Source organism: Streptomyces sp. NPDC028289, assembly GCF_055565975.1.
In genome coordinates this window covers 584,101-639,442 of the sequence record NZ_JBVHTI010000001.1, presented here as the reverse complement: position 1 = coordinate 639,442, position 55,342 = coordinate 584,101, and the positions used below count along the sequence as shown (strand labels likewise).

Genomic DNA, 55,342 nt, shown 5'->3' with positions numbered 1-55,342 from the left:
GAGCGGGAAGATGCTGCGGCTGACCGACGCCCTGGGGGAGCGGGTGTGTCCCGCGGCGCGCCACGCCTCGTGGTACGCCTCGATCTGCTTGCGCTGCTGGACGTGGAGCGGCTCGCCGCTCTCGTCGTCCTTGAGGGTCGAGCTCTGCAGGTTCATCCCGAGCCCGGCGGCCCAGGCCGCGGTGGCGTTCGAGCCGGAACCCCACCAGATCCGGTCCCGCAGCCCCTCGGAGTGCGGTTCGATGCGCAGCAGGCCCGGCGGATTGGCGAACATCGGCCTGGGGTCGGGCTCTGCGAATCCCTCACCCCGGAGCACCTCGAGCAGTTCCTCGGTGTGTGCGCGAGCGAGGTCGGCGTCGGTTCCGCCCTCCGGCGGCCGGTAACCGAAGTGCCGCCAGCCGTCGACGACCTGCTCCGGTGAGCCCCGGCTGAGACCGAGCTGGAGTCGGCCGCCCGAGATCAGGTCGGCCGCGCCCGCGTCCTCCGCCATGTACGGGGGGTTCTCGTAGCGCATGTCGATCACACCGGTGCCGATCTCGATCCGGCTGGTGCGCGCGCCGATCGCCGCGAGCAGCGGGAACGGTGAGGCGTGCTGCCGGGCGAAGTGGTGAACCCGGAAGTAGGCGCCGTCCGCCCCCAGCTCCTCCGCGGCGACCGCCAGGTCGATCGCCTGCAGCAGGGAGTCCGACGCGGAGCGCGTCTGCGAGTGCGGCGACGGCGTCCAGTGCCCGAAGGACAGGAACCCGATCTTTTTCATACCGCTTTCAACAATCGGTGAACGTGTTCATTCCGCCTTGACCCGGTGGCCCGGTGATCCGGCCGGGCGCCGAAGCGCCGGCGAGGTCTCTGGGGGCGGGCGGGCCTCTGGGGGGACTCCTGGTTACTTGGTGTCGATCTTCCCGATGACCGTGTCGGTGATCTCCGCGAGGAGGGTGACCTGACCGGGCGAGAGGTGGTCGAGGAAGAGGCGCCGGACGTCCTTGACGTGCTGTGGTGCGGCGGCTTCCAGGGCGGCACGGCCGGCCGGGGTGACCGTCATGTACGCCCCACGTCCGTCGTCGATGCACTCCTCCCGGGCGACCAGGCCGCGCTTCGCCATGCGTGCGAGCTGGTGCGACACCCGGCTCTTCTCCCACCCGAGCACCTTCGCGAGTTCCAGCACGCGCAGTCGGTCGCCGGGCGCGCGCGTCAGTTCGGCGAGTACGGGATAGTCGGTCGCGGACAACCCGAACTCGCTCTGCAGCGTCCGCCCGGCCTGGTTGACCAGGAGGTCGTGCATGCGCAGCATGCCGCGCCAGGCTCGTTCCTCGACCGGGCTCAGCCAGCGGGGTGCTTCCTCCTCCATGGGCCCACCTTATGAGAAGGTTGACCCTTCCACCATCGTGCCCGCGAGGCCCCGGACGACTGCTCGTTCCCGAGCAACCATGCCGTCAAGGCTTCCGCCTCCGAGGCCCCTCTGCTGATCGCCGGGCGCCGCCTGGGCGTGCTGGTCCTGCTCGTGGCGCTCCCGTAGGTGCGGGCGCGCGGTTTGTTCGCTCGTCGGCTCACGGCAGCGGTCCGCGTCGGTGGTCGGCGGCGCGGAAGTCCGGTCTGTGTCTGACCGCCCGGGGCGCCCGGTCGGGTCCACTTCGCGGGTGCAGCGCAGCGAGATATGTGATACATCAACTATATGTTTCGCGTGTATGAAGCGCGAACTTGGCGAGGAAGGGGGCGAGTCGTCATGCCGAATGCCGTCGTCATGACTGGGTACGGTCCGCCGGATGTCCTGAAGTGGGCGGAGGTTCCCGTGCCGGAGCCCGGTGACGGGGAGATCCGGATCAGGGTCCGTGCCGCGGGGGTGGGCCCGACCGACCTGGACATCCGGTCCGGCCGCCTCAGGTTCCCCCTGCCTCCGCAGCCTGTGCTGGGCTACGAGGTGGCCGGTGTCGTCGATGCCGTCGGTCCCGGGGTCTCGGGCACGCACGTCGGTGACGAGGTGGCCGCCGTGCTCTTCGGCCGCGGAGGCTACGCCGAGTACGCGGTGGCCTCGATCTGGGCACACAAGCCGGAGTCGGTGTCCTGGGTGGACGCCGCCGCGCTGCCGAGTTCGGTGGAGGCCGCGGCCGGCGTTCTCCGGCAGTTGCGGGTCAAGAGCGGAGAGACGCTGCTGCTTCTCGGCGGGGGCGGTTCGGTGGGCGTGATCGCGACGCAGCTGGCGGTCGCCCGGGGCGTGCAGGTCATCAGCGCCGTGGGCGCGCGGGACGAGGACCTGGCCAGGAAGCTGGGGGCATCGCCGGTCCGGTACGGCTCCGGTCTCGTGGCCGCCGTCCGGGCCCTCGGATCCGTGGACGCCGTCTTCGACGCGGCCGGTAAGGGGGCGCTCGCCGACGCCGTGGAACTCGCCGGAGGGCCGCAGCGTGTCATCACCCTGTCCGACCATGCGGCGCCCGAGTTCGGAGTCGTGCTCTCGGCGCCCACGGCGGACCGCGCTCCCGGCGCCCTGGACGAGGGCATGGCCATGCTGGCCGAGGGGCGGCTGCGCATGAAGAGCCGCAGGACCATGCCGTTGCAGGAGGCCGCCGAGGCGCATCGACTGCTGGAGAGCGGGGGCGTGCGGGATCGCGTCATCCTCACCCTCGACTCGTGATCCGACGACCATGAGCTCTCGGCGGGGAGCTTCCGTACGGCCGTGAAGGAGGCCCCCCGAGGGTTCGAGGGTTCGTGGGCGTGGGCGGGGCCTCCCGGGCCCCCGAGCCTCCCGCGCTGGGCCGGAAGCCCGCCCTGGTAGTACCGCCCCGTCCCGGCGGCGTCAGACCGATCCGAGTAGGCCGTCGAGGATGCCCTTCTCGGCAAGGTAGAAGACGAGACCGCCCACGGGGGCGAGAACGGGGCACAGCCAGTACCGGTACACCCCTGCGCGCGCCAGGTAGGCGGTCAGAAGAGCGGTGAGCAGCGCGCCGACGGTCAGGAAGACGGCCGCGTCGTCCCGGTAACGGAGACCCAACCCGAACCAGAGCCCCTCGCCCAGCACCACCATGGTGATGACCGCCCCGGCCACCGCCCGCACGTCCCCCAGCCCTCGCCGTACCGTCCACCCGGCCCATCCCAGCAGGGGCCCTCCGGCAAGTCCCGCCACCGACCACACGGCGGCGGTTCCAAGCCCTCCGCTCCCGAAGGTGCCGCCGAGCGTGGACGCCGTGTAGTAGCCGACGCAGGTGGCGAGCATCATCAACGCCCCGCCCCAGATGGCGAGTTGCCGACTCCGGATCAGGGCGCCGGCCGCGGCGGTCCAGATGATCCAGGTGGAGGTCGAGTTGGTCGCCCGGTCCAGCAGGGGCGCCATCCCGTGCAGGCCGTACGTCGCCCAGCCGAGCAGCAGTCCGAAGGCGGTGGTCGCGGTGAGGACGGTGACGGGGGCGTCGCGCCGGAAGACGGTTACGGAAGCCATGCTTCAGCACTATACACGTGATGTATACACTCGGTGTGTAGTTGCGGAGGGGGGCGCGGCCCGTCTGCCGTCGAGTATCTGACCTGGCAGTTTCCTGTAGGGGTGGGCATCTGTGGTGCCCTCGGGACCGGTGCGGGCCGGACCGGACGGGCTCGCGAGGCGATGTCGGCCGTCCGGCCGGGGGTGTCGGCGGCCCGACGCGGCTTCCTACCTCACCCCACCGTCGGACTCGGCGAGGCCGTGCTCTTCGCCGGCGGAGTGAGGACGACCTGCGGCTGGCCCGCGACCGCCGGCGGCGGAGTCAGGTCCTGGGCCGGAAGGCCGGGCGAGGTGGTTTCCTGGGCGAGGGCCTGGCCGAAGTCGACCAGGCCGGTCTTCTCCACGACCGTGATGTGGTCCAGGACGGTGTCGTTGGCCTGGTCGGCCAGCGCGCGGACCAGCGAGTTCCTCGTGGTGCTGCGGACGCTTGCGATCGTGGTGAGGAGCTGGCCGTTCGTTGCGCGCAGGGTGGTGGCCATGTCCGTGTCGAACTGCTTGCCGCTTTCCGCGTTCAGCCGGGACGCGAAGCCCTGCTGTTGCGGCGACGGCTGGTTGGGCAGCGTGATGCCCAGCTGATCGGCGACATTGCGGCAGGCGGCGTCCAAGGAGGCATCCCCGTCGACCAGATGTTCCCCGGCGTTCCTGACCGCCTTCGTCGTCCCCTTCTTCGACGCCTTCTGGCCGACGGGGTACTCCCACAGTCCGGCCGAGCGCACCTTGACCACGAAATCCCGGTCGGCTTCCGTCAGCGGTCCGGTCGCCGGGGTGGCGACGACCCGTTCGGGCGCGCTGCTGACCTTCTGGACTCCGAGCATGGCGGGGTAGAGGAGGGAGCCGAGGGTGAAGCTGAGCGCACCACCCACGAAGAGAGTTCCCGCCGCCTTCCGTGAAACGAGCACCGTGTCTCCTGATCCGGTTCTTCGGATCCCGCACACACCGACATACGGATGTGAGTGTTCCGCCGAACCTTTTGGGCTCGTCATGGGTTCGTAAAGCCGGGCCGGTGGGTTCCCCCGCAGCGTGCGGCCGCAACTCGGGTTGAGGTGTGCGTCTGTCGCGAATGTCCGTACGGTGGCGCGAAGAAGGGCCGTTCGGCCCTACCGGAGGCCCGGGAAGGGACTGTTGGGCCCTATCGGGGCCGGGTGCCTCACGGCCGACCATGGGGCGGCGACCGGGAGGGGCCAGGTCCACTCCCGCACTTCTGGTCCTTCCCGGCTCGCCGACGACACCGACTGACGGGGAGGACGCCGCTCGGGCGACGGGATACAGCAGTCGAGGACAGCGCGGCTGCGCTGCCGCATGCCGTTGTCGTGACAGACGGGCATCTGGATGTGCGGCGCGGGCGCGCCCCGGTCTGCCCGCACGGAGTGGGAGGACGGGCGGGTCGCCCGAAACGACTACGCCGTCGCCCTGTCACGTCCGTAGGCGCGTTTGCGGGCCGTGCGGTAGACGGCCTGGCTGGATTTGGTGCGGGTGAGTGTGGCCAGGTCCTCGAAGAAGTTGAGGTAGGCGTAGGGGTCGCCGCGCACCTGACGTTCCGCCAGGGCGTACGGGCGTACCACCTCCCAGGTGCGCAGGAGTCGGTAGTGGGTGGCCAGGAAGACCAGGTCCTCGTCGACGACCCGGAACGCCACCAGGTAGGCGAGCATCTGGTAGAAGGCGCACACCCGGTAGACGTCGTCGCGGATGGGCTGTTCGAGGCCGCTGATGCCCTGGTCGGCTCCTTCTCCCGACGCGAGGTCCGCCCATAATCGCTCTTCGCTGTGTACGAAATCGGCCGACCGGCACTCCCTGAAGAGGTCGAGTACGAGCGGTAGTTGGTTGGAGTTGTTCATCAGGCGGATCTGGCGCAGGGTGAGCAGGAGGGTCACCCCGATCGCGGTCATCGAGAGGAGCAGTGTCACCACGTTGACGAGCAGCGTCTCGCTGTCCATCCGTCAAGACTGGCACCGGGGTACGCGGGTGACAACGGTGGGGATGACAAAGCCGAACCGGGATGTGGGGGAGAACATGGCGACGGCTCTGGTGGTGCAGAACGCCGAGCACGGAGGACCGGCACGGTGGGGCCGGTGGCTGGCCGAGGGCGGGGTGGGGGTGGAGGTGGTGCGGGGGTATGCGGGGGAGGTGTTGCCGGGGCGGCTGGAGCATCAGGCGCTGGTGGTGCTGGGCGGGGCGATGCTTCCGGACGACGACGAGCGGGCGCCGTGGCTACCGGGTGCGCGGGCGTTGATGAGGCAGGCGTTGGACGGGGGCGTGCCCGTGTTCGGGATCTGCCTCGGGGGGCAGATGCTCGCGCAGGTGGCGGGCGGAGAGGTGGCGGGCGGGTACGGTGAGCCGGAGTTCGGGAGCACCGTGCTGACCTTGCGGGCGGAGGCGGCCGAGGACCCGCTGTTCCGGGGGCTGCCAGAGCGTCCTACGGCGATCGAGAACCACTTGGACGCCATCGTGCGGCTGCCCCCGGGGGCGCACTGGCTGGCCGGCAGCGAGCTCTGCCCCTACCAGGCGTTCCGGGTCGGTGACGCGGCCTGGGGAGTGCAGTTCCATCCCGAGACCGGACCGGAGCGCATCGCGCAGTGGCCTGAGGGCCGGGCCGAGCGATACGGAGTGGACCGGGAGGAACTGCGCCGGGCGGCGGTGCGGGACGACGCGACCGCGGCCCCCGTGTGGCGCGAGGTGGCGCTGCGGTTCGCCGCGCGTGTCAGGGGCGATGGGGCCGCGTAGCGCGGTCTCGCATCTGCGGGCCCACCGAGCGCAGCAGTTCCAACAGGCCCTGAGCTCAGCGGAGTCAGACACCCCGCTCGACGAACCCCGCCCACGCCTGACGCGACACCGTGACGACGGGCCCGGCGACGGCCTTGGAGTCCCGGACGTGCACAACGGCCGTAGCGGCCGCTACCTCCACGCAATCGCCGCCCTCGGTTCCGCTGTGGCTGCTCTTGAACCAGGCGGGGCCAGATGCAGTGGTCGAGGACGCTGCGTTGTTCATGACGATCTCAGCACCCCTTCAACGAACTCCAGAGACTCTCGCGGAGAGAGAGCCTGCGATCGGATGATCCCATAGCGGGCGTGTGCAAGAGTCGCTTGCTCCGGGTCGGTCTGAAGGGAGCCGATTCCCTGGGCTTCGGCATGCACGACCGTTGTACCGTCCTTGGGTGCGACGACGGTGAACGGTCCATTCACACCGGCGTTGTCCTCGCAGTCGAGCGGCATGACCTGGAGTTCGACGTCCTCTTCTGCCCGATGAGGAGCAAGCGCTCCAACTGGCCGCGCAGGATGGCCTTTCCGCCGTAGGGGCGCCGCAGGGCCGACTCCCACATCACGAAACTCAGGAGTGGTGAGGGCCGCCGGTCGAAGATGTCCTGCCTGGCCAAATGCGCTGCCACCCGCTGCTCGATGGTCTCTTGGTCCAGCGGCGGACGGCGCATTGCCGGCAGCGCCCTCATGTATTCCTCGGTCTGTAGCAGGCCCTTGACCACGAGCATGTCGCAGGCGAGCAGCTCAATGGCCTCTTTCTCCAGGGTCGCCGTCCCCTGGAAGAACACCGGATACTGAGCCTGCTGGACCTGCTCCTTCCCCGCGGTCAGCAGCCCGTCCGCCGTCAGTACCTCATCCGCCCGGTCGATGGTCCGAGGTGAAGGAATCCGTCGTCCCTGTCCGTACGACGCGACGGTCGCGGCGGAATAGCCGGTCAGTTTGCCGAACTCCTCGCGGTCCAGGCCCGCCCGCAAACGCAGAGTCTTCATGCTCTTGCCGAATGCGATGACCACGCCCTTGCCGGCCTCGTCCTCCGGCCGTCGCTTGGCCCCGTCGTCGGTTTCCCGGCCGTCCCCTGGGGCAACCGCTGCCTCCGCCGTACCCTCCGCCACCGACACCACCACCCTCCCCGGCCCAACGCCCCGCGGGGGACCGCCGTAACGCCGCGCGCCTCGTACCCGTACCGGCACCTCGCGTACAGTCACCGGCGTCGGTGCGTCACCCACTGGTCACGCTACGCGACCAACGGCACCCGTGTCCTTCCAACCGCGAGGCCCGTCAGGTCAGCCTGCCGTACCTCGGGGGTCCGCCGGTCGACAGGACGTGCCGTATCTCCGTGGCGACCCGCCGGCGCAGGCTGAGGTCGGAGTCCCGGGAGAGGAACCCGCGATGGCAGGTGGAGACGACCCGCTCGTGAAGTGCCAGCCGACGGTTGGCCGGGTCGTCGGCGGGGTCTTCCGGGGCGTACACGTCGGTCGCGTAACCGCCGAGTCGGCCGCTCTCCAGGGCGTCGAGCACGGCCGCCGGATCGACGAGTCGCCCCCGGGCCGTGTTCACCAGCAGGGCTCCCGGGCGTGCGTGGCGGAGCAGGTGATGGTCGATCAGTCCCGCGTTGGCGTCGTCGAGAGAGGCGTGGACCGTCAGTACGTCCGACTGTTCGAGCAGTTCCCGGAGGGTGTCGGTCGGACGGACGCCGTGTGCCGCGATCGCGTCGGGGTGAACCGCGGGATCGTGGGCGAGCACGGTGCCGAAGAACACGCTCGCCTTCCTGGCGACGGCACTGCCTATGCGGCCGAACCCGATGATCCCCAACGCCGATCCGCCGAGCCTTCTGGGTACGCGGTCGGCCCGGGTGTCCCACCCGCCTCGGCGGATGATCCTGTCCTGGGCGCAGACCCCGCGTTCCAAGGCGAGCACCAGCGCCAGCGCGTGGTCGGCGGTCTCCTGGATGCAGTAGTCCGGCACGTGGAACGAGGGGATGCCCAGCCCGCGCAGTGCCGGGAGGTCGATGTTGTCGGTGCCGACGCCCTGCCGGGCGACGACCTTGCAGCGCCCGGCGTCCGCGAGGGCCCCGATCAGGTCCCTGGTGAGCCGGGCGCGGTGGACGACCACGGCGTCCGCCGTGCGCAGCCAGTCGCGGAACCGGGGGCCGGAGGTCTCGAAGCCCTCCGCGCCGTCCTCACGCGGCAGCCCCAGCCGGATCTCGGTGGCCGTGCCGAACGCCTCGCGTTCGACGGCGTCCCGCGCACCGCGGCCGGGGTCGTCTGCGGCGTCCGCCGCTGCCGTGCCGAGCGCCCACGACGGGTCGGTGTAGGCGACAATCACCTTGGTCACGTCTCTCCTCGGTGGTCAGGCCGGCCATGTGACGACGCCGGACTCGGTGACGGTGCACAGGCCGCCGTCCGCACGCCGCCACCAGCGGTTCCCGGCTGCGTCCCGGAAGGCGATGTCGACGTACGGCCGGTTCCCGATGGGTGTCGTGGAGGCGAGGTTCGTGTCCGTTTCCTCGCCGGGCCGCATGAGGAAGACCGATCGGACGGAGGTGCTTCCGTCGACGGAGGGGCTCTGCGGGAGCTGTTCTCCGCTGACCCGCACGACCACGTCGAATATCGGCTCGTCACCCGCGTTGCGGCAGATGATGTGGATGTCCCGGCCCGACCAGTCCTCCGGCCAGGCGCACACGCCGGAGACCCGGTCGCGGGCGGTGTGGTGCGACTGCTCCTGTCGTTCGGCCTCCAGCGCGCGGACCCTGGCCCGGTCGCGTCGCAGTGTCTCGAAAGCCGCGGTGAGCACGGCCACGTTGCCTATCGCGCCGACCCAGTCGGGCACGGATCCCCACTCCGTCACCAGTGCACCCCCCCCGTGCGCTCTGATCGGTCGGTGGCTATTCGAACCTTCGCCGGGCCCGTTGTGCCGCGCCCGGCTGGTCGTCCAGCGGGTCCGCCTTCGCCCATATCTCGTTGTAGAGGATCATGAAGGGGATAATCAGCGACCACTCCGTGCCGTTCTCCACGATCAGCTGGGGGCTCTGCCAGCCCTGGGCGTTCTGGCCGTTCCCCAGAATGACCTCGTGGCCGTAGTGGGACAGGATGAGCTGCCGTCTGTCGATGATGACCACCCGGAACAGCGAACGATCGTTCATGAGGCGGACGCTGAGGGTCCGGGCGAAGGCGCGCTGCAGCTCCGCCAGGGAGTCCAGCGCACGCTCCTCGGTGTTACGGGAGATCAGGAACCTGACCTCGCCCTCCCGCCGCGACAGCCTTTCCAGTTCCGTGGCGAACCAGGACTCCGAACGCCACTTCCCGGCGCCGTAGCCCATGAAGTGCAGGGACGTCTGCGCCTGCCGCATGCACGTCTCCGGCCGTACCAGCTCCTCGGTCAGTGTCTCCGTTCCGCCGACGACTCCGAACATGCTGAGCACCCGGGCGAGCCGAGCGAGCTCCTGTACGCCGTCGAGCGGGCTTCTTTCCTGGGTCATGTCTCGGCGCCGGACCGTGAGCCGACGCCGAGGACGGTCTTCTCCAGATGATCGAGGTCGGCCGCCCGGAACCCTTCGGTGTTGTCGAGCACGAGGTCCGCACAGTCGCGTACCCGCTGCGGCGAAGACGCCAGACGGGCCGCCAACTCGACCGGGTCGTCAAGGAGTTGCGGCGATCGCGACAGCAGTCTCGCCCGCCTCACCTCCGGGTCGCACACCACGAGGATCTTGTAGAGCCGACCGAGTAGTTCGGTGCTCGGCCGAATGCTCGACGCGTTCTCGATCAACGCGTCGTTGCCGCCGAACACCCCGACGCCGTGCAGGGGCACGTGCGGGAAGGCGTAGTGCTCGGCTCTTTCCGGGCCGAGCACCTTCTGCCAGCGCAGCAGCAGCTTTCCCTCGGAATCCAGGCGGTCGAGTTCGGTCGCGGTCACCGACCTGTTCTCCCAGGGGACGTCGTCCTTTCGCGCGGGCCGGGTGGTCAGCCGGCCGGGAAAGACGACATGGGGATTGTCGCCCAGACGATGTCGCAGAATCCCGAGAAGGGTCGATTTCCCCGCCCCTGAGGCACCCAGTACGACGGCGCCGACGCGCCCCGGGAATTCCACCGTGGATCACTCTTCCGGGAGGCGCAGGTAGCGGAGCAGCTGAAGGGCGCTGCGATCCTCGGAGATGCGTCCGTCGAGAGCGGCCCGGTGGACTTCCTCCTTGGGGTACCAGGACATCGAGATGTCCTCGCCCGCCTCCAGTTTCTGCCCCGCGCTGAGCACGTCCCACCGCGTGGCCACGAAGTAGTGCAGGTCCCATTTGACGGTGGCCCCGCACACGGACGTGGCCAGGTGGCGGAGATCGAGCGGCTTCAGGCCGACCTCCTCCTCGGACTCGCGGACGGCCGCTTCCTCGGCCGCCTGCCGCTCGTCGGCCGCCGTCCGCAGGAAACGCTCGTACTCCGGCAGTGTGTCGAACACCTTGCCGCCCGGCAGACGCAGGTCGTAGGCGTCCAGTTCGTGCCGGTACTCCGTGGTCAGCAGGATCCTGTCCCCGGCATCGAAGACGATCCGCGTGCCGGGGCCCCTGCGGGCCAGTTCGAAGACCTTCCGCTGCCCCTCGACGGAGACGTCCTGCTCCACGATCTCGATCAGTCTGCCGCGGTAGGTGATGCGCTCGTCATCCACCTGGATCGCGTTCACGTGCCCGTTCTCTCCTGTCTCTGGTCAGTATCCCTGCCCGGCCCAGATGCGATCGGTCGTCGCGGCTTCCCTGGGCTGCGAGTGTCTCTTCATTGCGGCCGCCAGCCTGCCGTCGTGCTCGGCGAGCAGTGCGACGGCCTCGCGATGGGTGGGTGTGTCGTACACCGACGACGCGTCGACGCTCTCCAGGGCCGCGAGCACGGCCTTGTCGTCGATCTCCCCGGCGGCCGCCTCGGCGAGCCGCCCGACCATCGCGGCGGTGAGAGCCTCGGCGGGGATGCGGGCGTCCCACTCGCCGCCGGCGAACACCTCGTCACGGAGCGCCTCGATGGCCCGTCGGTCGTACAGGTACCAGCGGAACTCCGTGCTCCCGAGTTCCTCCCAGAGCCGCCACGCGCCCGACGGGTACACGCTGAACGGGGCGAAGGCCTGGACGGGATTGTTGAACTGGTCGTTGTAGATGTGGGACACGAAGGCGAGGTACTGCGCCGGCCGCGGCGGAGCGGCTTCGCCTGCGCCGCCGTAGGGCGACGCGTCGACGTACGACCTGATGCGGTCCCGCTCTTCGAGCAGCCGCGTCTCCACATATCCCGCCGGTTCCTTCTGCTCATTCCCGGCGGACCAGTAAACCCGGTTCGCCGCCGCGGCGACGGGGGCCGCTTTCGCGATGCTGTGCGCGTAGAGCCGGTGGTAATAGGCGGGGCGCCGGTCCATCTGAGGGAAAAGAGAACAGTCGACGGCCCGGTAGTCATGTCCCGAGACGCGTAACAGATGCGCCGCGAAATAAACGTGCGTCATGCTGTCCATGCGGCCTCCAGCTGTCTCCTGCGGGGATTCTTCCTGGACAATGCGCGACGGCGGGGAGCCGAGCGTAGCGCAGCCGCGGTGAAGGGGCACAGAGGTCGTACCCGTACCGGCGTCGCGCGGACAACAGCGTCCGTCGGTGCGTCACCACTGGTCACGCTACGCCACCGACGGGACCGTTGTCGGTATGACGAGCAACCCCCACAGCCCCACCGCACCCGCCCAACTCGCCACCCCCACCGCGCACTTGACCATCGCATCGGACCGTTCGGCCGACCGCGCGTTCGAGATGCGGTTCACCTCCACCCCACGCGGGACGCGGCTCGCCCGCCGCCTGACCGCCGTCCGACTCGACGCCTGGGACATCCCTTACACCGGCACACCCCACGACGACATCGTGCTGATCGTCGCCGAGCTGACCGCGAACGCCGTGCGGCACGGGCATGTCCCCGGCCGGGACTTCCACTTGCGAGTGAACGCCCCGGCAGGCGCGAGGCTCGTACGGGTCGAGGTCAGCGACACCCGCGCCGAACGCGTCCCGCACGGCCCTGGTGCGGCCGGTACCGAGGAGACCGGCCGCGGGCTGCTCCTCGTGTCGTACCTGGCCACCCGATGGGCCTGGCACCCACGCCCCGACGGCCCGGGAAAGACGGTCTGGGCGGAGTACGCGCTTCCCGGCGGGCACGGCTGACCCCAGCGGAGTTCAAGGGTTCGGCGAAGGCGGCCGGAGGCCCCGGAACGGCGCGACGCACGCCATGGGTGCCTGTAACCACCCGCCGGCCGGCGCCCACGCGAGCCACGCCGCCGGAGTCGCCTTGGCCGCCTGGACGACCAGGTCCCGCCCCCCCCGGCCCGGCCCCGCGCAGGTGCGCTGGACCGCCTGCCCGGCGGCCCGCACCTGACGCTTTGCGGTCTGCGCCGCCGTTCGCATCCCCTGCTTGCCACTGCGGGTGCCACCGGCTCGCGGGAAGGCCTGGGTCAGCACCCGCCGACGTGCACCGTCTGCTCACCAGAACTTCACACGGGACGGCGGCTGACGGCGGCCGGGAGGGCAACCCGGCCGGGTGCCGTTCACCGGAAGGGACCCGCCGTCGTGATCGCTGTGGCTGCGTCGCTGCTGCCCGTACTGGGCCTGCTGCTGCACGTAATGGACCGTGTGGAGGACTGGCTGGGCGGCGCACCGCCGACCGCAATCAACGCAGGGTTGCGAACGGGCGTCGCACCGGCCGGCTGACCGGCCCCCCCGCTCATCCGTCTCCGTTCCTCGCCGCGCGGCGAGGACACGTCCGGTCCGCGACCGGTGAACCGGCCGGATGCCATGAACTGCCGTACTGCGCAAGGGGGTTCGCCCTTAGGATGTGCCGCGACCGATCCCCCGGCCGAAGGACGTACCCGCCCCATGACCGACCCCGTGACGACATCCGACCCGGCCGAGCAGCAGCAGAAGATCGACACCTCGGTGCCGCACTCCGCCCGTATCTGGAACTACTGGCTCGGCGGTAAGGACAACTACCCCGTCGACGAGGCGGCCGGTGACGCGTACACCGAGGTGTTCCCCGGGATCGTCACCATCGCCCGTTCGAGCCGGGCCTTCCTGCGCCGGAACATCGCGTATCTCGTCGCCGAGGCGGGTGTCCGGCAGTTCCTGGACGTCGGGACCGGGCTGCCGACCGCGCAGAACACCCACGAGGTCGCCCAGGGGCTCGCCCCCGAGGCGCGGATCGTCTACGTCGACAACGATCCGATGGTGCTGGCCCATGCCCGTGCCCTGCTCACCTCCACCGAGGAAGGCGCGACCGCGTACATCGACGCCGATGTGACGGACCCGGAGCGGATCCTCGAGGCCGCCGCCAGGACGCTGGACCTTGGCCAGCCCACGGCGCTCATCCTCAGCAACATCCTGGGGCACGTCGCCGACCACGAACAGGCCCGTTCCATCGTCGGCCGGCTGATGGCAGCCCTGCCCTCGGGCAGCTACCTCTCCGTCAACGACGGGTCGCGCGGTGTCGACCCCGTCTTCGAGCAGGCCCAGGACGCCTACAACAACAGTGGCGCCGTTCCGTACAACCTGCGCTCCATCGACGAGATCGCCGCGTTCTTCGATGGCCTGGAGCTGGTCGAACCCGGTGTGGTCTCGGTGACGGAGTGGCGGCCGGAGGACGGTTCGGGCGGTTCGGAGGTCGTCGCCGAGCACGGTGGGCTTGCGCGGAAGCCGTGACGGCGGAAACCAGTTCGCCTCGCCTCCCCGGAACGCCCTGCCTAGCATGGAAAAGACGCCGCTGACCCCGGCGGCGTGCACCCCGCGCCGGCGAAGGGTGAGAGCCGTGAGCACCTCCCACGACGAGCAGAAGCGGTTGCGGCCTGCGGATCCGGGGGGCGAGGAGAGAGTCGGGCCCCGGCCGGACGGGGAGCCGTCCTTCCGTCCGTACCACCATCCCGCCGCAGGCTGGGGCGCGGCCAAGAGCGTGAGCAAGTTCCTGGTGCGGGAGCGGGCGCTCCTGGACGGGCCGCGGGCGATCATGAAGATGAACCATGAGGGGGAGGGGTTCGACTGCCCCGGGTGTGCCTGGCCCGACGACACGAAGGGGCTGCGGCTCGATCTCTGTGAGAACGGGGTCAAACACGTCACCTGGGAGATGACCCGGAAGCGGGTCGGGCGGGAGTTCTTCGCCGCCCATTCCGTGGGTGAGCTGGCCGGGTGGAGCGACTTCGCGCTGGAGGACCAGGGGCGGCTGACCGAGCCCATGGTGTACGACGGCGACTCGGACCATTACGTGCCGATCAGCTGGCGGGACGCGTTCGAGCTGGCCGGACGGACGCTGCGGGAGCTGGACGACCCGAACCAGGCCTCCTTCTACACCTCCGGGCGGCTCGGGAACGAGGCCACCTTCCTGTACCAGCTCATGGCCCGCGAGCTGGGGACGAACAACCTCCCGGACTGTTCCAACATGTGCCACGAGGCCAGTGGGCGGGCCCTCACCGCCTCGCTGGGCACCGGGAAGGGGACCGTCGACCTCCAGGACTGGGATGCCACCGACGCCCTCTTCATCATGGGCGTGAACGCCGCGTCGAACGCGCCCCGGATGCTCACCGCCCTCGCCGCCGCCTACCAGCGCGGTGCCCAGATCGTGCACGTCAACCCGCTGATCGAGGCGGCCTCGCGGCGGACGATCATCCCGCACGACTTCGTGGACATGGCGGCCTGCCACTCGACCCGTACCGGCACCCTCGACCTCCAGGTGCGCGTCGGGGGTGACATGGCGCTGATGCGTGGGATCGCCAAGGCCGTCCTCGACCAGTCGGCGTCCGATCCCAAGGCACTCGACCAGGAGTTCGTCGACCGGTACACGAGCGGGTTCGAGGACTACCGGAAGGTGTGCGAGGCCACGTCCTGGGAGGAGATCGAGCGGCAGTCCGGGGTCAGCCGTGCCGACATCCTCCGCGCGGCCCGGATCTACCGGGACGCCGACCGCTCCATCGTCAGCTGGTGCCTCGGTGTCAGCCAGCACGAGCACGGGGTCGACACCGTACGGGAGATCGTCAACGTGCTGTTGCTGCGGGGCAACCTCGGGCGGGAGGGTGCCGGGCCCTCGCCCGTGCGGGGGCACAGCAACGTGCAGGGCAACCGTACGTGCGGCATCGACCACCGGCCGACCGGCCAGTTCCTGGACCGGCTCGCCGCGGTGTGCGAGATCGATCCGCCCCGGGAGCACGGGCTCGACACCGTCGGCACCATCCGGGCGATGCTCCGCGGCGACGTCAAGGTGTTCGTCGGCATGGGCGGCAACTTCGCCCTCGCCGCGCCCGACACCCGCGCCACCTACGAGGCCCTGCGCAACTGCGAACTCACCGTCCAGGTGAGCACCAAGCTCAACCGCAGCCACCTGGTCCACGGCCGGCAGGCGCTGATCCTGCCCTGCCTCGGTCGCACCGAGAAGGACCACCAGCGGTGCGGTATCCAGAGCACCTCGGTCGAGGACTCCATGAGCATGGTGCACCTGTCGGTCGGGATGAAGAAGCCGGCTTCCGCGCACCTGCTGTCCGAGCCCGCCGTCATCGCGGGGATCGCCCGCGCGGCGCTCCCCGGCAGCACCACGCCCTGGGCCTGGTACGTCGAGGACTACGACCGTGTCCGCGACACCATGGCCCAAGTCCTGGACGGCTTCGAGGACTTCAACCGGCGGGTGCGGCTGCCGCTGGGCTTCCGGATCCGGCAGCCCGCGCGGGAACTGGTCTTCCGTACGGCCTCCGGGCTCGCCGAGTTCTCCTCGGCGCCGCTGCCCGACGTCGTACCCGCGCCCGGGACTCTGGCGCTGGGCACCATGCGCTCCCACGACCAGTGGAACACCACCATCTACTCCGACGACGACCGCTACCGGGGGATCAAAAACCTCCGCACCCTCGTCTTCATGAACGCGGCCGACATGCGGGAGCGCGGCATCGCGGAGTTCGATCCGGTGGACATCGAGAGCACGGCCAAGGACGGCAGCACCCGTGTGCTGAACGGGTACCTCGCCGTTCCGTACGACCTGCCCCGCGGCTGTGCGGCCGGGTACATGCCCGAGATGAACGCGCTGATCGCCCTGTGCGACTACAGCGAACAGAGCGACCAGCCGTTGATGAAACACATCCGGGCGACGATCGCACCGGCGGCCGCCGCAGCCGCTTCCTGAAGCGGTCCCGTGCCGGTCAGGGCGCCACGGTCGTCGAGGCGCCGGGCAGCCAAGCCGGCCATGTGTCACGGCCCGAGGGTGGCCGTCGATGTCATCGAACGGGCCACCGCCGCCCGTTGAGACACCCGACGGCCCGAGTCATCCCCGCGGGACGCCTTGTGTGCGTACGCTGTTCACCGCGTGGAGCACATCGGCGTGGCCGCGCGGAGCACATCGACGAGAGGCCCGACCCTATGTCCGAGACACCCGGCACCGAGCTGGCGTCCGAGTACAGCGCGCGGATCGCGCAGGACCTCGAAGTCAACGCCCAGGAACAGGACCGCCTCGCCACCGAGATCGCCGCCCTGGAAGAGCAGTTGCGCGCGGTACGGGAGAACAGGGTGGTGCTGGAGCGGCTGCAGCAGGCACTCACCCCGCAGTCCGCCGCCTCCGCCTCCCTCTCAGTCCCCGCACCCGCAACGCCCGACGCCGACACCGATGCCGTCGTACCGCACCAGCGGACCGAGGCCGCTCCGGACCGCCGTGACGTCGCGAAGCCGGGTCCCGCGGAGACGAAGCCGAGCCTTGTCGAGGCCGTCCACGCCTATCTCGCCGAGCAGCGGGAGCCGCGGTCCGCGACCGACGTCGCCGAGGCGATCAGGGCCGCCCAACCCGGCCGCACCATCAAGACGACCGTGATCCGTACGACGCTGGAGAACCTGGTCGCCAGGAACCGGGCCCGGCGCACCAAGCAGGGCCGGGCGGTCTTCTACACCGTCGTGACACCGGAGGCCGGTGCCTGACACCGCTCCCGGTACGCCCGGGACATATGTCCGCCGTTCGCGGACGTGAGGGGCGGCGGACTCGTCCGCCGCCCCTCCTCGCCCCGCAGCACCGGTCAGGTGACGGGCGGCTCGATGTCCGCGTCGATCGGGCGCCACGCCGTGACGGACCGGGTCATGGGGTGCTCGGCGCCCAGTTCCTTGCTCTCCCGGGCCCGCCGTTCGGCTTCGTCGTGCAGCCGCTGGGCCTCGTCCCGTTCGACCTGACGGAGCAGGGCCGCGAGGTTCGAGGCCCCGGCGATCGCCAGATAGTGGTCGGGACCGAGTACGGTGCTCAGCCCCTCGTACGCTTCGCGGGCCATCGTGACGGCCTCCGGCTGCCGGTCGCTCTCCTCCGACAGGTCCGTGGCGTGGTTCAGCATGCAGGTGAGGGTGTACGGGTGCTCGGGGCCGAGCAGGCGCCGCAAGCGGTCGAGGGTCTGCGCCGACAGCCGGAGCGCCTCGTCCCGCTCGCCCGTGAGGCGCAGCAGGATCGCCAGGTTGGTGGCGCTGGTGAGGGTGAACACGTGGTCCGGGCCGAATCCGCGCTCGTAGCGGTCGAAGGTGTCCTTGGCGAGGTTCCGCCCGTCGACGGCGTCGCCCCGGTCGTACCGGTCGGAGCACAGGTTCGTCGCGACGGCCAGGGTGTCGGGGTGGTCGTCGCCGAGCACTTTCCGGCACCGGTCGTACGTCTCGGTGGTCAGCGTGTAGGCCTTCTGGAAGTCGCCGAGGCGGCGGTAGAGGATGGCCGCCCCGAGCGAGGCCCGGAACGTGACCAGGTGATCGTCGCCGAGCGCATGCCGACTGCGCTCCAGGGTGTCCTCGATGAGCTTCAGCGCCTCGTGGAACTCCCCGGCGGCGCGCAGGTCCCGGGCGTAGTTCGTGGCCGAGTTGAGGGTGGCGCGCTGGTCCGGTCCCGAGATCTCCTGGAACTGCTTGAGGACTTCGCGGTTGGTCCCGCGCGCGTCCTCCCGGTTGCCGGAGAGGAACTCGGACACGGCGAGGTTGTTCTTGGCCGACAGCGTCCGGCTGTGGGTCTCGCCGTACACACGACGCGCACGCTCCAGGGTCTCCCGGTCGCGCTCCATGGCCGCCTCGTAGCGCCCCGCACCGCGCAGGTCGGCACCCAGGCTCATGGCCGCGTTCAGCGTGTACATGTGGTCCTCACCGAGGGCGCGCTTCCCGCGTTCGTAGGCGTCGCGGGTGATCGCGAACGCCTCGGGCAGCCGGCCCTGGTCACGCAGCGCGTTGCCCAGTTCGGTGCGCATCTGGAGCACCAGCGCCTCGTCCTCCCCGAACCGCGAGGTCCAGGTCTCCAGCACGCGCTCGGCCGTCTGGCTCGCGGTGGCGGGGTCGCCGCTGCGCCACAGGTAGCGGACCGTGTCGCAGATCCACTGCCGCACCTCTGCGTCGTCGCTCTCCTCGGCCTGTGTGGGCCGCAGGTGGGGCAGCAGCGCCGCGTACTGGCGCCAGTTGTCGGTCTCATCCGGGTTGCCGGGGTTGCCCTCGCCCAGGACGGCGTGGACGCGCTTGCGCATCTCCTGCTGTTCCTCGGCGCTGAACTGGTCCCTCAGGACCCGCTGGACCAGCCGGTGCAGGGTGAGGGTGCTCGCGCGCTCGTCGATCTGCGCGAGCCCGTTGCGTTTGATCTCGCCGTACAGCGGGATCATCATCTGCCGGTTGGCCAGGCCGGCGTCGTCGCGTTGCAGCAGCTGGCGGGAGGTCTTGTTCTCCAGCAGGGTCTGCGGGATGGGATCCGGGCCGAAGAACGCGCACAGCTGGAGGAGCGCGGCGGCCGCGGGCATCCGCTCCCGCAACTGGTTGAGCGAGAGCAGCCAGGTGGCCGCTGCGGGAGTCGGGTATTCGGGCGCAGGCTGGCTGCGCAGGATGTCGGTCATCTGGCTACGAAGCATCTCCACGTAGGTGTCCACGGGCAGGGCCGACTGCTGGAGCGAGGCCGCGGCGAGGCTGACGGCGAGGGGGAAGTCCCCCAGCTCCTCCGCCACCCGGTCCGCTTCCGCCCATTCCAGGCGGCGGTTGTAGCGGCGGAGCAGGTCCACGCTCTCGTCCCGGCTGAAGAGGTCGACCTCAAGGCGCTCCGCGCGCTCGTCCCACCCGGGGTTGCGGGAGGTGATGAGGACGTGTCGGCCCGGTCCGCTCTCGGGAAGCAGCTCGTTCAGGTCCGCGGCGTTCTCGGCGTTGTCGTAGACGAGGAGCCACCGGGAGTGAGGAGGCGTGCCCTGGCGCAGCCTGTCCAGCACGTCACCGCATATCGCCCGCAGGTCCTTGCCGCCGGTGGCCAGCCCGAGGTGCCCGGCCAGTGCGCTGAGGTCCTGGCGGATCTGCTGTTGCTCCGAGGCGTTGATCCACCAGACCACGTCGTAGTCCGACGCGAACCTGTGCGCGTACTCCAGGGCGATCTGCGTCTTTCCGACACCGCCGAGCCCGTAGAGGGCCTGGGGAAGCACGGCGGTGGCACCGCCCGAGAGCAGGCTGTCCCGCAGCCGCTCGATCAGCTCCCGGCGGCCGGTGAACACGGCGTTGCGCTGGGGGAGTCGGGACACCTTCGGAGGAGTGCCCGGGAGCCTGGTGGACGTGACCGCGCTCGCCGCGATGCGCCCGGCGCCGCCTCCGGACTGCTGGTCCCGGTCGGCGGTGGTCAGCAACCGGAACACGGCGTCTTCGACGGAGACCCCGACGAGACTGACGGCCGGAGACGTCGTGGAGAACCCCGCCGGCAGCGAGGAGTCGTCCACACGCACCGGGATGACCATGCCGTTCTCGCCGCTCGGATCCCTGCGGCTGACGCGCTGCCAGATGTCCCGGGCGGGCTTCAGCGCCGTGTACTGCGGGGAGAGCAGCACGACGAGGCGTGCCTCGCCGGCGAGGGTGCGCTCCACCCCGGCCAGCGCCGTGGAGGCGGCCGGGAGGTCCTCGGCCTCGACCGGTGCGAGCTTCGCCTCGAAGCCCGCGGCCCGGAACGTGGCCGCGGCCCAGTCCGCCCACAGACGGTCCGGCGCCGCGTAGCTGATGTAGAAGTCCTTGCGGCTGATGGGCGAGTTGCGCTCGTACTCCCTGCGCAGCCGCTGACGGTAGGTCTCGGACATGTTGCTCAGCCGGGTCACCGCGTTGTCGGTCAGCCGTGCGGTGAGCCGTTCGAAGGCGGCCAGCAGCGTACCGTCCTGACGGCGTTCGCCTACGGTGGCGGGAATCTCCTCGTACGCGTAGCTGGCCTTGTACGGGATCTCGACGCTGTTCCAGTAGACCTCGCGCTCGTCCTCGGGCATCCAGTCCAGGTACCGGGCGAACAGGCTGCGGGCCTGGTACCGCCCGGCCTCCAGGCGGTCGCGGCCGGCGTCCTCGACGCGCATGGGCACCGGCACGATCCGGATGTCGCGCTGCGGGTTGGACTGCAGGCGGATCGACTCCGCCACCTGGACGGCGCCGTTGACACCCTGCCGGCTCAGGGTGAAGCAGTCGACCACGATGTCGGGCAGCACCATCGTGCAGATGCCCGCCGTGTCGCTGAAACCGGTCCTGCTGTCGATCAGCACGTAGTCATAACGCGCCGCGAGTTCCTCACGCAACGCGGTCAGCAGGTTGTTGCCACCTACGCGGTAGAACATGCCCCAGTCGAAGGTGCCGACCTTGACGGCGTACGTCGCCGGGTCCTGCGCACCGGCCGGCAGCAGGTCGAGTTTCCCGCCGGGCGGAAGCCGCAGGTCCGTTCCCACGATGTACTCGTCGATCCGGGCATGCTGCTGGAGGTCCGCGACGTCGGGCAGCGGAGGTGCGAGCGCACCGCCGCTCTCGGACCGGGAACCCACGGTCTGCGCCTTCGCCTTCTCGGCGAAACTCTGGACCAGCTCGATCACGCCCGAGGTCTCGGTGAGTTCGGGGTCGGCGAGCAGCGGCTGCAGATAGGTGTGGAGCCCCGGGGCCTCCAGGTCCCAGTCCACCACGAGCACACGCAGGCCGTTGCTGGCCAGGATCCAGGCGGTGTTGACCAGCGCCATGGTGCGCCCTGTGCCGCCCTTGAAGGAGTAGAAGGTGATGATGGTGCCCCGGCCGTGGTCGTCATGGGTCATCGGTCCTGCTCCTTGCTCCGGCTCTCGAAGGTGTGGGGCGGATGGCGGGCACGGCGTTCAGGATGGGCAATGGCGCGGGGGCGGTCCGATGATGTACCTCCTCCTCTCCCAGAAAAGAGAAGAGGTGGTTGCTCGCCTTGGCAACGACCGCATGGAGGAGAGCGTCGAAATCGTCTGACAAAGCACCCAACTGGACCAACGGCAAGGGCTCGCCGGCGCCGCTCGCCCAGTTCAGGGGGAACGCGCCGCGGACCGTCTCCCAGTAGGCCTTGCTCTGTGACGAATCACCTGCCTCGTCCGCTCCGCACGGGACGATGACGACACTGCCGGGATGGTTCTCCCGGTCGTACGCCCGAAGGGCGCTCCGGTACGCCTCGTCAGCCGCGGCCCACGCCTCCACCAGGAGGATCGCGACCTGTCCCTGCGCGCGGGCCCTTTCGAGGTGCTGACCGAGCAGGTACGAGACCGTCTCGGTCCGCACGGTCAGGCCGCTCTGCTCCAGAAGGTGCTTCGCGTGCGCCGCCAGCGGTTCCGCGTGCTCGGCGTGGAACGGATTCCAGTCGGCGGGGCTGTCGCCGTGGCACGGGCACCGGAGGTCCGCCGAGTGCGGGTGCGCTGTCGCGGCGGTCCGCGCGGCCACCAGCAGCACGGCGTGGCTGCCCGGCGCCGCGAGGTCGGACGCCGAGGGGAACGGGCCCGCGGCCTCCGGCGCCTTGAGATCGAGCCCCTTCGCTATGGGGATGCGGAAGTGTTCCGCCGCGATCAGTACCTGCTGTGCGAGGAGCTTCACGATCCGCCGGTACTCGCCGCCCGGATCCATGACCAGAAGACGTCTCAACCCCGACCGGGCGTAATCCTCGCCGAAGTCGATGTTCTCGTACTGTATGTGGTCGGCGCCGGAGGGTACGGCCGGTACGGGCTCCCACAGAACCGGGATGAGCGCTCGCGCGTCCACTCCCGTCACCTCGCGCAGGGTGCGCTGCCGGTCCTCGAATGCCTTCCACTCCCTGCCGCAGAAGTCGCTGCGGAAGTAGTCCGGGGTGTACAGGGCCACCATGGTGCGACAGTGACCGACGGCATCGCTCAGGCTGGCGTTCCAGTCCTGGCCGACCTGAAGGGACAGGACGTCCAGGTAGGGCCGGCCGAACGGTTCGCCGGTCCTCGCGCGTAAGTCGCGCAGTTCGGTGCAAAGATCGTCGTAAAACCGCTTGATCAGGACCCGAGGGCCCCGCCTGCGCGCATAGCTCAGGAAGAAGTACGGTTCCAATGAGTCCCTGACCTGCAGCTTCCGCGGGGATCAAGTGGTGAAGCGGGTCACACTGCGCGCCTTGGAGGGTGTCCGGCGCCGGCGGAAGCGAGCACGAAACAATGGACCTCCACACCTCATCACCCCCCAACCGGTACCCCTCAGTCCTTGCCGTGGTAGAGCAGTGCCGAGACAGCAGACGATACCCCCCTTGCCCCGCGCGGTACCCTGATCGGCCCGAGTTCATATGCACTATCCCCATCCTCGAGGCGTTCAACTCTCCTTGGGCCGTCGCGTACTTCGCCGGCGGGGAGCGTGTCGGACCGTGCCCGGCTCACAGGGGGCGCACCAGACGCTCGTTCATGCGGCGACGCATGTGGGCGATGAGGGCGGCCAGATCCGCACAGTAGACCGAGGGATTGGCGAAACCGGTCGCCGGATGATGGCGGTGGGAGTAGAGGCCGCCCCCGCAGACGGCGGTGAAGGCGCAGTCCCGGCAGACCTGTCCGAGGCCGTGCGCGCCCGACTGGCGTCGGCGCAGGGTGTCCGTCGACTGGGCTTCGGAGAAGGAGTTCCGGAAGACGTCGAGTCCGGTGGCCGGAGCGCCGGGCGCCACGACCTTCAGGGAATCGGAGTCCTCCAGGGTCCCGTCGGACTCCACGACCACGAGGTCATGCGGTGTCAGTCCGAACGCCTCCGCGTTCACGGGGTCCCCGAGCAGACCGGACATGAGTTCCTCGAACATGCGCACACGCGTCTCCTGTCGTGGTGCGTCGAACCAGCGGTCGAAGACGGGGATCAGCCAATGGGCGTACGGGATTCGCTCATGCCGTGCCTCGGGGTCCGGAGGATCGCGCGGAGGTGCCGTCCGGTCCTCGACACCGGGCGGCGGATGCTGCCAAGTGCCGTGCGGCAGAAGGAAGTCGATGCGCGGAGGGGCGAACTCCAGGAGCGCCTGGTAGGTTTCGACGGGGTCGTTGGCCAGATCCACTACGCACAGGAGCCCGACGAACAGGTCGCGGTACCTGGGGCGGCCGAGGAGTCTCAGCGCCGCGGCCACCCGTGGATGGCTCGGGCGGCCGTCCCCGAACCGGCGGTGCCGGTCGTGTGCCGCGGGAGAGCCGTCGAGGCTCACCGACACCTCGACCCGGTGATCGCGCAGCAACTCGAGGAAGCCCGTGTCGAGGAGCGTCCCGTTCGTCTGCAGCGAGAAGTGAAAGCGGACCACCGGGTCGAGACGTTCGTGGAGGATGCCGAGCAGTTCGGAGAGGTGTTTCCTGCCCGCCAGCAGCGGTTCCCCGCCGTGCAGGATGATCCGCACGGACGGCAGCCGGTGCTCCAGGGCATGGTCGACGATGCGGTCCGCGGCCCGCCGCACGGTGTCCAGGCTCATCACGACGGGCCGTTCTCGCCAGCTCTGGTCGGCGGCGAAGTAGACGTAGCAGTAATCGCAGGACAGGTTGCACCTGCTGTGGATCTTCAACAGGAACTGCCGTAAGGGAACCCCCGGTGGATACCCCGGTTCGGCGGGGCCGAGCTCCCGCCCGGTCACAGTGCGCTGTTGAAGACGACGTCGGCTGTTACCTGCGGACTGTCGGGTTTCTGAAGGTGGCGCTGTAGGGCAAGGCCGAACGGCGTGTTCGTGTCGGCCAGTGCCGCCAGCAGATCGGGCGAGAGCCCGGTGACGTCCACCAGGCTTGCATTGCGGCTGCTTTGCTGAGGCGCATCCATCGGTTGTTGCTCCCCCTGACCCTGAGCGTCTGAGTGGTGCCGAGTGCCGAGATGTCGCACCGATACGTTCCATGTCCATGCTCTGTCAGAGCTCTTCGCGCGTCCACCTGACCGTTGGGCCGACCGAAGAAAGATGCCTTGATTCTGTGTCAGGCGATTTCCGTGCGATATCTGTACATCTGTAGCACCGCGTTGTCGACGGCATCACGCATCCGCACCACGACGACCGGCTTGCCGGCCCATTCCCCTTCCGCCAGGAGATCCTTCGGCAGCCGCGCCCCGATCGCGGCGAAGTCGCTGTCGTCCAGTACGAGATCCTCGTACGACGTCCAGTTGCCCACGGCCCCCGTGACGCACCGGTAGAGCTGCGTGGGCAGGGGCGGCCGGACCCGGTATTCGGCGAGATGGAACGCGGTGCACGCTTCGAACCCCGCACGCAGCAGCAGTACTTGGGCGTCCGCCTCGTACAGTGCGGCGAGCGGTGACTCCTCGCCCAGGTGGCAGTGCGGGTGGTGCCGGGCGAGCAACTCCGCGGCGCGGGGCCCCAGTCCGGCGAGCGAGGACTGCGGGTGCGTGCTGCGCCGGGCGCCCGGCGTGGTCCGTATGGTCTCGGCCAGCGCTCCCATGCTCGGGCACGGCGTCTCCTCGGGCAGGAAAGGAGGCATCTTCGCCCGGAACTCGCGTATCTCCTCCTCGGACCACCCTTCGATGAGCGTCCGGTGCACGCGCGAGGTGTCGGAGTTCTCCGGCGTGAAGGTGGGGGTGACGAGCGTGCCGTGCGGGCCGACCGCGGCCAGCAGCGCGTCCCGGACCTCGGACGGGCCCAGTCCGGCGCCGCTCAGCGAAGCATGGACCATCAGGACACCGCCACGGCGGACACCCAGCGAGACTAGAAGCCCTGTCAGGCTCCCGGCGTCGGACATGGCCTTCCTCCTTGCGAGGCACGGCGACTTCGGGGCGCCGAGACCTCGCGCCCGGTCCGGGTCGTCACGCCGGGACCGACCGCCTTCCGCTTGGCGGACCGAGAGGACCATAACCTCCTTCGGGGCGTGCCTCGTAGCCGGGAGGCGCGGCGGCGGCGAGGAGGGCCGGTCGGTACTTCCCGCCCGCCGGTGACGAGACAGGGACCGGGACCGGGGCCGGGCCGGGACCGAGGCCGGGATCGCCCACCGCGCCACGGCTCCGCTCAGCCGGGACGAACCCCCTCCGGATCCTCGCGATCCCCCGTTCCGCCGCCGGCGGCCGCCCCCAGCGAGCGCTCGGACACCCCCGCCAGATGACGCCCGAACACCGCCGCCGCGTCCGGCGTCAGCGTCCGCAGGGCCACCAGGGCCGTGATCACCACGTCGCACAGCTCGCCCTGCACGTCCTCCCAGGTGTGGGTGACGCCCTTGCGGGGGTTCTGGCCGGTCGCTCCGATCACCGCCTGGGCGACCTCGCCGACCTCCTCCGTGAGCTTGAGCATGCGCAGCACCAGGCCGGTCTCGCCGCCGTGCCTCCGGTGTGCGTCCAGCCAGGTCCAGAGGTCCTCGATGGAGGTCCACAGGTCCGGGGCGGCCGGTCCGGCCGGGGCGCGCCGGGGCTCCGTGGGCGGTGTCGTCCGCTCTTCCGTCATGGCGGAGAGCCTGCCCCGCCCGTCCCTGCGGCTACTCCTCGAACAGCGACTCCTGCTCCCCCTCCTTCGCCCGCCGCACCCGCCGGTTCCGGGCGCCGATCACCACCGCCGTCGCCGCCGCCGTCACGCCCAGCGCCGCCGGGACCATCCAGCCCCGGTCGAAGACATGCCCGAACGCGTGGTCCAGGGAGAGCCGGCCGGGGCCCGCGACGGCCAGGCCCGCGGTGGCCAGGCCCAGGGTCGCGGCGTACTCGTAGCCGCCCTCCGCGGCGAAGAAGCCGTTCGGCTTGTGCAGGGCGGTCGCGCCCGCCATCGCCCCGGCCGCCGCGGCCCCCGCCGCCGGGGTCGCGAGGCCCAGCGCCAGCAGCGTTCCGCCGCCCGCCTCCGCGAGCCCCGCCGCCAGCGCGCTCTGCCGCCCCGGCGCGTACCCGGCCGACTCCATGAACTGGCCCGTGCCCTCCAGGCCGCCTCCGCCGAACCAGCCGAACAGCTTCTGCGTGCCGTGCGCGGCCAGCACCCCGCCGGTGCCCAGCCGGAGCAGCAGCAGGCCCACGTCACGTCGGTCGTAGCAGGTCACGGGAGCTCCCATCGGCGGCAACGGATCGCGGGTTTCCACCGTCGCATCCGTCACGCCCGGTCGGCCCGTCCGCGCGGCCGTTCGGGTGGCGGGCGGGTGGCGGGCCGCCGGGACCGGTGTGACGCTGGCTGACATGACGATCAAGACAGCCAAGCTCAGCGACCCGGCGGTCCGGGCCTTCGTCACCGCCGTCAACGCCAGTGACCGCGAGCGCCTGGTGGAACTCCTCACCCCGGACGCGACCATGGCGGACGACGGCTCCGACCGGAATCTCGACGACTGGATCGACCGGGAGATCTTCTCCTCCAACGGCCACATCGACGTCGACAACGAGTCCAACGGCGGCCGCTCCCTGCTCGCCCACTACCGCAACGACACCTGGGGCGAGATGGTCACCCGCTGGGACTTCACGGTCGCGGACGACGGCCGCATCTCCCGCTTCGAGACCGGGCAGGCGTAGAAACGGACCGCGCAATCGCTTGTCCTCGGGTGCGCTCCAACTCATAGCGTCGTGGGCATGGAAACCGACAGCACCACCAGGACCCTGGGCCGTTCCGGCATCCGTGTCAGCGCGCTCGGCTTCGGCTGCTGGGCCATCGGCGGCGAGTGGCAGGACGCCGCCGGGCAGCCGCTCGGCTGGGGCAAGGTCGACGACGAGGAGACCGTACGGGCGGTCCACCGCGCCCTCGACCTCGGCGTCACCTTCTTCGACACCGCCGACACCTACGGCGCCGGCCACAGCGAGCGCGTCCTCGGCCGTGCCCTCGGCAAGCGGCGGGACGAGGTCGTCGTCGCCACGAAGTGGGGCAACGTCTTCGACGAGGAGACCCGCACCCTCACCGGCGGCGACGACTCCCCGGCCCACGTCCGCCGCGCCCTCACCGCATCGCTGCGCCGCCTCGGCACCGACCACGTGGACCTCTACCAGCTCCATCTCTCCGACGCCGACCCGGTCCGTGCCGCCGAACTCCGGGACGTCTGCGAGGAGTTGGTCGGCGAGGGGCTGATCCGGGCCTACGGCTGGAGCACCGACGACCCCGCCCGCGCCGCCCTCTTCGCCGAGGGACCGCACTGCGCGGCCGTGCAGCACACCCTGAACGTGCTCCAGGACGCTCCGCAACTCCTCGACGTGGCGGAGAAGTTCGACCTCGCGGCCGTCAACCGCAGCCCGCTCGCCATGGGGTTGCTCGGCGGCCGGCGGGCGGGGGCCGCGGCCGGCGACATCCGCAGCAGGCCGCCGGCCTGGCTGCCCGGGTTCGGGGACGGCGACGGGGCCGATCCCGCGTGGGTCGAGCGGATCGAGGCCCTGCGCTCCGTCCTCACCAGCGACGGGCGGACCCTCGCCCAGGGCGCCCTCGGCTGGATCTGGGCGCGCAGCCCGCGGACGGTCCCGATCCCCGGCTTCCGGTCCGTCGCCCAGGCCGAGCAGAACGCCGGCGCGATCGCGAAGGGGCCGCTCACCGCCGGGCAGATGGCCGAGATCGACCGTCTCCTCGGGCGGTGAGCGGCCCCGCGCCGCTCACTGAACGGCGGTCAGTGACCCTGGCCGCCTCCGTACTGCTGCTGCACGTACGGCTGGCGGCCGTGGGCCTGGGCCTGCGGGGCGCCGTACGCCGCCGCCTGCTGCTGCCCCTGTCCGGCCGCCGCCTGCTGCGCGTACCGCTGTCCGCCGCCCTGCTCGGTGAGGGTGATCTGGCCGGCCTTGATGGTGGCCAGGCGCGGGGCGCGGCGGGCGATGGAGGAGTCGTGGGTGACCATGATGAAGGTCAGCCCGTACTCGTGCCAGAGGCCTTCGAGGAGGGCCATGATGTCGTCGCGGGTGCCCTCGTCGAGGTTGCCGGTCGGCTCGTCGGCGAGGAGCACCTTCGGCTTCTTCACCAGCGCGCGGGCGATCGCGACGCGCTGCTGCTGGCCGCCGGAGAGCTCGGAGGGGGCGTGCCCGAGGCGCTCGCCGAGGCCCACCGAGCGCAGGGCCTCCGCCGCGCGCTCCCGGCGCTCCGCCGGCTTGATGCCGAGCGGGACGAGGGCTGTCTCGACGTTCTCCTGGGCGGTGAGCGTCGGGATCAGGTTGAACGCCTGGAAGATGATGCCGATCTTCTCCGCGCGCAGCCGGGTGAGCTTGGTCTCGCTGACCTGGGCGAGGTCGACGTCGTCCAGCAGGACGCTGCCCTCGGTCGGGCGGTCCAGGCCGCCGATCATCTGGAGCAGGGTCGACTTGCCGCCGCCGGTCGGGCCCTGGATGACGAGCTGGTCGCCGTCCTCGATGGTCAGATCGATGCCGCGCAGCGCCTCGACCGTCTCCTTGCCCCGCGTGTAGCGCTTGGTGACTCCGGTGAGTCTGTACATGGGGTTCTCCACTGGGTGCTCTGCCGTAAGGCCGTGAAAGCCGTAAGGGCCGTAAGGGGGTGGGGGCGCCGCGTCCCGGGGGGAGTGGAAGCGGCGCCCCGGCTCGGGGGCGGGGGGTTACGAGACGCTGCGCAGCGCGTCGGCCGGGCGCATCCGGGAGGCGCGCCAGCCGCCCATCGCGCCGGCGATCAGGCCGCCGGCGACCGCGAGGCCGACCGCGAGGGCGATGGTGGTGAGGGAGACGGGCGCGGACAGCGCGATCTCCAGGGTGTTCTGGGAGGCCTGCTGGCCGGGGCCGCCGCCGCCCGGGCCGCCGCCCACGCCACCGCCGCCGGAGCTGCCCAGCTGGGCGGTGAGCTTCGGGCTGATCGCGGTGACCGCGTAGGCCGCGCCGACGCCGAGCGCGATGCCGAGGGCGCCGCCGATCAGGCCGTTCACGATGGACTCGCCGACCACCTGACGGGTGACGTTCCGGGACGGCCAGCCGAGCGCCTTCAGGGTGCCGAACTCACGCACCCGGCGGGACACCGCGGAGGAGGTCAGCAGGGCCGCTACCAGGAAGGCCGCCGCGAGGACCGCGATGGACAGCCACTTGCCGACGCTGGTCGCCAGGCTGGAGGCGGTGGAGAGGGAGCCGGAGACGGTGGACGCCAGGTCGGCGGAGGTGGTGACCGTCGTACCGGAGATGTTGGCGGTGATCTCCTTCTTCACGGTGGAGATCTGCTTGGAGTCGGTCGCCTTGACGTAGATCGTGGTGACCTGGTTCTTGGCGTCGCCGAGGGTCTGCGCGACCTTCAGCGGGACGAACACGTCGGTGTCGGACTCGCTGCTGTCCGGGGTCGCGATGCCGATGACGGTGAACTTGGTGCCGGAGATCTTGAAGGTCGAGCCGACCTTGTACTTCTTCTCCTTGGCGTACGACTTGCTGACCAGCGCGACCTTGGCGCTGGTCTGGGCGGTGGTGAAGGTCTTGCCCGAGGTGACCTTCATGGTGGACAGCGGGCCGAGACCCTGGTGGGCCACGTCGACGCCGGCCACGGAGTAGCTGTTGACGTCGAAGTTGGCGCCGCCGCCCTGAACCTGCGGCGCGCCGCCCGAGCTGCTGCTGCCGGCGCCCGGCTGGCCCTGGCCGCTGTTGCTGCTGCCGCTGCTGCTGGTGGAGGTCTTCGCCTTGCCCTGGGTGAAGGAGCCGTCGACCTTGGTGACGTTGAGGGAGAGCGCTCCGACCGCGCTCTCCACGCCCTTCTGCCCGGCGACCTTGGTGACCAGGGACGACTTCAGGGCCTGACCGCCCTGCGTCTGCACGCGGTCCGAACTCTGCGTGGAGCTGCTGCTGGACTTGGCGTCGAACTTGAAGTTCGGGCCGCCGGAGCTGCCCGACGTCGGCGCGGTACGGGCCTTGGTGACCGTCATGTCGGTCCCGAGGCCGTACAGCGACTTGAGGACCTTGTCCTGCGCCTGGGTCATGCCGGCCGACACCGAGTTGACCGTGATGACCAGCGCGATACCGAGCGCCAGACCCAGAGCGATGACCAGGGCCGCCTTCTTTCTGCGGCCCAGCTCGCGCTTGAGATAGATGCCAAACATCCCGTTCCTCGAAGGTTCTTGGCGCCCGCTGTGGACGCGAGCTCAAGCTAAGGAGAAACCTTTGAGCGGCCCTGGGTAAAAGATGTGTCAGAGCTGAGAACCGGGACGTCTCAGCAAACTTTCATAAGACAGCAAATTCATCTGCGGGGGAGGGGTCCTCCCGGCAAAGCCCTGCTGGGCGCGGTGTACGGTCCCGGGATGCGCGATTCCTCTCGGCTGACCCGGCGTGCCGCCCTCGGACTGACGGCCGCCGCCCTTCCCCTCTCCGCGGCGGCCCCCGCCTCGGCCGCCACCGCCGGCGCCAGGACCGCCGCCACCGTCGTCGGCGGCGAGCGGCTGGCCCAGGGCGGTATACAGGTGCGGGGTGCCACCGGGCTGCCGAAGAAGATCACCGCCCGCGCCTGGCTGCTCGCCGACTGCGACAGCGGAGAGGTGCTCGCCTCGTACAACGCGCACACGCGGCTGGCGCCCGCCTCCACCCTGAAGATGCTGTTCGCGGACACCGTGCTGAAGAAATTCGAGCGGACCGAGCGGTACAAGGTCAAGGACTCCGACATCTCCGACGTCCCGGCCGGCTCCAGCCTGGTCGGCATCAAGCCCGGCCTCACCTACACCGTCGAGCAGCTGTGGCAGGGCGTCTTCCTGCGCTCCGGCAACGACGCCGTGCACGTCCTCTCCCACATGAACGGCGGGATCGCGAGGACCGTCGCCGAGATGCAGGCCAAGGCGGCCGACCTCCAGGCCCTCGACACCCATGTGGTCAGCCCCGACGGCTTCGACCACCCGGGCCAGCTGTCGTCGGCGTACGACCTGACCCTCTTCGCCCGGCACGGGCTGAAGGACGACGACTTCCGCGGCTACTGCGGCACGCGGACCGCGAACTTCCCGGCGGGCGGCAAGAAGACCTTCCAGATCCAGAACACCGACCGCCTGCTCACCGGAGCCTGGGGGCTCGACGTCTACAAGGGCCTCTTCGGCGTCAAGAACGGCTACACCAGTCACGCCGGCAACACCTTCACCGGCGGTGCCACCCGGGACGGCCGCACCCTGCTGGTCACTGTGATGCACCCGGACCCCGCCACCAACGCCGTGTACGAGCAGACCGCCGCGCTGCTCGACTGGGGTTTCGGGAAGGGGCGTTCGGCGCAGCCGGTGGGCACGCTGGTCGATCCGCTGAGCGAGGGCGGGGCGAGCGCGAGCCCGTCGCCGTCGAAGGGCAAGGGGGCCGCGGGGGCGGTCGGGGCGGGGGCGGCCGGTTCGGGGGCGTCGGGACCGTCGCCCTGGCGGGTCGCGGAGGGCGGGGCGGTGACGTTCGGGCTGCTGGGCGCGGGGGCGTGGGCGCTGCGCCGGCGCCGGCGGGCGGCCGGTGCCGCGGCCGGCCCCGACTCTGGTGACACGACGGCCGACTCGGCCCGGACGCCGGCCGGTCCGGCCGGCCCGGCCGGCCCGGCCGGCCCGACGGAGGGCTGACGTCACGCGGCAGCCGCCCCACCCACCGGTGCGTACCCGCGGTCCCTCGCGGGTCCACCCCCACCCCGGTCCGGTGGAACGGCTGCCGCCTCCCCCCTCGGTGTGGTCGGCGGAATGCCAGAGCCTCAACTGTGAAGTTCTGGTGGAGGAGAGTTGAGCATAGGCCCGTTACCGGCGGCAATACTGCGGACGTCTGTATTCCGCTTGTGCAGGTTGTGGAGGGTTCGGCTGAACGGCGGTTCAGCCCCGGCCCACGTACGGCATCGCCGTCGCCAGTACCGTCGCGAACTGCACGTTCGCCGCCAGCGGCAGCTCGGCCATGTGCCGCACGGTCCGTGCCACGTCCGCCACGTCCATCACGGGTTCCGGGGCGATCACCCCGTTCGCCTGCAGCGCGCCGGTCTCCATCCGGGCCGTCATGTCGGTTGCCGCGTTGCCGATGTCGATCTGCCCGACCGCGATGCCGTACGGCCGCCCGTCGAGGGACAGGGACTTGGTCAGTCCCGTCAGCGCGTGCTTGGTCGCGGTGTAGGCGACGGAGTGCGGGCGGGGCGCGTGCGCCGAGACGGACCCGTTGTTGATGATCCGGCCGCCCTGCGGCTCCTGCTCCTTCATCTGCCGGAACGCCGCCTGCGCGCACAGGAACGCCCCGTTGAGGTTGGTGTCCACCACGTGCCGCCACGCCTCGTAGGGCAGCTCCTCCACGGCCACCCCGCCGGGACCGAACGTCCCGGCGTTGTTGAACAGCAGGTCCACCCGCCCGAACCGGTCCACGGCCGCCGCGAACAGTGCGGCCACGTCGTCGGGTTGGGAGACGTCGGTCCGTACGGCGACGGAGGCGCCCTCGGGCGCCAGTGCCGCCGTCTCCTCCAGCCGCGTGAGGCGGCGGCCGGCCAGCGCCACCGACCAGCCGGCCCGCAGCAGTTCCGTGGCCACGGCGCGGCCGATGCCGGAACCGGCGCCGGTGACCACCGCGGTCTTCGATTGTTTGGCATCCATGAGGCCGCAGCGTAGGCGCTCCGCTGGAGGGGCCGCGTTGTCCGGGCCGTCGGTTGTCTGCGGCTGCGTGGGGGCTGGTCGCGCAGTTCCCCGCGCCCCTGACGGGGCGCTGTACTCCCGGGCGCTTTACAGCTCGCCCGGGTAGCGGACCCCGATCAGCTCCCGCAGGCCGTCCAGGGTGCGCATCACCGCGAGGGTGCTGTCGTGGGGGACGAGGGGGGACTCCTGGTCGCCGGCCCGGACCGCGCGCATGGCCTCCCTGGCCTCGTGGCGGAAGGTGTTGCGCGGGCCGTCCTCCGGGGTCAGGGCGAACTCCTGCGGGTCGCGGCCGTCGCGGTGCAGGACGAAGCGGTCGGGGTTGAAGAAGCCGTCCGGGATGTCGATCCGGCCCTGCGAGCCGGTGACCGAGGCCGTGGTGCCGGTGCCGCCGACGATGGAGCAGTGCACCGAGGCGAGAGCGCCGCTCTCCCAGGAGAACAGTGCACCCGTCTGGAGATCCACGCCCTCGTCCGAGAGCACCGCTCGCGCCGACATCCCGTCCGGCTCACCGAGCAGCAGGTGCGCGAACGACACCGGGTACACCCCCAGGTCGAGCAGCGCGCCCCCGCCGAGCAGCGGGTTCCGCAGCCGGTGCGCCGGCGGGAACGGCCCCTCCAGGCCGAAGTCCGCCTGCACGGTCCGCACCTCGCCGATCGCCCCGTCCGCGACCAGCGCCGTCAGCCGCCGGATCAGCGGATGGCAGTACATCCACATCGCCTCCATCAGGAAGCGGCCGTGCTCCTTGGCCAGCGCGACCAGTTCCCCGGCCTCACGGGCGTTGAGCGTGAACGGCTTCTCGCACAGCACGTTCCGCCCCGCCGTCAGGCACAGCCCGGCGGCCGCCCGGTGCGCCGAGTGCGGAGTGGCGACGTACACGATGTCGACGTCCTCGTCCCGGGCCAGCGACTCCCAGTCCCCGTACGCCCGCCCGATCCCGAACCGCTCCGCGAACCCCGCCGCCGCCTCCGGTGACCGCGAGGCCACCGCCACGATCTCCGCGTCGGGCAGATCGACCAGGTCCGCCGCGAACGCGGCCGCGATCCCGCCCGTCGCCAGGATCCCCCACCGCACGCTCTGCTCACCCATCCCGGCCGCCCACTCTCGCTCACGTGTTTCCCGGCAGTCTGTACGAGCTGAGAGCATATGCGGGGGCCATCGGGATCCAGCAACAGCCGACCGGACCGCGAGACCTACGAGGACGGGGGACACATGCCCGAGCAGCCGGCGCCGCCGACACCGGACGCCCAGGGCACCGCGAACGCCCAGGGCTCCGCGAACGCCCAGGACACCGCCGTACCCGCGCCGCGCGACCCGGCCGGCCGCCCCGGCCCCGCCACCGCCGCCGGCCGCCGCGCCGGCCTCCTGCTCGTCCTGGTCCTCGGCGGGCTCACCGCGACGCCCCCGCTGGCGATGGACATGTACCTCCCGTCCCTGCCGGAGGTCACCCGCTCCCTCGGCGCCCCCGCCGCGACCGTGCAGCTCACCCTCACCGCCTGCCTCGCCGGCATGGCCCTCGGCCAGCTGGTCGTCGGCCCGATGAGCGACCGCTGGGGGCGCCGCCGCCCGCTGCTGGCCGGCCTCGCCGTCTACGTCGTCGCCACCGCCCTGTGCGCCGTCGCGCCGGACGTGGAGACCCTGGTCGCCTTCCGTCTCGCCCAGGGCCTCGCGGGCGCGGCCGGCATCGTCATCGCGCGGGCCGTCGTACGCGACCTCTACGACGGGGTCGCCATGGCCCGCTTCTTCTCCACCCTGATGCTGGTCTCCGGGGTCGCCCCGGTCATCGCCCCGCTGATCGGCGGGCAGATCCTGCGGGTGACGGACTGGCGGGGCGTCTTCGTCGTCCTCACGGCCGTCGGGGCGCTGCTCGCCGCGCTGGTGTGGGTGCGGCTGCCGGAGACCCTGCCGCCGGCCGACCGGCACGCCGGGGGAGCGGCCGCCGCCGTCCGCGCCCTGCGGAGCCTCCTCGCCGACCTGCCCTTCACCGGCTACATGCTCGCGGGCGGCTTCGCCTTCGCGGCCCTGTTCGCCTACATATCCGCGTCCCCGTTCGTCATCCAGGAGATCTACGGCGCCTCCCCGCAGACCTTCTCCCTGCTCTTCGGCCTCAACTCGGTCGGGCTGGTGATCGCCGGGCAGGTCAACGGGAAGGTGCTGGTCGGCAGGGTCAGCCTGGACAAGGTGCTGGGCGTCGGCCTGGCCGTGACCGTGCTCGCCGCGACCGCGCTGCTCCTCATGTCGGCCGGGGTCCTCGGCCCGGTCGGCCTCGCCCCGGTCGCCGCCGCCCTCTTCGTCCTGATGTCCGCGATGGGCTTCACCCTCCCGAACGCCCAGTCCCTCGCCCTGCTGCGCACCCGGCACGCCGCCGGTTCCGCGTCCGCGCTGCTCGGGACCTCCTCGTTCCTCGTCGGCGCGGTCGCCTCGCCGCTGGTCGGGGTCGCCGGGGAGAGAACCGCCGTGCCCATGGCGATCGTCCAACTGGCGGGGGCACTGGTGGCACTGGCCTGCTTCATGGGAATGTGCCGTCCCTGGGCAGCACGTGGGAACACCCGTGCGAGGACGGAGGGAGCAGGGAGCTGAGCGTACCGAGACTGCGCGTCGAGACACCGGAACGGGCCGGTCTCGACCCCGCGGAACTCAGGCACCTCGTCCGCGAAGTGCACGACCTCACCACCGGTGAGCGGCCCTGGGCGGCCGGGGCCGTCGTGGTCGCCGGACGCGGACCCGTGATCGCCGTGCAGGAGGCGTCCGGCTGGGCCGTGCGCTGGTCCGCGTACGACCCCGAGACCGACGCCGGTGTCGAGCTGCCGGCCGCCGCCCGGGTCCCGGCGACCGTCGACACCCCCTTCGACGTCGCCTCCCTCACCAAACTGTTCACCGCGGTCGCCGCCGTGCAGCAGCTGGAGCGCGGCACCCTCGGCATCGACGCCCGTGTCGGCGCCTACCTCCCCGACTTCCACGGGGCCGCCGCGCACGGCATCACCGTCCGCCAGCTCCTCACCCACACCTCCGGCCTGCGTCCCGAACTCCCGCTCCACGACTGCCCCGACGACACGGTCCGCCTCGACCTGCTCCGTGCGGAGGCCCCGACCAGCGCCCCCGGCGCCTACCGCTACTCGGACCTCAACCTGCTCCTCCTCCAGCAGGTCCTGGAGCGGATCACCGGCCGCCCCCTCGACGTCCTGGTCCGCGACGGCATCACCCGGCCGCTCGGCATGACCGCCACCGACTTCGGCCCCTGCCCGGGGGCGGCGGCCACCGAGGACCAGCGGCGGCCGTGGGCCAAGGCGGACCGGGGGATGCTGCGGGGGGTCGTGCACGACGAGAACGCCTGGGCGCTGGGCGGGGTGGCCGGGCACGCCGGCCTCTTCTCCACCGCCCCCGACCTGGCGATCTTCTGCCGGGCCCTGCTCGCGGGCGGGGCGTACGGCCCGGCGCGCATCCTCGGCCCCGACTTCGTGGACCTGCTGCTGGCCCCGCCCGGCCTGGGCTTCCTGGTGGACCAGCCGTGGTTCATGGGCGAGCTGGCGGGACAGGGCGCCGCGGGCCACACCGGGTTCACCGGGACCAGCCTGGTGCTGGACCGGGCGACGGACACGTTCCTGGTGCTGCTGGCCAACACCGTGCATCCGCGGCGCCGCCCCGGCGACAGCGCACCCCGGGCAGCCGCGGCGACCCGCCTCGCCAGGGCTGTCCATACAATCGCCGGGTGAACCACCCCACCCCTCCCGTCCCACCGGCCGACCGGCTCCGCGCGACGCTCTCCGACCTGCTCGACGGCCTGCCCCCGAAGCAGGCCGCCACAGCCGTCGAGCGGCTGATCGCCACCTACCGCGGGGCCACCCCGACCGACGCGCCGATCCTGCGGGACCGGGCGGACGTGGTGGCGTACGCGGCGTACCGGATGCCGGCGACCTTCGAGGCGGTGCGGTCCGCGCTGGCCGCCTTCGCCGACGCGGTACCGCAGGAGTGGGCGCCGGCAAGCCATGTGGACGTCGGCGGCGGGACGGGCGCGGCGACCTGGGCGGTGACCGACACCTGGGAGGGCGTGCGGCCCGTGACGGTCCTCGACTGGGCCGAGCCGGCGCTGGCCCTCGGCCGGGAGATCGCCGCGGCGAACCCGGCGCTGCGGGACGCGAGGTGGCAGCGCTCCCGGATCGGAGCGGCGCTCACCATCGAGAGCACTGATCTGGTCACGGTCTCGTACGTCCTCAACGAACTCGACGAGGCCGGCCGCGCCGCCCTCGTCGACGCCGCCGCGGCCGCCGCGCAGGCCGTCGTCATCGTCGAGGCGGGCACGCCCGCCGGCTACGCCCGGATCATCGAGGCCCGCGACCGCCTGATCGCCGCCGGCTTCCACGTCGCCGCCCCCTGCCCGCACAGCGCCGCCTGCCCGATCGTCCCCGGCACGGACTGGTGCCACTTCTCGGCCCGGGTCAGCCGCTCCTCCCTGCACCGCCAGGTCAAGGGCGGCTCGCTGCCCTATGAGGACGAGAAGTTCAGCTACGTGGCCGCCACCCGCTTCCCGGCCGCCCCGGCACCGGCCCGGGTGGTCCGCCGCCCCCAGATCCGCAAGGGCCAGGTCCTGCTCGACCTGTGCGGGACCGACGAGCAGCTGCGCCGCACGACGGTCACCAAGCGCCACGGCGACCTGTACAAGGCGGCCAGGGACGCGGACTGGGGCGACGCGTGGCCGGCCGGGTGACACAGCTCTCGTACCCCCCGCTTCACGCCCAGACGGGACCATAAGGCATCCTGTCCGGACCACAGCGAGGCGAGGCGATAGATGAGCGCGACGTTCGGCGGCCCGAGCGGCCGACAGGGCAGACTCTCCCAGTGGCTCCGCGGCCGCCGCCCGAAGCAGGCGGCCACCGCCGACGACTCGGGCCGCGCGGCGCTCCTGCTCGCCGCAGCCGAAGCGGGCCTGCCGCTGGCCCCCGCCGCGCACCCCGGCCCCGGCTACGGCTGCTCCTGCGACCGCGTCGGCTGTCCCACCCCGGCCCGGCACCCGGTGTCGTTCGCGTGGCAGACGCAGTCCACCACCGACCGCGCCCAGATCGAGCGCTGGGCCCGGCACCAGCCGCAGGCCAACTTCATCACCGCGACCGGCATGACCCACGACGTCCTGGACGTGCCCCTGGAGGCCGGCCGGCAGGCGCTGGAACGGCTGCTCGCGAACGGCGTCGAGGTCGGCCCGGTCGCCGAGAGCGACGACGGCCGGCTGCTCTTCTTCACCCTCACCCGCGGCACCCCCGAGGACGAGGACGAGTGGTGGCCCTGCGAGCTGGACTGCCGCCCCGAGACCATGGACGAGCACCCGGGGCTGCGCTGGCACTGCCGGGGCTCCTACGTCCTCGTCCCGCCCGCCCGGCTGCCCGGCGGCGACGGCGACCGGCGGGTGCACTGGGTACGCGGACCCGAGCACGCGCTCCCCGACCCGCTGAGCCTGCTGGAGATCCTCACGGACGCGTGCGCCCGGTACGCGGGCGAGGAGGCCGACCCGGTGGGTGCGGCCTGGTAGGCGCGCCGTGGGCAGCGCCGGGTGGTCGGTCGGCTGCCGCGCCGTGGGGGCTGGGCGCGCCCACGCGGCGGAGCCGCACATTGATACAGCCCCGCGCCCCTGGCGGGGCGCTATTGCTAGGAACCTTCTGCCGAGGTCAGGCCCTGGACGCGGCCCAGGATCGAGATCTTTCCGGTGCCCGCCGGGTCCAGTGCGACCTGGTTGGAGACGAACTGCATCGTCAGCGACTGCTTGATCTCGCCCTTGGTGAGGGCTTTGACGCTGAGGTTCGGCGTCGGCACGGAGGCACCCGCGGCCGCCGTCTCCTTGGCGTAGTAGCGGGTGGTGAAGAACACCACCGCCCCGCCGTCGGTGGTGCGCAGCGCGAGCGGTGCGTAGTCGCCGGCGGTGAGCGGCTCGTCGATGTACTGCGTGGCCAGGCCCGGCTTGGTGGACTTCTTGCGGTCGGCGCGCCAGCCGCTGGTGTGCACGCCGTCCGCGAACACGGTGCCGCCGCTCTTCAGGTACGTGGCGTAGTCCCGGCTCAGGTCGCCCGGGGCGACGGCGAGTCGGTCGCTGTTCGCCGGTACGTCCTCGGCCCAGCCGTCCTTGTCGGTGGTGAACTTCGGTACGTCGTCCGGCGCGACCAGCGTCAGGTACGCCACCTGGAACGGCTGGGAGAGGCTGTTGCGGGTGAAGACCAGCAGCCAGCGCTCGTCGCCGCCCTTGTTGCCGTGCGCGTCGGCGACGAACCAGCGGGGCCAGCCGGCCTTCTTCGGGATGGTGTACGTGACGTCGTCGAACTCCAGCGCCGAGTGGGCGGAGTTGCCGGCCGGGCTGTTGACGTGGCCGGCCTTCAGGCGCGCGGAGTCGATGTCGGCGAGGGCGCCGGTCGTGTAGTCCGCGTCCAGGGAGCCGTCGTAGGCCTTGTCGGCCTTGTTGTAGGCGTCCGTGAACTGCCGGAGCGCCTTGGCGGCCTCGGCGCGGGTGGTGCTGGGAAGCACCTCGCGCTCCCCGTGCACCACCACGCAACCGCTCGCCGTCAGCGACATGGCGGTCAGCGCGACCGCTATGAGCGCGTTCCGATCACGCCTGCGGAGCCTGCGGAGCCGTCGAGGGCCGCGACCCCTGGTCGTCAGGTGCGTCATCAGGTGCCTTCACCTTCCCCTTCCCGGAGCCGAACCCTACCGGGGCGAAGAAGAGTACGAGTGTCGGGACCAGGTAGAGCAGCCACACCGTGACCTGGAGCACGGTCGGGTCGGGCTGGAAGTTGAACACGCCCTTCAGCAGCGTCCCGTACCAGCTGTCCGGCGGGATGGTGCCGCTGATGTCGAAGGCCTGGTCGGTCAGGCCCGGGATCCAGTCGGCCTCCTGGAGGTCGTGGAAGCCGTACGCCAGCACGCCCGCCGCGACCACCACCAGCATGCCGCCGGTCCAGGTGAAGAACCTGGCGAGGTTGATGCGCAGCGCGCCCCGGTAGAACAGCCAGCCCAGGAAGACCGCGGTGGCCAGGCCGAGCGCCACGCCGACCAGCGGGCGCGGGGTGCCGTCGCTCGCCGCGTGCACGGACGCCCACACGAACAGCGCGGTCTCGAGGCCCTCCCGGCCGACGGCGAGGAAGGCGGTGGCGACCAGCGCACCCGTACCCATCGCGAGGGCCGCGTCCAGCTTGCCGTGCAGTTCCTTCTTGAGGTGCCGGGCGGTGCGCCGCATCCAGAACACCATCCAGGTCACCAGGCCCACCGCGATGACGGACAGGGACCCGCCGAGCGCCTCCTGCGCCTGGAACGTCAGCTCCTGGGAGCCGAATTCGAGCGCGCACCCGAAGCCCATGGCGATCAGCACCGCCACCGCGATGCCGGTCCAGATCGGCTTCAGGGCGTCCGTGCGCCCGGTCTTGACCAGGTAGGCGATGAGGATGCAGACGACGAGCGAGGCCTCGAGCCCTTCCCGCAGTCCGATCAGGTAGTTGGAGAACACGGCTCACGCCCCCTCGGCGGACTCGGCGGACTCGGCGGAATCGGCGGTCCTGGCGGATTCGGAGAACAGCGTCCGGCCCCACCAGTCGTCCTTGTCCCGGACGCCGGGCGGGACCGCGAAGACCGCCGAACCCACGTGCTGGATGTACTCGTTGAGCGCGTCGGACGCCGACAGCTTGCGCTGGAGCGGGATGAACCCCTTGCCGACGTCACGCATGTAGGCCAGGAAGAACAGCCCGGCGTCGAGCCGTCCGAGCCCGTCCGTCCCGTCGGTGAAGGAGTAGCCCCGGCGCAGGATGGTGATCCCGCCGTTGGAGTCCGGGTGCGCGAGCCGCACATGGGCGTCGGGCTTCATGGCCTTCAGGAACGGCTCGTCGTGCTCCTTCGCCTTGCCGACCGGGGCGCCCTCGCCCTTGTCGCGCCCGAAGACGTCCTCCTGTTCCTGGAGCGAGGTCCGGTCCCAGGTCTCGATGTTCATGCGGATCCGCCGGGCGACGAGGTACGACCCTCCGGTCATCCAGTCGGTCCCGTCCCCTTCTGCCACCCACACGAACTTCTTCAGCCGGTCGGTCTCGGTCCCCGCGATGTTGCGGGTGCCGTCCTTGAACCCCATGAGGTTGCGGGGGGTCTGGGCGTCCGGGGTGGTGGACGAGGTCTTCCCGAAGCCGAGCTGGGACCAGCGGACGGCGACCTTGCCGAAGCCGATCCGGGCGAGGTTGCGGATGGCGTGCACGGCGACCTGCGGATCGTCGGCACAGGCCTGGATGCAGAGATCGCCCCCGGTACGGGACGCGTCGAGGTTGTCCCCGGGGAACTTCGGCAGATCGACGAGCGCGGCGGGCCGTCGGCGGTTCAGGCCGAACCGCTCGAAGAAGGACGGCCCGAAGCCGATCGTCAGCGTCAGCCGGGACGGCTGGAGCCCGAGGGCCTCGCCGGTGTCGTCCGGGGGTGCCTCGGCGAGTCCGCCGTACGCGCCCTCGCCGACGGCCTTGCCCGCGGTCATCCGCCGGGCCGCGGCCGTCCAGTCCTTCAGCAGCTGCACGAACTCGGCCCGGTCGTCGGTCTTCACGTCGAACGCGGCGAAGTGCAGCCGGTCCTGGACGGGGGTGGCGATACCGGCCTGGTTGGCGCCGTGGAACGGGACGGCGGTGGTGGTGGCGTCGGTGCTGTCGTCGCCGCCGGACTCGGCCGCGGCCACCGCGCCCCCGGCCACGGCGGCGCCGAGCGCGAGCCCGGCCCCGCCCCAGCCGATGAGCGCGCGACGCGTCGGATTGGTCTTGTCACTCATGCCCGGCCCCTTACTTGACCACGGCCGCGGCGAGCTTGGACAGCGGCTCCGCGAGGGCGTTGACCGCGTCGGACAGCTCCTTGCGCTGCGGCTCGGTGACCGTGTCGTACGAGACGTAGCCGTCGGAGGTCTTGTCCGTGCGGTACTTGCCGAGCAGCGCGTCCAGCGCGGCGAACTGCTTGTCGAGTTCGGTGGCGAGCGGCGCGTCGTTCTTCTGCGCGACCGGCTTGAGCAGCTCGTACGCCTTCTGCGCGCCTTCGACGTTGGCCTTGAAGTCGCTCAGGTCGGTGTGCGAGTAGCGGTCCTCCTCGCCGGTGACCTTGCCGGTGGCGACCTCGTCGAGGAGCTCCTTGGCGCCGTTGGCCATGGAGGTCGGGGTGATCTCGGCCTTGCCGACCCGCTTCTGCCAGTCCTTCAGGTCCGTGACCAGCTCGGCCGCGAGGGTCTTCTGCTCGGCGCCGGTCTTCTTGTCCTGCCACAGCGCCTTCTCCAGCGCGTGCCAGCCGGTCCACTTCTGGCCCTTCTCCAGGCCGTCGGCGCGGGTGTCGGTCTTGGGGTCGATGTCCCCGAACGACTCGGCGATCGGCTCGGTGCGCTCCCAGCCGACGCGGGAGGGGGCGTAGGCCTTCTTGGCGGCTTCCAGGTCGCCGGCCGCGATGGCGTCGGCGAACGCCTGCACCTTCGGGATCGTCGCGTCGGCCTGCTCCTGCGCGTACTCGCGGTAGGCGGCGACGGCCGCGTCCAGCTTCGGGTCGCGCTTGGCGACCGTGCCGCCGGTGACGGTCAGCTTCTGCCGGACGCCGTGCCCCTTCATCCCGGGCCGGCAGGCTATCTCGTACGATCCCGCCTTCACCTCGGCGGTCAGCGTGTACTTGGTCCCCGGGCCGATGTTCTCCTTCTCGGAGACGATCCGGTCGTCGGGGAAGAGGATCTCGACCTCGGTGGCCTTGGACCCCGTGTTCTCGATGGCGAGCGTGACGTGCCCCGCCGGAACCGACTTCGTCGACGTCTCGCACTTGGAGTCGGCGGCGGTGACCTGGATCGCGTCGTCGCCCTTGGCGTCGCTCTTCGCCGTGCAGGCCGAGAGAGCGGTCAAGGCGGCCACGGTGGCGGCGGCGGTGACGGTGAGTCGGACGGCACGCATGCAGGCTCCAAGCGGGATGGTGTGGTGAGGCTGGCCTAACTTACCTGAGGCTTACCTCACTCATACCCGGGCGGTGGTGATTGACCCGACACAGAAAGATCACAGACACGGCTTGATGTCGATGGCTCAAAGCAGACGCCAAGAAACAGTAAAGGGATGGTCAAGGGTCCGGTGAATGCTTCAATGCCGCTGTGACTGATTACGACGTGCTGCGTGTCTTCTGCGCGGCGAACGGCGGATACGGCAACGAACTGGGGGTCGTTCGGGACGGCTCCGTGCTGCCCGACCGGGAGGACCGGCAGGCGCTCGCGGCGAAGCTCGGGTTCAGCGAGACCGTGTTCGTGGACGACCCCGAGCGCGGGGTCGTCGACATCTACACCCCCACCCTGCGCCTGCCGTTCGCCGGGCACCCCTGCGTCGGCACGGCCTGGCTGCTGGACGTGCCCGAACTCGTCACCCCGGCCGGTGTGGTCGGCGCCCGGCTGGACGGGGAGTTCAGCTGGATCGAGGCGCTCCCGGAGTGGGCCCCGCCGCGCACCCTGCGCCAGTACGCCAAGGCCGCCGAGGTCGACGCCCTGCCGGTGCCGCCGCCGGGGGAGTGGGTCTACGCCTGGGCCTGGGAGGACGAGTCGGCCGGACGGGTCCGCGCCCGCGCCTTCCCCGGCCGGAACGACGGCATCGACGAGGACGAGGCGACCGGGGCGGCCGCCCTCCTGCTCACCGCGCAGCTGGGCCGGGCCCTGAACATCACCCAGGGCCGGGGTTCGCAGATCCTGACCGCGCCGCAGCCGTACGGCTGGGTGGAGATCGGCGGGCGGGTCTTCCTGGAGGGCCCGGAGAAGCAGCCGGGAATCAGCCGGTGACCGACTTGTCCGCGCGCCCGCGCCGCAGGTAGTACCAGGTCATGTTGGACGACAGACCCGTCAGCAGCACCCAGACCACGCCGATCAGCCAGCTGCCCTGGACGAAGGAGACGACGGCGGCGACGACCGAGAGGACGCAGACGGCCAGGGCGTACAGGGCGAGGCGGGGCATAGGGGTCGCTTTCTCATGACGAGGGGGACACTGCTGGCATCCACCAGTGTCCCCCATCCGCTCAGACGTCCGTGACGCGGAGCCCGGCGTGTGCCTTGTAGCGGCGGTTGACCGAGATCAGGTTCGCGACCAGGGACTCCACCTGGTGGGCGTTGCGCAGCCGGCCCGCGAAGACCCCGCGCATCCCGGGGATCCGCCCGGCCAGCGCCTGCACGGTCTCGACATCGGCCCGTACCTCGCCGAGCACCATCACGTCGGTGTCGATCTCCTCGATCTCCGGGTCCTGGAGCAGCACGGCCGAGAGGTGATGGAAGGCGGCCGTGACCCGCGATTCCGGCAGCAGCGCCGCGGCCTGCTCCGCCGCGCTGCCCTCCTCCGGCTTGAGCGCGTAGGCGCCCTTCTTGTCGAAGCCGAGCGGGTTGACGCAGTCCACGACGATCTTGCCGGCCAGTTCCTCGCGCAGTGACTCCAGCGTCTTGCCGTGCCCGTCCCACGGAACGGCGACGATCACGAGGTCGCTGCGGCGCGCGCACTCGGCGTTGTCGGCGCCCTCGACACCGTGCCCGAGCTCGTCGGCGGCGGCCTGCGCACGCTCGGCGGCCCGCGAGCCGATGATCACCTTCTGGCCGGCGCGGGCCAGCCGGTAGGCGAGGCCCTTGCCCTGCGGGCCGGTGCCGCCGAGCACCCCCACGACCAGACCGGAGACGTCGGGCAGGTCCCAGGGATCCTTGGCGGGGGCCTTCTCGGCCGCCGGCTGCTGTGCACTGTCGGTAGAGGTCATGGGCCGACTCTACGTCCGGGCCGACGGCCGCACCCGGTCAGGTGAGGCGGTTCACGGGCACCCGGCGGAACGTGATCGTCGTGTACGCGCTGAAGTCGCCGGTCTCGTACAGCAGTCCGACGGTGGCCGCGTCGATCCGGGTCAGGTCGGAGTAGGCGGCGGGCAGCCCGTCGACCGTGTACGCGGCCCGCCAGGTGGTGCCGCCGTCCGTGGAGGCGCGGATCGTCATCAGGGCGCGGGCCGCCGGATCGCCCGGCCCGGAGTACAGCAGCACGTCGGGATCGCGGAGTTGGAGCACGCTGGCCTGGCAGACGGGCGCGCTGAGCCCGGCCTGCGGCCGGAAGGGCTTCACGAGGGTGCGCCCGCCGTCCGCCGAGTGTGCGTCGGCCCTGTTCCCCGGCGCCGGGGAATCGTTGCGCGTGTTGAAGTAGACGCGCCCGTCGGGCAGTTCGGCGGCGGTGGTCTCGTTGACGTTGATGTACCCGTCGGTGTTCTCGTCGAGGTAGCCGAGGTACCAGGTCGCCCCGTGGTCGTCGCTGAGCAGGCAGTGCCCGCTGTTGTACCTGCCCTCGGTGCCGTTGTCCGTACCGGTCGGCGGCAGGGTGTGGTTGGCGGCCACGACGACCCGTCCCGAACGCAACTGGACGGCGTGCCCGGGCGTGGTGGCGTACCACCGCCACCCGGCCTTCTTCACGGACTTGGTGATCTCGACCGGGGCGGACCAGGTCACCCCGTCGTCGTCACTGTGCTGCACCCACACCCGCCGCCCGTCGGCGTCGGACACCTGCCCGCGCAGGATGGCGTCCTCGGTGGCGGAGGCGGCGCTGCGGACGTGCACGAGCAGGACGCGGCCGGTGTCGAGCACGACGGGCGCCGGGTTCCCGGCGAGGTCGGTCCCGTTGCTCGCGGCGACCTGGAGCGGTCCCCAGGTACGCCCGCCGTCCGCGGACCTCTTCAGCACCACGTCGATGTGCCCGTGGTCGGCGGCGGAGTCGACTCTCCCCTCGCAGAAGGCGAGCACGGTGCCCGCCCGGGAGACCACCACCGCCGGGATCCGGAAACTGGCGTAGCCCTCCGTGCCCGCGCGAAAGGGAATGCTTGCTTCTGCGTCGCTCATGGGCCGCCTTCTCCCCGGGTCGGGCGAACTCGCGGTGAACTCCGCGTCACGAGTGTCCGATTGCGGCAGTATGCGGAGGCATGGACGCCGTACGGGTCGCGTTGTTGCGTGAAGTGCTCGCCGGGACAGAGTGGTTGACCGCGACACGGAGATTCGCGGGCGCGCTGCGGGGCTCGGTGGTGACCCACGGCGGCGGACTGCTCCTGCTCGGCACCCCGGAGTACGAGCCGTGGCATCTCGCCGCGCACCTCGTCGACGAGGCGGCGTGGTCCGGTACGCCGGAACTGGCGCCGACCCTCGTACGGTACGACGCCCGTCCCACCGACCCGGCGCACCTCGCGGTGGGCCCCGGCCGCGTCGAGGCGGCCCGCCGGGGCGAGACCCTGCTCGTGGTGGCGCCGGGTGACGCCGAGCCCCTGCTGGAGCGGGTCCACACGGCCCGCCGCGCCGGCGTGACGGTCCTGACCCTCTCCACCACCACCGACGACGCGCTGACCGCCATGGCCCACGAGACCCTCGCCGTCCCCGAGGCCGCGGAACTGGACCTGGACACGGTCCAGCACCTCGTCAGCGCGGCAGCCGGCGAGAACGGCCCCTCCCCACGGGGGCGCCGCCGCTTCAGGGACCGTCTGGCCCGCCTGGCGGAGACGGTGACGGCTCCGCCCCCGACCCCGTGGTGAGACCTCGGCTGCGGGCGCGTAGTGGTTGCTCGCGCAGTTCCCCGCGCCCCTTCAGGGCGCGTTGGTGAAGCGCCCCTTCAGGGGCGCGGGGAACTGCGCGACCAGCCCCCACCGGGCCGCACCCGGGCGAAAAGTGTTTGCTGCCGCCGAGCGCAGCGTTCAGCATGGCCCACCGTGAGCCTCCTCCCCGACCTAGCCCCCTGGAAGGCCTCCGTCGACTTCCGGCGGCTGTGGGTCTCCGGTCTGATCAGCAACTTCGGGAGCTTCCTGACGTTCGTCGCGCTCCCGGTGCAGATCAAGGACCTCACCGGTTCCGCGGCCGCCGTAGGCGCCATCGGCGCTGTCGAACTGCTCCCGCTCATCCTCTTCGGCCTCTACGGCGGCGCCCTCGCCGACGCCCTCGACAAGCGCGCCCTCATCGTCCGGACCGAGGCCGCTCAGGGCCTGCTCAGTGCCGGCCTGCTGGTCAACGCCCTGCTGCCGCACCCGGCGGTATGGCCGCTGTACGCGGTCGCGGCCCTGTCCTCCGCCCTCGTCTCGGTCCAGCGCCCCGCCCTCGACTCCCTGCTGCCGAGGATCGTCGCCCACGACGACCTCCCGGCCGCGGCGGCCCTCAACTCCTTCCGCTGGACGGTCGGCGGCGTCGCGGGCCCCGCCGTCGCCGGCCTGGTCGTGGCGTACGCGGGCCTCGGCTGGGCGTACGGCGCGGACCTCGTCACGTTCCTCGTCTCGGTCGTGCTCATCCTCCCCATCGCCCCGTCGCCCGCCTCCCACGAGGCCGCCAGGCCCTCCCTCCGCTCCGTCGCCGAGGGCGCCCGCTACGCCTGGAGCCGCAAGGAACTCCTCGGCACCTACGCGGTCGACCTCGCGGCGATGTTCCTGGCGATGCCGCTCGCCGTGCTGCCCTTCCTCGCCGACGAGTTGGACGCGGACTGGTCGCTCGGCCTGATGTACGCGAGCATCCCGGCCGGTTCGCTCCTCGTGAGCCTGGTCAGCGGCTGGACCTCACGGGTGCGCCGGCACGGGCGGATGGTGGTGCTGTCGGCCGCGCTGTGGGGCCTCGCGATCGCCGCCGCCGGCGCCGTGACGAACGTATGGCTGGTCCTGCTTCTCCTCGCCGTCGCCGGCGGCTGCGACATGGTCAGCGGGATTTTCCGGGCCGCGATGTGGAACCAGACGATCCCCGACGAGCTGCGCGGCCGCCTCGCCGGGATCGAACTGCTGTCGTACTCCGTGGGCCCCACCCTCGGCCAGGTCCGCTCCGGCGGCATGGCCGGATGGCTGGGTGTACGGGCGTCCGTCGGCGCGGGCGGCCTGCTCTGCACCGGCGCGGTCGGCCTGCTGGCCCTGTGCCTGCCCGCCCTGATGTCGTACGACGAACAGACCAACGAGCACGCCGTACGCCTGCGCGCCCGACGCACCGCCGAGGCCGCGACCGAAGCCGCGGCCGGTCCCACCCAGCCCTCCTGATCAGCCCTCGTCCGAAGGGTCCCCGGCGGGCGCGTCGTGCCACCGCGGATCGTTCTCCCACTGGAGGTTGCGCTCCCGCGCGATCTCCATCGCGTGCTCGGCCTCCCCACGGGTGGCGTAAGGCCCGAACCGGTCCTTGGCGGGACACTCGGGCCCCTCCTCGACCTTCTGATGCTGCAGGCAGTAGTACCACTCGCCCGGCTTCGCAACGGTCCGCTTCTTGAACAGGGCCATGACCGGCTCCTTTCGCCATCCACATGTTCCCCCATGCCCGCTGGTTAGACTCGCTGGCATGTCTGGCCAGTCGCTGCTCGTACCAGGGGAGCTCTCTCCCACCCGTTCGGTACCCGGAAACATCCGCCGCCCCGAGTACGTCGGCAAACCCGCGCCGACCCCGTACACCGGGCCCGAGGTGCAGACCCCGGAGACCATCGAGGCGATGCGGATCGCCGGTCGCATCGCCGCGCAGGCGATGGAGGAGGCCGCGAAGATCATCGCGCCGGGTGTGACGACGGACGAACTCGACAGGGTGGCGCACGCGTACATGTGCGACCACGGCGCCTACCCGTCCACGCTCGGCTACCGCGGCTTCCCCAAGTCCCTGTGCACCAGCGTCAACGAGGTCATCTGCCACGGCATTCCGGACTCGACGGTGCTCCAGGACGGTGACATCGTCAACCTGGACGTGACCGCGTACATCGGCGGGGTGCACGGCGACAACAACGCCACCTACCTGGTCGGGGACGTCGACGAGGAGAGCCGGCTGCTGGTGGAGCGGACCCGGGAGTCCCTGAACCGGGCGATCAAGGCGGTCCGGCCCGGTAGGCAGATCAACATCATCGGCCGGGTCATCGAGTCGTACGCCAAGCGCTTCGGCTACGGCGTGGTCCGTGACTTCACCGGCCACGGCATCAGCTCGTCGTTCCACTCCGGGCTGATCATCCCGCACTACGACAGCCCGCACGCGACGACGGTGATGCACCCGGGGATGACCTTCACGATCGAGCCGATGCTGACGCTCGGGACGTACGAGTACGACATGTGGGACGACGGCTGGACCGTCGTCACCAAGGACCGCAGGCGCACCGCGCAGTTCGAGCACACGCTGGTGGTGACGGACACCGGCGCGGAGATCCTGACCCTGCCGTAGCCCACCGACGTCGGGCCCGCCTTCCCCTCGGAGGGCGGGCCTTTTTCCGGTACGCTTTTACCGACAGGGTGTCGGTAACCTTACCGACGAAGCGTCGGCAAGAGCATTGACTTAGGTAAGCCTTACCTTAGAGGATGTTGCCCATGGACTCCTTCTCGACACTCATCCGCACCGCGTCCCACGAGCGGCACGTGGAGGCGGAGACCTCGACGTTCATGAGCGACCTGCTGGGCGGCCGGCTCGGCGTGGAGGCGTACGCCCGCTACACCGAGCAGCTGTGGTTCGTGTACGACGCGCTGGAGGGCGCGGCCGGGCGGCTGGCGTCGGACCCGGTGGCCGGGCCGTTCGTGCGGCCCGAGCTGTTCCGGCTGGCCGCGCTGGAGCGGGACCTGGCGCACCTGCGCGGGGCCGGATGGCGGACCGGGCTCACGGCGCTGCCGGCGACGGAGGAGTACGCGGCGCGGGTGCGGGAGTGCGCCGAGCGCTGGCCCGCCGGCTACGTCGCCCACCACTACACCCGCTACCTCGGCGACCTCTCCGGCGGCCAGATCATCCGCGACAGGGCCGAGCGGACCTGGGGTTTCGAGCGCAAGGGGGACGGCGTCCGGTTCTACGTCTTCGAGGACATCGCCAACCCGGCCGCCTTCAAGCGGGGTTACCGCGAGCTGCTGGACGCGGTGGACACCGACGACCTGGAGAAGCAGCGCGTCGTCGCCGAGTGCAGGCGGGCGTTCGCCCTGAACACGGCGGTGTTCCGGGAGCTGGGCGAGGAGTTCCCGATGTCCGCGTGAGAGTCAGCCGGCGGCCGAGCAGAACTCGTCCGTCCCCTGCCAGAACCGGTAGAGCTGCTGACCGCAGTACTGGTCGAGGTCTCCGACGCCCAGGTGGCGCAGCAGCGCGTCGATCACGTCGAAGAACGCGGTGTTGATCGACGGCACCCACAGCAGCGCGAACACGAAGAGCAGGCCGAACGGGGCGAACGGCTCCACCTGCCGCTTGATGCCGTACGACAGCCAGGGCTCGATCACGCCGTAGCCGTCCAGGCCCGGCACCGGCAGGAAGTTCAGGATCGCCGCCGTGACCTGGAGCAGGGCGAGGAAGGCGAGGGCGAAACGGAAGTCGCGCGGGACGCCGTCCAGGGCGTCCAGCCAGAAGGGGGCGGTGCAGACGGCCGCGAACAGGACGTTCGTCAGCGGACCGGCGGCGGAGATGAGGCTGTGCCGCCAGCGGCCCCGGATCCGGCTGCGCTCGATGAAGACCGCGCCGCCCGGCAGACCGATCCCGCCCATGATCACGAACAGCACCGGGAGCACGATGCTCAGCAGGGCGTGCGTGTACTTCAGGGGGTTCAGGGTCAGGTAGCCCTTCGCGCCCACCGTGATGTCGCCGCCGTGCAGGGCGGTGCGCGCGTGCGCGTACTCGTGCAGGCAGAGCGAGACGATCCAGGCCGCCGTCACGAACAGGAACACGGCGACCCCGGGCTGCTCGGCGAACCCGGACCAGGTGGCCCACCCGGTGACCGCGGTGACGGCGAGGATCCCGACGAACACGGGAGAGATCCGCCGGTCACTGGGGCGGGTGGTGGTGGCGGTCATGGCGGGGGGCTCCCGGGGCGCGTCGGTGGAGGTGGCGTGCGGGGTAGACCGTACAGGTGACGTAGGAAGAACGTCATGCGGAGGCCCACGGGTTCCTGCTACTCGTTACTCTGGAATCGACTGGACCGGGAGGTGCCGTGAGTATTACCGACAATTGGGTGGCGGATGCGTTCGAGGCCATTGAGTTGCCCAGGCGGATGCGGCTCCGCCTGACGAGGAACGGACTCACCGTGGTACCTGTCACGCAGGCACATGTGACGACTCAGATGCGCATCTTCAGCCAGATCGATTCCGGGCTGCCCGGGTGGATGCCGATCGGCGAGTTCAAGGTTCTGCCCGCTCGCGAGGGATACAAGCCCGAACCCGATGCTTCCGCGGTACCCGACGGACAGTGGAACGCCGGCAGCAGCGAGTTCGACGAAGGCTCGCTGCCGTTTGTCGTGGAGATCGTCTCGCCGGAGAGCAAGAACCGCGACTACAACACCAAGCCGGATCACTACGCCCTGCGCGGTATCCCGGCGTACCTCATCGTCGACGTGCTCTCCGCGACCTGGACGCTCCTGACCCAGCCGGAAGACGGCACCTATCAGTGCACGCAGTCCGGCCCCTTCGGCAAGGAGATCGCCATCCCCGTCGCCGACCGGACCCTCACCCTCGACTCCTCGCAGTTCATGCGCATCTGAAACCCACAGGCGGCGTCCGGGCGTCCCCAGGGACAATGGACCCCGTGCGCTACGCGATCCTCGGCACCACCCAGGCACTCCGCCCCGACGGCACGGCCGTCCCCGTGGGCGGGGCACGGCTGCGTGCCCTGCTGACCGTGCTGGCGCTGCGGCCCGGCCGCGCGGTGCCCGCCGGGCTGCTCGTCGACGAGGTGTGGGGCGACGAGCCGCCGGCCGACGCAGGCGGCGCGCTCCAGGCGCTGGTCGGCCGGCTGCGGCGGGCGCTCGGCGCGGACGCGATCGACTCCACCGACGGCGGCTACCGGCTGGCCGCCGCCCCCGACGACATCGACCTGCACCGCTTCGAGCGGCTCACCGGCGAAGGGCTGCGCGCCCTCGCCGACGGCGACCCCGCCAAGGCGGCCGCCGTCCTCGACGACGCCCTCGCCCTGTGGCACGGCCCGGCCCTGGCCGACCTGCCCGACCGCACCGCCGAGGCGGCCCGCGTCGACGTCCGCCGCCTGGACGCCCTGCGCGCCCGCCACACCGCCGCCCTCGCCCTCGGCCAGGCCGAGCAGTCGCTGCCCGAGCTGACCGCCCTGTGCGACGCGCACCCCCTCGACGAACCCCTCCAGGCGCTGCGCCTGCGCGCCCTGCACAGCACCGGCCGCACCGCCGAGGCGCTGGCCGCCTACGACGCCGTACGCCACCTCCTCGCCGACCGCCTCGGCTCCGACCCCGGGCCCGAACTGCGCGCCCTGCACGCCGAGTTCCTGGACCCGGCACCCATGGCTCAGGCGCCGGCCCGGCCCGGCAACCTGCGTGCCCGGCTCACCTCCTTCGTCGGGCGCGAGGCCGACATCGAGGCCATCCGGGGCGACCTCGCCGCCGCCCGGCTCGTCACCCTGCTCGGGCCCGGCGGGGCCGGCAAGACCCGGCTCTCGCAGGAGGCCGCCGAGACCCTGAAACACGCCCCGGACGGCGTCTGGCTGGCCGAGCTGGCCCCCGTCGACGACCCGGCCGACGTTCCCGAGGCCGTGCTCAGCGCGCTCGGCGCCCGCCAGGCCGTGCTGTACGGCGGCGGCGCCGAGACCATGCGGGCCGCCACCGACCGGCACGACGACCCGGTCGAGCGGCTCGTCGACCACTGCGCCCGGCGCCGGATGGTGCTCGTCCTCGACAACTGCGAGCACGTCGTCGACGCGGCGGCCGACCTGGCGGCCCGGCTCCTGGAGCGCTGCCCGGACCTGACGATCCTGGCCACCAGCCGCGAACCCCTCGGCGTGCCGGGGGAGTTGCTGCGTCCGGTGGAGCCGCTGCCCGAGCCGGTGGCGCTGCGGCTGCTCGCCGAGCGGGGCGCCGCGGCCCGCCCCGGCTTCACGGTCGACGCCGACGACGAGACCGCGGCGGCCTGCGCCGAGATCTGCCGCCGCCTGGACGGACTGCCCCTCGCCATCGAACTGGCCGCCGCCCGCCTGCGGATGCTGACCCCGCGCCAGATAGCCGACCGGCTGGACGACCGCTTCCGGCTCCTCACCTCCGGCAGCCGCACCGTGCTGCCCCGCCAGCAGACCCTGCGCGCGGTCGTCGACTGGTCCTGGGACCTGCTCGACGCCGGCGAGCGCGACGTCCTCGGCCGCCTCTCCCTCTTCGCGGGCGGCTGCGACCTGGCCGCCGCCGAGGCCGTCTGCGGCCCCGCCGCCCTCGACGCGCTCGGCACCCTGGTCGACAAGTCCCTGGTCGTGGCGGCCCCTTCGGGCGAGGCCGAGGGCGGCGGGATGCGCTACCGGCTCCTGGAGACCGTCGCCGAGTACGCCGCCGAGCGCCTGGACGAGAGCGGCGAGCGCACCGCCGCCGAGCGCGCCCACCTGACGTACTACCGCGAACTCGCCCGCACCAACGAACCGTTGCTGCGCGGCGCCGGCCAGCGGGCCGCCATCGCGCGGCTCCAGCTGGAGTACGAGAACCTGCGCACCGCGCTGCGGCACGCCGTCGCCCTGCGGGACGAGCACGAGGCGCTCTGCCTGCTCCACTCGCTGTTCTGGTACTGGCAGATGCACGACCAGCGGATCGAGACCCGCACCTGGTGCGCCGAGGTCATAGCCTTCGGCCCCGACCCGTTCGCCGCGCCGCTGCGCCGGGCCGAACCGGTGTGGCAGCGCTGCACCGACACCCCGCCGCCGTACACCGGGGAGGTCCTCGCCGAGGCCCGGCGCGGCCTGCACCTGGCCCATCTGGCCTGCATGGACACCGAGCTGGAGGTCTGGCAGACGCCCGAGGCCCAGGCGAAGCTGCGCGCCGTCACCGAGGTCTACGAGCCCGGCATGCCGCAGACCTGCCGGGCGCCGGGCATGTTCTGGTTCTTCGCCGTGATGCTGACCGGCGGCATGGACCGGCTGCGCGAGATCCTCGACGCCGCCGTCCGCACCTGCCGCGAGACACCGGGCTACGAGTGGGAGCTGGCCGGGAGCCTCGCCATGCGCGCCAACCTGCTCGCCAACCGCGCCGCCTGGGCGGGCGACGCCACCCGGGACGCCGACGAGGCGCTGGGGATCTTCCGGCGCCTCGGGGACGACTGGGGCACCGCCGAGGCCTTCTCCGGGCGTGCCGAGGCCCGGGAGCGCCGAGGCGAGTACCTGGCGGCGGCCGCCGACTACGAGGCCGCCATCGAGCGGGTCGGCCGGCTCGGCGCCCGCGCCCAGGCTGCCGTGCTGCACGCCCGCCTCGGCAGCGTGCTGATCGAGTCGGGCCAGACCGAGCGCGGGGAACGGCTGCTGCGCCAGGTCATCGCCGACAACGAGGGCGTGAACAACGAGTCGATGCCCGCGGCCCGGCTCTTCCTCACCACCTGGCTCCTGCTGAGCGGCAGCATCGCCGAGGCCCGCGAGCAACTCCGGTTGCTGCGCTCCGAGTTCAAGATCTCCCACTTCGTCGTCTTCGACGCCCTGATCCTCACCCAGGAGGCCTGGGTGGACGCCCTCGACGACCTGCACGCGGAGGCGCTGGCCAAGCTGCGGGACGCGGTGCGGCTCGCAGCCGACCCGCTGAGCGAGGCCATCACCCCGCACCTGACCTCCCTGTGCCTGACCGTTGCGGCGGTCGCCCTGGCCGGCCTCGACGGGGGCGCACGGGCCCTGGACGCCGCCCGCTGCCTGGGCGCCGCCGACGCCCTGCTGCCGCCCGGCCACCTCCAGGTCGGCCTGGAGCGCACGTCACGCGACCGGTCGGAGGTCCGGGTCCGCGCCGCCCTCGCCGACGACCCTGCCTACGAGTCGGCGTACGCCGAGGGCGGTGGCCTCTCCCGCGCGGAGGCCACCGCCCTGCTCTGACGTCGTCTTCCGTGGGGACTTCCCGGTGGACGTCAGCTCTTCGTCCGGAACTTGTAGATCGCGTACGGTGCCGCCACCGCCGTGATCCCCACCGACCAGGCCAGCGTGATCCACAGGTCGTGGGCGACCGGGCCGCCGACCATCAGTCCGCGCGCCGCGTCGGCGAGCGTGGACAGCGGGTTGTAGTCGGTGAAGGCCTGCAGCCAGCCCGGCATCGACTTCGTCGGCGCGAAGATCGACGAGCCGAACTGCAGCGGGAACAGCACCAGGAACCCCATGGCCTGCACGGACTGGGCGTTCTTCAGGATCACGCCCAGGGTGAGGAACACCCACATGATCGAGGAGGCGAAGACCGCGGACAGGCCCACGGCGGCGAACAGTCCGGCCCAGTGGTTGATGTGGAACCCGACCAGCACGGCGACGATCATCAGCACGGCGGTGGCGAACAGCATCCGCACCAGTTCCACCGAGATCTTCGCGAACAGCACCGAGCCGCGCCCGATCGGCAGCGACCGGAACCGGTCCATCACACCGGAGTTGAAGTCCTGGCTGAACCCGGTGCCGACACCCTGCGAGAGCGTCATGCTCATCATCGCGATCATGCCCGGGATGACGTACTGGACGTATCCGTCCTGACCGCCGCCGAGCGCCTGCCCGATCGAGCCGCCGAAGACGTACACGAACAGCAGCGTGAAGACGACCGGCATCAGCAGCGCGTCGAACATCGACTCCGGGTCCTGCCTGATCCACAGC

54 protein-coding genes and 1 pseudogene (2 of these 55 running past the window's edge) are annotated in these 55,342 nt (G+C 71.3%); 21 read left to right on the top strand and 34 right to left on the bottom strand.

Annotated elements, in window-relative coordinates:
- Positions 1–756 carry the 5' portion of an LLM class flavin-dependent oxidoreductase gene (locus ACZ4UV_RS02925; protein ID WP_467835552.1) on the bottom strand. The gene continues 267 nt to the left of window position 1, outside the view, so only the first 756 of its 1,023 coding nucleotides appear in the window; the start codon lies at positions 754–756; its stop codon lies off the left edge, out of view.
- A 123-nt stretch (positions 757–879) separates the two neighbouring features.
- Positions 880–1,278 (bottom strand): MarR family winged helix-turn-helix transcriptional regulator, encoded by a 399-nt coding sequence (locus ACZ4UV_RS02920; protein WP_451016407.1) that lies wholly within the window; start codon positions 1,276–1,278, stop codon positions 880–882.
- 507 nt (positions 1,279–1,785) lie between these two features.
- Between ACZ4UV_RS02920 and ACZ4UV_RS02915 the strand changes: the two genes are divergently transcribed.
- Positions 1,786–2,625 (top strand): NADP-dependent oxidoreductase, encoded by an 840-nt coding sequence (locus ACZ4UV_RS02915; protein WP_467835550.1) that lies wholly within the window; start codon positions 1,786–1,788, stop codon positions 2,623–2,625.
- 162 nt (positions 2,626–2,787) lie between these two features.
- On the opposite strand, the gene ACZ4UV_RS02910 is transcribed toward ACZ4UV_RS02915, so the two are convergent.
- The 3 genes from ACZ4UV_RS02910 to ACZ4UV_RS02900 all read right to left on the bottom strand — a co-directional run bounded on the left by ACZ4UV_RS02910 (position 2,788) and on the right by ACZ4UV_RS02900 (position 5,399).
- Positions 2,788–3,426, bottom strand: a complete 639-nt coding sequence (locus tag ACZ4UV_RS02910; protein WP_467835547.1) for a DUF6518 family protein — start codon at positions 3,424–3,426, stop codon at positions 2,788–2,790.
- Between the two features lie 212 nt (positions 3,427–3,638).
- Complete coding sequence (locus ACZ4UV_RS02905; RefSeq protein ID WP_451016406.1) at positions 3,639–4,328, bottom strand: DUF4142 domain-containing protein; 690 nt, start codon at positions 4,326–4,328, stop codon at positions 3,639–3,641.
- A gap of 534 nt (positions 4,329–4,862) precedes the next feature.
- On the bottom strand, positions 4,863–5,399 hold the full coding sequence (locus tag ACZ4UV_RS02900) for a DUF4760 domain-containing protein (RefSeq protein ID WP_451016394.1): 537 nt from the start codon (positions 5,397–5,399) through the stop codon (positions 4,863–4,865).
- Between the two features lie 76 nt (positions 5,400–5,475).
- Here ACZ4UV_RS02900 and ACZ4UV_RS02895 point away from each other — a divergent pair, with 76 nt between their 5' ends.
- On the top strand, positions 5,476–6,186 hold the full coding sequence (locus ACZ4UV_RS02895; protein ID WP_451016405.1) for a type 1 glutamine amidotransferase: 711 nt from the start codon (positions 5,476–5,478) through the stop codon (positions 6,184–6,186).
- A gap of 64 nt (positions 6,187–6,250) precedes the next feature.
- Here ACZ4UV_RS02895 and ACZ4UV_RS02890 read toward each other — a convergent pair whose 3' ends face one another.
- The 8 genes and pseudogenes from ACZ4UV_RS02890 to ACZ4UV_RS02855 all read right to left on the bottom strand — a co-directional run bounded on the left by ACZ4UV_RS02890 (position 6,251) and on the right by ACZ4UV_RS02855 (position 11,694).
- The gene (locus ACZ4UV_RS02890) at positions 6,251–6,451 is read right to left on the bottom strand and encodes a DUF397 domain-containing protein (protein ID WP_451016393.1); all 201 of its coding nucleotides are present in this window, start codon (positions 6,449–6,451) and stop codon (positions 6,251–6,253) included.
- Positions 6,448–7,208 (bottom strand): annotated as a pseudogene (locus ACZ4UV_RS02885) (helix-turn-helix domain-containing protein). Before ACZ4UV_RS02885 ends, ACZ4UV_RS02890 begins: the two are co-directional and overlap by 4 nt.
- Positions 7,209–7,497: 289 nt before the next feature.
- Entirely contained in the window at positions 7,498–8,553 is a 1,056-nt protein-coding gene (locus ACZ4UV_RS02880; protein WP_467835543.1) for a C-terminal binding protein, read from the bottom strand.
- Between the two features lie 15 nt (positions 8,554–8,568).
- Entirely contained in the window at positions 8,569–9,048 is a 480-nt protein-coding gene (locus ACZ4UV_RS02875; RefSeq protein WP_467835540.1) for a hypothetical protein, read from the bottom strand.
- A 55-nt stretch (positions 9,049–9,103) separates the two neighbouring features.
- Positions 9,104–9,697, bottom strand: a complete 594-nt coding sequence (locus tag ACZ4UV_RS02870; RefSeq protein ID WP_451016390.1) for a hypothetical protein — start codon at positions 9,695–9,697, stop codon at positions 9,104–9,106.
- Positions 9,694–10,131: a hypothetical protein gene (locus tag ACZ4UV_RS02865; RefSeq protein ID WP_451016389.1), complete on the bottom strand. Its 438-nt coding sequence runs from the start codon at positions 10,129–10,131 to the stop codon at positions 9,694–9,696. The genes ACZ4UV_RS02870 and ACZ4UV_RS02865 overlap by 4 nt, the downstream gene beginning before the upstream one ends.
- Positions 10,132–10,311: 180 nt before the next feature.
- On the bottom strand, positions 10,312–10,887 hold the full coding sequence (locus tag ACZ4UV_RS02860) for an NUDIX hydrolase (protein ID WP_467835537.1): 576 nt from the start codon (positions 10,885–10,887) through the stop codon (positions 10,312–10,314).
- Positions 10,888–10,911: 24 nt separating this feature from the next.
- Positions 10,912–11,694, bottom strand: coding sequence for a hypothetical protein (locus ACZ4UV_RS02855; RefSeq protein ID WP_467835534.1), 783 nt, complete (start codon positions 11,692–11,694; stop codon positions 10,912–10,914).
- A 184-nt stretch (positions 11,695–11,878) separates the two neighbouring features.
- Here ACZ4UV_RS02855 and ACZ4UV_RS02850 point away from each other — a divergent pair, with 184 nt between their 5' ends.
- The 5 genes from ACZ4UV_RS02850 (at position 11,879) to ACZ4UV_RS02830 (ending at position 17,146) form a co-directional block, all read left to right on the top strand.
- The gene (locus ACZ4UV_RS02850) at positions 11,879–12,382 is read left to right on the top strand and encodes an ATP-binding protein (protein ID WP_467835531.1); all 504 of its coding nucleotides are present in this window, start codon (positions 11,879–11,881) and stop codon (positions 12,380–12,382) included.
- 402 nt (positions 12,383–12,784) lie between these two features.
- Complete coding sequence (locus ACZ4UV_RS02845; RefSeq protein WP_451016385.1) at positions 12,785–12,925, top strand: hypothetical protein; 141 nt, start codon at positions 12,785–12,787, stop codon at positions 12,923–12,925.
- Positions 12,926–13,090: 165 nt separating this feature from the next.
- Positions 13,091–13,909 carry an SAM-dependent methyltransferase gene (locus tag ACZ4UV_RS02840; RefSeq protein ID WP_451016384.1) on the top strand — a complete coding sequence of 273 codons (819 nt, stop codon included), beginning with the start codon at positions 13,091–13,093 and terminating at the stop codon, positions 13,907–13,909.
- 106 nt (positions 13,910–14,015) lie between these two features.
- The gene (locus ACZ4UV_RS02835) at positions 14,016–16,364 is read left to right on the top strand and encodes an FdhF/YdeP family oxidoreductase (RefSeq protein WP_451016383.1); all 2,349 of its coding nucleotides are present in this window, start codon (positions 14,016–14,018) and stop codon (positions 16,362–16,364) included.
- A 233-nt stretch (positions 16,365–16,597) separates the two neighbouring features.
- On the top strand, positions 16,598–17,146 hold the full coding sequence (locus ACZ4UV_RS02830; RefSeq protein WP_467835528.1) for a hypothetical protein: 549 nt from the start codon (positions 16,598–16,600) through the stop codon (positions 17,144–17,146).
- 95 nt (positions 17,147–17,241) lie between these two features.
- Here the strand turns inward: ACZ4UV_RS02830 and fxsT are convergent, their stop codons facing one another.
- From fxsT to ACZ4UV_RS02795, 7 genes are all read right to left on the bottom strand, one after another.
- A complete protein-coding gene (gene fxsT / locus ACZ4UV_RS02825; protein ID WP_467835525.1) occupies positions 17,242–21,252 on the bottom strand; it encodes an FxSxx-COOH system tetratricopeptide repeat protein in 4,011 nt (1,336 codons plus the stop codon).
- Positions 21,242–22,519 carry a TIR-like protein FxsC gene (locus ACZ4UV_RS02820; protein ID WP_390037745.1) on the bottom strand — a complete coding sequence of 426 codons (1,278 nt, stop codon included), beginning with the start codon at positions 22,517–22,519 and terminating at the stop codon, positions 21,242–21,244. Before ACZ4UV_RS02820 ends, fxsT begins: the two co-directional genes overlap by 11 nt.
- 313 nt (positions 22,520–22,832) lie before the next feature.
- Positions 22,833–24,050, bottom strand: a complete 1,218-nt coding sequence (locus tag ACZ4UV_RS02815) for an FxsB family cyclophane-forming radical SAM/SPASM peptide maturase (protein ID WP_467835523.1) — start codon at positions 24,048–24,050, stop codon at positions 22,833–22,835.
- Complete coding sequence (locus tag ACZ4UV_RS02810; RefSeq protein WP_351500802.1) at positions 24,047–24,229, bottom strand: FXSXX-COOH protein; 183 nt, start codon at positions 24,227–24,229, stop codon at positions 24,047–24,049. The genes ACZ4UV_RS02815 and ACZ4UV_RS02810 overlap by 4 nt, the downstream gene beginning before the upstream one ends.
- Before the next feature lie 149 nt (positions 24,230–24,378).
- Entirely contained in the window at positions 24,379–25,152 is a 774-nt protein-coding gene (locus ACZ4UV_RS02805; protein WP_467835521.1) for an AAC(3) family N-acetyltransferase, read from the bottom strand.
- Positions 25,153–25,415: 263 nt separating this feature from the next.
- Positions 25,416–25,844 (bottom strand): MazG-like family protein, encoded by a 429-nt coding sequence (locus ACZ4UV_RS02800; RefSeq protein ID WP_390037749.1) that lies wholly within the window; start codon positions 25,842–25,844, stop codon positions 25,416–25,418.
- A gap of 31 nt (positions 25,845–25,875) precedes the next feature.
- On the bottom strand, positions 25,876–26,421 hold the full coding sequence (locus ACZ4UV_RS02795; RefSeq protein WP_451016378.1) for a DoxX family protein: 546 nt from the start codon (positions 26,419–26,421) through the stop codon (positions 25,876–25,878).
- A gap of 133 nt (positions 26,422–26,554) precedes the next feature.
- Between ACZ4UV_RS02795 and ACZ4UV_RS02790 the strand changes: the two genes are divergently transcribed.
- Together ACZ4UV_RS02790 and ACZ4UV_RS02785 are read left to right on the top strand one after the other, a co-directional pair.
- Entirely contained in the window at positions 26,555–26,881 is a 327-nt protein-coding gene (locus tag ACZ4UV_RS02790) for a nuclear transport factor 2 family protein (protein WP_390037751.1), read from the top strand.
- Between the two features lie 57 nt (positions 26,882–26,938).
- Positions 26,939–27,925 carry an aldo/keto reductase gene (locus tag ACZ4UV_RS02785; RefSeq protein WP_451016377.1) on the top strand — a complete coding sequence of 329 codons (987 nt, stop codon included), beginning with the start codon at positions 26,939–26,941 and terminating at the stop codon, positions 27,923–27,925.
- Between the two features lie 29 nt (positions 27,926–27,954).
- On the opposite strand, the gene ACZ4UV_RS02780 is transcribed toward ACZ4UV_RS02785, so the two are convergent.
- Together ACZ4UV_RS02780 and ACZ4UV_RS02775 are read right to left on the bottom strand one after the other, a co-directional pair.
- Complete coding sequence (locus ACZ4UV_RS02780) at positions 27,955–28,767, bottom strand: ABC transporter ATP-binding protein (protein WP_451016376.1); 813 nt, start codon at positions 28,765–28,767, stop codon at positions 27,955–27,957.
- A gap of 117 nt (positions 28,768–28,884) precedes the next feature.
- Positions 28,885–30,354 (bottom strand): ABC transporter permease, encoded by a 1,470-nt coding sequence (locus ACZ4UV_RS02775; RefSeq protein WP_451016375.1) that lies wholly within the window; start codon positions 30,352–30,354, stop codon positions 28,885–28,887.
- 198 nt (positions 30,355–30,552) lie between these two features.
- Here ACZ4UV_RS02775 and ACZ4UV_RS02770 point away from each other — a divergent pair, with 198 nt between their 5' ends.
- Complete coding sequence (locus ACZ4UV_RS02770; protein ID WP_467835515.1) at positions 30,553–31,824, top strand: D-alanyl-D-alanine carboxypeptidase family protein; 1,272 nt, start codon at positions 30,553–30,555, stop codon at positions 31,822–31,824.
- Positions 31,825–32,064: 240 nt separating this feature from the next.
- Here ACZ4UV_RS02770 and ACZ4UV_RS02765 read toward each other — a convergent pair whose 3' ends face one another.
- Together ACZ4UV_RS02765 and ACZ4UV_RS02760 are read right to left on the bottom strand one after the other, a co-directional pair.
- A complete protein-coding gene (locus tag ACZ4UV_RS02765; RefSeq protein ID WP_451020826.1) occupies positions 32,065–32,823 on the bottom strand; it encodes an SDR family oxidoreductase in 759 nt (252 codons plus the stop codon).
- 126 nt (positions 32,824–32,949) lie between these two features.
- A complete protein-coding gene (locus tag ACZ4UV_RS02760) occupies positions 32,950–33,948 on the bottom strand; it encodes a Gfo/Idh/MocA family protein (protein ID WP_467835512.1) in 999 nt (332 codons plus the stop codon).
- A gap of 123 nt (positions 33,949–34,071) precedes the next feature.
- Between ACZ4UV_RS02760 and ACZ4UV_RS02755 the strand changes: the two genes are divergently transcribed.
- The 4 genes from ACZ4UV_RS02755 to ACZ4UV_RS02740 all read left to right on the top strand — a co-directional run bounded on the left by ACZ4UV_RS02755 (position 34,072) and on the right by ACZ4UV_RS02740 (position 38,380).
- Positions 34,072–35,439: a multidrug effflux MFS transporter gene (locus ACZ4UV_RS02755; RefSeq protein ID WP_451020824.1), complete on the top strand. Its 1,368-nt coding sequence runs from the start codon at positions 34,072–34,074 to the stop codon at positions 35,437–35,439.
- Positions 35,379–36,572: a serine hydrolase domain-containing protein gene (locus tag ACZ4UV_RS02750; protein ID WP_451020823.1), complete on the top strand. Its 1,194-nt coding sequence runs from the start codon at positions 35,379–35,381 to the stop codon at positions 36,570–36,572. Before ACZ4UV_RS02755 ends, ACZ4UV_RS02750 begins: the two co-directional genes overlap by 61 nt.
- Positions 36,569–37,564 (top strand): small ribosomal subunit Rsm22 family protein, encoded by a 996-nt coding sequence (locus ACZ4UV_RS02745; RefSeq protein WP_467835508.1) that lies wholly within the window; start codon positions 36,569–36,571, stop codon positions 37,562–37,564. Before ACZ4UV_RS02750 ends, ACZ4UV_RS02745 begins: the two co-directional genes overlap by 4 nt.
- Before the next feature lie 81 nt (positions 37,565–37,645).
- Positions 37,646–38,380 carry a bifunctional DNA primase/polymerase gene (locus ACZ4UV_RS02740; RefSeq protein ID WP_451020821.1) on the top strand — a complete coding sequence of 245 codons (735 nt, stop codon included), beginning with the start codon at positions 37,646–37,648 and terminating at the stop codon, positions 38,378–38,380.
- A 116-nt stretch (positions 38,381–38,496) separates the two neighbouring features.
- On the opposite strand, the gene ACZ4UV_RS02735 is transcribed toward ACZ4UV_RS02740, so the two are convergent.
- Genes ACZ4UV_RS02735 through efeO form a run of 4 tightly spaced genes read right to left on the bottom strand, consistent with a single transcriptional unit; the run spans position 38,497 to position 42,770 of the window.
- Positions 38,497–39,507 carry an SCO2278 family lipoprotein gene (locus tag ACZ4UV_RS02735; protein WP_451020820.1) on the bottom strand — a complete coding sequence of 337 codons (1,011 nt, stop codon included), beginning with the start codon at positions 39,505–39,507 and terminating at the stop codon, positions 38,497–38,499.
- Complete coding sequence (gene efeU, locus ACZ4UV_RS02730; protein WP_451020819.1) at positions 39,446–40,339, bottom strand: iron uptake transporter permease EfeU; 894 nt, start codon at positions 40,337–40,339, stop codon at positions 39,446–39,448. Before efeU ends, ACZ4UV_RS02735 begins: the two co-directional genes overlap by 62 nt.
- A 3-nt stretch (positions 40,340–40,342) precedes the next feature.
- The gene (gene efeB / locus ACZ4UV_RS02725) at positions 40,343–41,626 is read right to left on the bottom strand and encodes an iron uptake transporter deferrochelatase/peroxidase subunit (protein WP_467835503.1); all 1,284 of its coding nucleotides are present in this window, start codon (positions 41,624–41,626) and stop codon (positions 40,343–40,345) included.
- 10 nt (positions 41,627–41,636) lie between these two features.
- A complete protein-coding gene (gene efeO, locus ACZ4UV_RS02720; protein ID WP_451020817.1) occupies positions 41,637–42,770 on the bottom strand; it encodes an iron uptake system protein EfeO in 1,134 nt (377 codons plus the stop codon).
- 191 nt (positions 42,771–42,961) lie between these two features.
- On the opposite strand from efeO, the gene ACZ4UV_RS02715 reads away from it, so the two are divergent.
- Positions 42,962–43,633, top strand: coding sequence for a PhzF family phenazine biosynthesis protein (locus ACZ4UV_RS02715; RefSeq protein WP_451020816.1), 672 nt, complete (start codon positions 42,962–42,964; stop codon positions 43,631–43,633).
- Here ACZ4UV_RS02715 and ACZ4UV_RS02710 read toward each other — a convergent pair.
- The 3 genes from ACZ4UV_RS02710 to ACZ4UV_RS02700 all read right to left on the bottom strand — a co-directional run bounded on the left by ACZ4UV_RS02710 (position 43,623) and on the right by ACZ4UV_RS02700 (position 45,703).
- The gene (locus ACZ4UV_RS02710) at positions 43,623–43,805 is read right to left on the bottom strand and encodes a hypothetical protein (RefSeq protein ID WP_390037781.1); all 183 of its coding nucleotides are present in this window, start codon (positions 43,803–43,805) and stop codon (positions 43,623–43,625) included. The genes ACZ4UV_RS02715 and ACZ4UV_RS02710 overlap by 11 nt on opposite strands.
- Before the next feature lie 61 nt (positions 43,806–43,866).
- Positions 43,867–44,586 carry an NADPH-dependent F420 reductase gene (npdG, locus tag ACZ4UV_RS02705; protein ID WP_390037783.1) on the bottom strand — a complete coding sequence of 240 codons (720 nt, stop codon included), beginning with the start codon at positions 44,584–44,586 and terminating at the stop codon, positions 43,867–43,869.
- Between the two features lie 37 nt (positions 44,587–44,623).
- Entirely contained in the window at positions 44,624–45,703 is a 1,080-nt protein-coding gene (locus ACZ4UV_RS02700) for a sialidase family protein (RefSeq protein ID WP_451020814.1), read from the bottom strand.
- Positions 45,704–45,783: 80 nt separating this feature from the next.
- Between ACZ4UV_RS02700 and ACZ4UV_RS02695 the strand changes: the two genes are divergently transcribed.
- Positions 45,784–46,383, top strand: a complete 600-nt coding sequence (locus tag ACZ4UV_RS02695; RefSeq protein WP_451020813.1) for a hypothetical protein — start codon at positions 45,784–45,786, stop codon at positions 46,381–46,383.
- Between the two features lie 174 nt (positions 46,384–46,557).
- Positions 46,558–47,853, top strand: coding sequence for an MFS transporter (locus tag ACZ4UV_RS02690; RefSeq protein WP_451018907.1), 1,296 nt, complete (start codon positions 46,558–46,560; stop codon positions 47,851–47,853).
- Here ACZ4UV_RS02690 and ACZ4UV_RS02685 read toward each other — a convergent pair whose 3' ends face one another.
- Complete coding sequence (locus ACZ4UV_RS02685) at positions 47,854–48,087, bottom strand: hypothetical protein (RefSeq protein WP_351491595.1); 234 nt, start codon at positions 48,085–48,087, stop codon at positions 47,854–47,856.
- A 58-nt stretch (positions 48,088–48,145) separates the two neighbouring features.
- Between ACZ4UV_RS02685 and map the strand changes: the two genes are divergently transcribed.
- Together map and ACZ4UV_RS02675 are read left to right on the top strand one after the other, a co-directional pair.
- Positions 48,146–49,003 carry a type I methionyl aminopeptidase gene (map, locus tag ACZ4UV_RS02680; RefSeq protein ID WP_351491592.1) on the top strand — a complete coding sequence of 286 codons (858 nt, stop codon included), beginning with the start codon at positions 48,146–48,148 and terminating at the stop codon, positions 49,001–49,003.
- A 143-nt stretch (positions 49,004–49,146) separates the two neighbouring features.
- The gene (locus tag ACZ4UV_RS02675; protein ID WP_467835496.1) at positions 49,147–49,794 is read left to right on the top strand and encodes a biliverdin-producing heme oxygenase; all 648 of its coding nucleotides are present in this window, start codon (positions 49,147–49,149) and stop codon (positions 49,792–49,794) included.
- A 3-nt stretch (positions 49,795–49,797) separates the two neighbouring features.
- Here ACZ4UV_RS02675 and ACZ4UV_RS02670 read toward each other — a convergent pair whose 3' ends face one another.
- A complete protein-coding gene (locus tag ACZ4UV_RS02670) occupies positions 49,798–50,598 on the bottom strand; it encodes a site-2 protease family protein (RefSeq protein WP_451018909.1) in 801 nt (266 codons plus the stop codon).
- Between the two features lie 137 nt (positions 50,599–50,735).
- Between ACZ4UV_RS02670 and ACZ4UV_RS02665 the strand changes: the two genes are divergently transcribed.
- Positions 50,736–51,281 carry a Uma2 family endonuclease gene (locus ACZ4UV_RS02665; protein WP_451018910.1) on the top strand — a complete coding sequence of 182 codons (546 nt, stop codon included), beginning with the start codon at positions 50,736–50,738 and terminating at the stop codon, positions 51,279–51,281.
- Positions 51,282–51,316: 35 nt separating this feature from the next.
- Positions 51,317–54,589: an AfsR/SARP family transcriptional regulator gene (locus ACZ4UV_RS02660; RefSeq protein WP_451018911.1), complete on the top strand. Its 3,273-nt coding sequence runs from the start codon at positions 51,317–51,319 to the stop codon at positions 54,587–54,589.
- A gap of 32 nt (positions 54,590–54,621) precedes the next feature.
- On the opposite strand, the gene ACZ4UV_RS02655 is transcribed toward ACZ4UV_RS02660, so the two are convergent.
- Positions 54,622–55,342 carry the 3' portion of an ABC transporter permease gene (locus tag ACZ4UV_RS02655; protein WP_351491581.1) on the bottom strand. It continues 89 nt past the right edge of the window, so only the last 721 of its 810 coding nucleotides appear in the window; its start codon lies off the right edge, out of view; it ends in the stop codon at positions 54,622–54,624.

Excerpts from the sequence above, each read along its gene's own strand:
- ACZ4UV_RS02660 (WP_451018911.1), top strand. The coding sequence starts at position 51,317 with ATGGACCCCGTGCGCTACGCGATCCTCGGCACCACCCAGGCACTCCGC.
- ACZ4UV_RS02800 (WP_390037749.1), bottom strand. The coding sequence starts at position 25,844 with ATGACGGAAGAGCGGACGACACCGCCCACGGAGCCCCGGCGCGCCCCG.
- ACZ4UV_RS02755 (WP_451020824.1), top strand. The coding sequence starts at position 34,072 with ATGCCCGAGCAGCCGGCGCCGCCGACACCGGACGCCCAGGGCACCGCG.
- ACZ4UV_RS02890 (WP_451016393.1), bottom strand. The coding sequence starts at position 6,451 with ATGAACAACGCAGCGTCCTCGACCACTGCATCTGGCCCCGCCTGGTTC.
- ACZ4UV_RS02910 (WP_467835547.1), bottom strand. The coding sequence starts at position 3,426 with ATGGCTTCCGTAACCGTCTTCCGGCGCGACGCCCCCGTCACCGTCCTC.
- ACZ4UV_RS02785 (WP_451016377.1), top strand. The coding sequence starts at position 26,939 with ATGGAAACCGACAGCACCACCAGGACCCTGGGCCGTTCCGGCATCCGT.
- ACZ4UV_RS02780 (WP_451016376.1), bottom strand. The coding sequence starts at position 28,767 with ATGTACAGACTCACCGGAGTCACCAAGCGCTACACGCGGGGCAAGGAG.
- ACZ4UV_RS02855 (WP_467835534.1), bottom strand. The coding sequence starts at position 11,694 with ATGGACAGCATGACGCACGTTTATTTCGCGGCGCATCTGTTACGCGTC.
- fxsT (WP_467835525.1), bottom strand. The coding sequence starts at position 21,252 with ATGACCCATGACGACCACGGCCGGGGCACCATCATCACCTTCTACTCC.
- ACZ4UV_RS02770 (WP_467835515.1), top strand. The coding sequence starts at position 30,553 with ATGCGCGATTCCTCTCGGCTGACCCGGCGTGCCGCCCTCGGACTGACG.
- npdG (WP_390037783.1), bottom strand. The coding sequence starts at position 44,586 with ATGACCTCTACCGACAGTGCACAGCAGCCGGCGGCCGAGAAGGCCCCC.
- ACZ4UV_RS02685 (WP_351491595.1), bottom strand. The coding sequence starts at position 48,087 with ATGGCCCTGTTCAAGAAGCGGACCGTTGCGAAGCCGGGCGAGTGGTAC.
- map (WP_351491592.1), top strand. The coding sequence starts at position 48,146 with ATGTCTGGCCAGTCGCTGCTCGTACCAGGGGAGCTCTCTCCCACCCGT.
- ACZ4UV_RS02830 (WP_467835528.1), top strand. The coding sequence starts at position 16,598 with ATGTCCGAGACACCCGGCACCGAGCTGGCGTCCGAGTACAGCGCGCGG.
- ACZ4UV_RS02805 (WP_467835521.1), bottom strand. The coding sequence starts at position 25,152 with ATGTCCGACGCCGGGAGCCTGACAGGGCTTCTAGTCTCGCTGGGTGTC.
- ACZ4UV_RS02675 (WP_467835496.1), top strand. The coding sequence starts at position 49,147 with ATGGACTCCTTCTCGACACTCATCCGCACCGCGTCCCACGAGCGGCAC.
- ACZ4UV_RS02870 (WP_451016390.1), bottom strand. The coding sequence starts at position 9,697 with ATGACCCAGGAAAGAAGCCCGCTCGACGGCGTACAGGAGCTCGCTCGG.
- ACZ4UV_RS02900 (WP_451016394.1), bottom strand. The coding sequence starts at position 5,399 with ATGGACAGCGAGACGCTGCTCGTCAACGTGGTGACACTGCTCCTCTCG.
- efeB (WP_467835503.1), bottom strand. The coding sequence starts at position 41,626 with ATGAGTGACAAGACCAATCCGACGCGTCGCGCGCTCATCGGCTGGGGC.
- ACZ4UV_RS02760 (WP_467835512.1), bottom strand. The coding sequence starts at position 33,948 with ATGGGTGAGCAGAGCGTGCGGTGGGGGATCCTGGCGACGGGCGGGATC.
- ACZ4UV_RS02920 (WP_451016407.1), bottom strand. The coding sequence starts at position 1,278 with ATGCACGACCTCCTGGTCAACCAGGCCGGGCGGACGCTGCAGAGCGAG.
- efeO (WP_451020817.1), bottom strand. The coding sequence starts at position 42,770 with ATGCGTGCCGTCCGACTCACCGTCACCGCCGCCGCCACCGTGGCCGCC.
- ACZ4UV_RS02895 (WP_451016405.1), top strand. The coding sequence starts at position 5,476 with ATGGCGACGGCTCTGGTGGTGCAGAACGCCGAGCACGGAGGACCGGCA.
- ACZ4UV_RS02670 (WP_451018909.1), bottom strand. The coding sequence starts at position 50,598 with ATGACCGCCACCACCACCCGCCCCAGTGACCGGCGGATCTCTCCCGTG.
- ACZ4UV_RS02775 (WP_451016375.1), bottom strand. The coding sequence starts at position 30,354 with ATGTTTGGCATCTATCTCAAGCGCGAGCTGGGCCGCAGAAAGAAGGCG.
- ACZ4UV_RS02695 (WP_451020813.1), top strand. The coding sequence starts at position 45,784 with ATGGACGCCGTACGGGTCGCGTTGTTGCGTGAAGTGCTCGCCGGGACA.
- ACZ4UV_RS02700 (WP_451020814.1), bottom strand. The coding sequence starts at position 45,703 with ATGAGCGACGCAGAAGCAAGCATTCCCTTTCGCGCGGGCACGGAGGGC.
- ACZ4UV_RS02810 (WP_351500802.1), bottom strand. The coding sequence starts at position 24,229 with ATGGATGCGCCTCAGCAAAGCAGCCGCAATGCAAGCCTGGTGGACGTC.
- ACZ4UV_RS02765 (WP_451020826.1), bottom strand. The coding sequence starts at position 32,823 with ATGGATGCCAAACAATCGAAGACCGCGGTGGTCACCGGCGCCGGTTCC.
- ACZ4UV_RS02850 (WP_467835531.1), top strand. The coding sequence starts at position 11,879 with ATGACGAGCAACCCCCACAGCCCCACCGCACCCGCCCAACTCGCCACC.
- ACZ4UV_RS02740 (WP_451020821.1), top strand. The coding sequence starts at position 37,646 with ATGAGCGCGACGTTCGGCGGCCCGAGCGGCCGACAGGGCAGACTCTCC.
- ACZ4UV_RS02735 (WP_451020820.1), bottom strand. The coding sequence starts at position 39,507 with ATGACGCACCTGACGACCAGGGGTCGCGGCCCTCGACGGCTCCGCAGG.
- ACZ4UV_RS02710 (WP_390037781.1), bottom strand. The coding sequence starts at position 43,805 with ATGCCCCGCCTCGCCCTGTACGCCCTGGCCGTCTGCGTCCTCTCGGTC.
- ACZ4UV_RS02790 (WP_390037751.1), top strand. The coding sequence starts at position 26,555 with ATGACGATCAAGACAGCCAAGCTCAGCGACCCGGCGGTCCGGGCCTTC.
- ACZ4UV_RS02840 (WP_451016384.1), top strand. The coding sequence starts at position 13,091 with ATGACCGACCCCGTGACGACATCCGACCCGGCCGAGCAGCAGCAGAAG.